This is a genomic window from Arthrobacter sp. YD4, from assembly GCF_030410515.1.
In the GTDB taxonomy this organism is placed as follows: Bacteria; Actinomycetota; Actinomycetes; order Actinomycetales; family Micrococcaceae; genus Arthrobacter.
In genome coordinates this window covers 1-57,671 of record NZ_JAUHHD010000001.1, presented here as the reverse complement: position 1 = coordinate 57,671, position 57,671 = coordinate 1, and the positions used below count along the sequence as shown (strand labels likewise).

The following is a 57,671-nucleotide window of genomic DNA, read 5'->3' as shown; positions in this document are numbered from 1 at the left end:
GATTGAACACCACGCCGTGCTGGACACCGTCGAGTGGCTGGAACGGCACGAGGGCGCCGAGGTGGCCTGGCTGCCCGTGGACTCCGACGGCGTGCTGGACCTGGCCGCGCTCGCGGCCGAACTTGAGCGTGACCCGGAGTCGATCGCCCTGCTCACGCTCATGTGGGCCAACAACGAGGTCGGCAGCATCCAGCCCGTAGCCGAGGCCGTGCGGCTGGCCCACGCCGCCGGCGTCCCCGTCCACTCGGACGCCGTGCAGGCCTTCGGATCCCTGCCGGTGGACTTCCGCGCCAGCGGCCTGGACGCCATGTCCATCTCCGGCCACAAGATCGGCGGCCCGGTGGGGGTCGGGGCCCTGGTCCTGGGCCGCGCCGTCACCCTCACCCCGGTCCAGCACGGCGGCGGGCAGGAGCGTGACGTGCGCTCCGGCACGCTGGACACGGCCTCGATCGCGGCCTTCGCCGCCGCCGCGGAGGCGGCCACGGCCCGGCTGGGGGAGGAGACCGCCCGGATCACGGCGCTCCGGGACCGGCTGATCGACGGCGTCCGCGCCGCCGTGCCGGAGGCGGTGCTGCGCGGCGCCCCGGGGGAGGGCCGGTTGCCCGGCAACGCCCACTTCACCTTCCCCGGCTGCGAGGGCGACTCGCTGCTGTTCCTCCTGGACCTCGCCGGGGTGGAGTCCTCCACCGGCTCCGCCTGCACCGCCGGGGTCCCGCGTCCCTCCCACGTGCTGCTGGCCATGGGGCTGGACGAGGACACCGCCCGCGGCGCGCAGCGCTTCAGCCTGGGCCACGCCTCCACCGACGCCGACGTCGACGCGCTGCTGGCCGCGCTGCCCGGCGCGTACGCCCGGGCCCGGCAGGCCGGCATGGCTGGGCACGAATCCAGCATCCAGACCGCGGGCACCGTGGCCCGCCGCAACGCCCTGGGCTAGGCCTCCCGACGGCGCCGCCGGCCGGGCCGCCGCCGACGGCGGCCCGGGGCGGTTTTTGGGGCAGCCTCCGGCGCGGCGGTAGAATCGGGGCTGGGCGGTGTGTTATTCCGGCGCCCTTCTCCCACTCCCCAGAGAAAGCCAGTATGCGAGTTCTTGCAGCCATGAGCGGCGGCGTCGATTCGGCCGTCGCAGCAGCCCGCGCCGTCGAAGCCGGGCACGACGTCGTCGGGGTCCACCTGGCGCTCTCCCGCATGCCGGGAACGCTGCGCACCGGCAGCCGCGGCTGCTGCACCATCGAGGACTCCCGTGACGCGTGGCGGGCCTGCGACGTGCTGGGCATCCCGTACTACGTCTGGGACTTCTCCGAGCGGTTCAAGGAGGACGTGGTCCAGGACTTCATCGACGAATACGCCGCCGGCCGCACGCCCAACCCGTGCATGCGCTGCAACGAGCGGATCAAGTTCGCGGCGCTGCTGGAGAAGGCGATCGCCCTCGGCTTCGACGCCGTCTGCACCGGCCACTACGCCAAGGTCATCACCGACGCCGATGGCAACCCCGAGCTGCACCGTGCCGCTGACTGGGCCAAGGACCAGAGCTACGTCCTGGGCGTGCTCACCCACGAACAGCTCAAGCATTCGATGTTCCCGCTCGCGGACACCCCCTCCAAGGCCGAGGTCCGCGCCGAGGCCGAACGCCGCGGCCTGTCCGTGGCGAACAAGCCCGACAGCCACGACATCTGCTTCATCCCCGACGGCGACACCGCCGGCTGGCTCGCCGAGAAGATCGAGATGACCGGCGGCGACATCGTGGATGAGACCGGCGCCAAGGTGGGCGAACACCCCGGTGCGAACGCATTCACTGTCGGCCAGCGGCGGGGCCTCAAGCTCGGCACGCCCGCCGCCGACGGCAAGCCCCGCTTCGTCCTGGAGATCCGCCCGAAGGAGAACAAGGTGGTGGTGGGCCCCGAGGCGCTGCTGGCCATCGACGAGATCCGCGGCATCAAGGTCTCCTGGGCCGGCCTGCCGATCGCCGAGATCGCCACCGGCGCCGACTTCGACTGCCACGCCCAGGTCCGCGCCCACGGCGACCCCGTGCCCGCGTCGGCCCGGATGGAGCACGACGCCGGTTCCGGCGAGCTGGTGGTCACCCTCGCCGAGCCGCTGCGCGGGGTTGCCCCGGGCCAGACCGTGGTGCTCTACCAGGGCAGCCGGGTCCTCGGGCAGGCGACGATCGACGCCGCCCGCTCCCTGCAGAGGGCGGCCCTCTAGCCGCTGCTGCCTTCCTTCCGGAGGGCCGGAAACCGGCCAGAAACCTGAAGGAAACGATGAGAAGCCCCGCGTGGTGTAAATTTTGTGTCTCAACTCACAAGATTTAGCGGTACACCCTGCGGTGTTCTGGTTGAATCAGAAAATCAGGACCGTGCGCCGCCCCGAGTCGAGCTTTTCGGCGGCCCACGAGCACTCATCGAACAGAAAGTTCACAGATGGCAATGAACAAAAAGGCCCTGCAGAGCGCCATCGCGCTGGCCGGGGTTTCCGCCTTTGCATTGACGGCCTGCACCGGCCCCTCCGGCGGCGGAACGTCCTCCGGTGGCTCGGCCTCCGGCGGCGCCATTACGTACGGCACCACCGACAAGGTGGTCACCCTCGACCCGGCGGGCTCCTACGACGCCGGTTCGTTCATGGTGATGAACCAGATCTACCCGTTCCTGCTCAACTCCAAGCCGGGCACGGCCGACTCCAGCCCGGACATTGCCGAGTCTGCCTCCTTCACCACCCCCACCGAGTACACCGTCAAGCTCAAGTCCGGGCTCAAGTTCGCCAACGGCCACGCCCTGACCTCCTCGGACGTGAAGTTCTCGATCGACCGCGTCGTGAAGATCAACGATGACAACGGCCCCGCATCGCTGCTGGGCAACCTGGACTCGGTCACCGCCAAGGACGACACCACCGTCGTCTTCAAGCTCAAGGAAGGCAACGACCAGGTCTTCCCGGGCGTGCTCGCCGCCAACGCCGGCCCGATCGTGGACGAAGAAGTCTTCCCGGCCGACAAACTGATGAGCGACGACGACATCGTCAAGGCCAAGCCCTTCGCCGGCCAGTACACGATCGAGAGCTACAAGAAGAACGAACTGATCAGCCTCAAGGCCAACCCCGACTACAAGGGCCTCCTGGGCAAGCCGGCGAACGACAGCGCCACCATCAAGTACTACGCCGACTCCAACAACCTCAAGCTCGATGTCCAGCAGGGCAACATCGACGTCGCCGGCCGCAGCCTGACCGCGACCGACGCCGCCGACCTCGAGAAGGACTCCAAGGTCAAGGTCCACAAGGGCCCGGGCGGCGAGCTGCGCTACATCGTCTTCAACTTCGACACCATGCCCTTCGGCGCCAAGACCCCCGAGGCCGACCCGAAGAAGGCCTTGGCCGTCCGTCAGGCCATGGCCGACATTGTCGACCGCGACGCGATCGCCACCCAGGTCTACAAGGGCACCTACCTGCCCGCATACTCCGTCGTTCCGGACGGCTTCGTCGGCGCCATCAAGCCGATGAAGGACATGTACGGCGACGGCAGCGGCAAGCCCAGCCTGGACAAGGCCAAGCAGGCCTTCAGCGACGCCGGCGTCACCGGCCCGGTCACGCTGAAGCTGCAGTACAACCCGGACCACTACGGCAAGTCCTCCGGCGACGAGTACGCCATGATCAAGGAGCAGCTGGAGAAGTCCGGCCTCTTCAAGGTCGACCTGCAGTCCACCGAGTGGGTCACCTACTCCAAGGACCGCACCAAGGACGTCTACCCCGTCTACCAGCTCGGCTGGTTCCCGGACTACTCCGACGCCGACAACTACCTGACCCCGTTCTTCATCCCGGGCAACTTCCTCAAGAACCACTACGAGAACCCGGCCGTGACGGACCTGATCAAGAAGCAGCTCACCACCGTTGACAAGGGTGAGCGCGAAAAGGTCCTTGGTGACGCCCAGACGGCCGTCGCCAAGGACCTGCCCTCCCTGCCGCTGCTCCAGGGCGCCCAGCTCATGGTTGCCGGCAAGGACGTCCAGGGCGTCGACAAGACCCTCGACGCATCCTTCAAGACCCGGCTTGGCGTAATTTCCAAGTAGGTCCCATCCCCATCCGGTCCTGACCAGCCACAGAGGCGGGGCGCCCGCGCGGCGTCCCGCCTCCGTGCTGAGGGCAGGACAACCGATTCCCAAGGCCCACGAAGCCGACGGAAACACACATTTAGGTACCAATGACAACACTTATCGAGGCACCGCCCAGCGATGCCGACGGCCTGATGCCGACCAAGAAGAAGTCGTCCGGCGGGGGACTGGGCCAATACATCCTGATCAGGTTCCTGCTGATCTTTCCGACCATCCTGATCCTCGTGACGCTCGTGTTCTTCCTGATGCGCATCACGGGCGATCCGATCACTGCGGCCCTCGGCGGCCGGCTCCCTCCCGAGCAGCTCGCCGAGCGGATCCACTCCGCCGGCTATGACCGGCCCATCTTCGTCCAGTACTTCGAGTACCTGGGCCAGCTGATCACCGGCAACTTCGGCACCACGCTCTCGGACAACCGCCAGGTCTCCGAGATGCTCACCACCTACGGCGCCGCGACCCTCGAGCTGTCCATCAACGCCCTTCTCGTGGCCCTGGTGGTAGGCATCCCGCTGGGCATGGTGGCCGCGCACCGCCGCGACAAGGCCCCCGACGCCGTGCTGCGCATCTTCGCGATCCTCTGCTATGCCACCCCGGTGTTCTTCGCCGGCATGCTGCTGAAGCTGACCTTCTCCGTGTGGCTGGGCTGGCTGCCGGTCGCCGGACGGGCGAAGACCTCCACCGAACTGGCCCTCACCGCGCTGTCCGCGCCGACCGGGATCTACTGGCTGGACTCGCTGCGCAGCGGCAACATGGCCGCGCTCGGCGACGTCACCGCGCACGCGGTGCTGCCCGCCGTCGCCCTCGGCCTGCTCACCGCCGGCATCTTCCTGCGCCTGGTGCGCACCAACGTCATCGGCACCCTCGGCAAGGACTACGTCGAGGCCGGGCGTTCCCGCGGCGTCAGCGAATACCGCCTGGTGACCAAGCACGCCTACAAGCCCGCGCTGATCCCGATCATCACGGTCATGGGCCTGCAGATCGCCGTCATGCTCGGCGGTGCCGTGCTGACCGAGACCACCTTCGAATGGAAAGGCCTGGGCTTCCAGCTCGCTACCTACCTGACGGCCCGCGACTTTGTGGCCGTCCAGGGCATCGTGGTGCTGCTGGCCGTAATCGTGGCCGTAACCAACTTCATCGTGGACATCGTCGCCGCGCTGATCGACCCCCGCGTGAGGTACTGACATGAGCACTGAATCCACCATCGCCGCGGAAAACCGCAGGGAACCGTGGTTCCGGCGCCTGCCGGTCGTGTCCCACTTCAACAAGAGCGTCGGCCTGCAGCGCGGCATGCTGGTCACGGGCCTCATCCTGACCGCCATCTTCCTCCTCACCGCCGTTTTCGCTCCGCTGATCGCGCCCTACGGCTCCGCCCAGATCTCCGACGCCGACGGCGGGTTCCCCGCCCAGCAGGCGCCGGGCGGCAAGCACCTGCTCGGCACCACCGTGGGCGGCTATGACGTGTTCTCCCGCGTCGTCTGGGGCGCCCAGACCGCCGCCATGGTGATCGTCGTCGCCGTCATCATGTCGATCTTCATCGGCGTGATCCTCGGCCTGGTCAGCGGCTACATCGGCGGCTGGCTGGACCGGATCCTGGTGGTCATCGCCGACGCCGTCTATGCCTTCCCGTCCCTGCTGGTGGCCATCGTCATGGCGATCGTGATTAGCGGCGGCCGTTCCAGCCTCTGGGGCGGCATCCTCGCCGCGGCGATCTCCATCACCGTGGTCTTCATCCCGCAGTACTTCCGGGTCATCCGCGCCGAGACCATCCGGCTCAAGGCCGAACCGTTCGTCGAGTCGGCCAAGGTGGTGGGCGCCTCGAACGTGCGCATCATGACCCGGCACATCTACCGCAACGCCACCCGGACCCTGCCGCTGATCTTCACGCTGAACGCCTCGGAGGCCATCCTGACCCTCGCGGGCCTGGGCTTCCTGGGCTTCGGCATCGAACCGACGTCGGCCGCCGAGTGGGGCTTCGACCTGAACAAGGCCCTCTCCGACACCACCTCCGGGATCTGGTGGACCGGCGTCTTTCCCGGCCTGGCCATCGTCCTGACCGTCGTCGGCCTGACCCTGGTGGGCGAGAGCATCAACGACCTCAACGACCCCCGGCTGCGCGGCCGCAAGAAGGCTTCCGGCAAGGCCGGAACCAACATTGCCGGATCCAATGCCGCCGGCCCCGGCCCGGCCACGGCAGCACCAACAGCAGAAGTGAGCACGTCATGACCACCAATATCGGCCACGCAGCCGACCAGCACGGCCGCGGCGCCGGCCCCGTGCTGGACATCGACCACCTCAAGGTCACCTTCGCCACGGACGCCGGGGACGTCTACGCCGTGAAGGACGTCAGCCTGGAGGTCAACCCGGGGGAGGTCGTCGCGATCGTCGGCGAATCCGGCTCCGGCAAGACCGTCACCGCCAAGACCATCCTGGGCCTGCTGCCGGAGACGGCCATCAGCTCCGGAGCGGTGCTGATCAACGGCAACAACGTCATCAGCGTCAGCGCCTCCAAGCTGCGGGAAATCCGCGGCCGCGACGTCGCGATGGTCTTCCAGGAACCCTCCACCGCACTGAACCCGGTGTTCACCGTGGGCTGGCAGATCGCCGAAGGCATCCGCGCGCACGCCGGCCGCAACGGCGGCAAGGTCAGCGCCAAGGACGCCAAGGCCCGCGCCGTCGAAGCCCTCCGCAAGGTGGGCATCCCGGACCCGGAGACGCGGGTCAACTACTACCCGCACCAGTTCTCCGGCGGCCAGAAGCAGCGCGTCGTCATCGCCGCCGCGCTGGCCCTGAACCCGGGACTGATCGTCGCGGACGAGCCGACCACCGCCCTGGACGTGACCGTGCAGGCGGAGATCCTCGAGCTGCTCCGCGACCTCAGGGACCAGTACGGCACCTCGATCGTGCTCATCACCCACAACATGGGCGTCGTCGCCGACCTCGCGGACCGCGTCGTCGTGATGTACCAGGGCGACGTCGTCGAGGAGGCCACCTCCCGGGTGCTCTTCGCCGAGCCGAAGCAGGACTACACGAAGAAGCTCCTCGCCGCCGTCCCGCACCTGGGCCGCAACTCCGCCTCGGCGGGGATGACCGAACGCGCCCACCAGGGCGGGAAGGTGCTGGTCGAGGCCAGGGACCTCACCATCGAGTACCCGGGACGCCTCGGCAGCCCGGCATTCAAGGCCGTCGACCGGGTGAACTTCACCCTCTCGGAGGGCGAGGTCTTTGGCCTGGTGGGCGAGTCCGGCTCCGGCAAGACGACCATCGGCCGGGCCATCGCGGGCCTGAACAAGACCACCGGCGGCAGCCTGAAAGTTCTCGACTACGAGATGCTCAACCTCAAGGAGCGCAGCTTCAAGCCGCTGCGCAAGCAGATCGGCTTCGTGTTCCAGGACCCGGCGGCGTCGTTCAACCCGCAGCTGACCATCGGCGAGTGCATTGCGGAACCGCTGGTGATCCACAGCAAGCCGACGCCGGCGCAGGCACGCCAGCGGACCCGGGAGCTGCTGGAGTCCGTGCAGCTGCCCGCGGCCTACGCGGACCGGTACCCGCACGAACTCTCCGGCGGCCAGCGGCAGCGCGCCTCCCTGGCACGGGCCCTGATCCTGAACCCGAAGCTGCTGATCGCCGACGAACCGACGTCGGCGCTGGACGTGTCGGTGCAGGCCAAGGTCCTGGAGCTGTTCAAGGACATCCAGGCCGAGTTCGGCTTCGCCTGCCTGTTCATTAGCCACGACCTCGCTGTGGTGGACATCCTCTCGCACTGGGTGGGCGTCCTCTACAAGGGCCGGATGGTCGAGCAGGGGCTGGGCAGCCAGGTCATGGGCAACCCGCAGCACGACTACACGAAGAAGCTCATCGCCTCCCTCCCGGTCCCCGACCCGGAGGAGCAGGCCCGGCGCCGGGAGCAGTTCCGCGCCGTCCTGGGCAGCTGACGTCCGCGCCGGCACCCGCCACCACAGCGCTGCCCGCCGTCCGCACCGGACGGCGGGCAGCGCCGCTTAACACCCGGTTCATCGGGCGCCCAGCCCCTAGACTGGAGCAATGACCGAGCAGAGCCAGAGCCTCCACCACGACGCCGATGACGACTACGACCCCGCCGCCAGTTCCCTGGCCGGCCAGGTCGATCCCGCGGTGATGGCGGAACTGCTCTCCATCCGGTCCAGCATCGACAACATCGATGCGACCCTGGTCTACCTCCTGGCCGAACGGTTCAAGGCCACGCAGAAGGTGGGCCACCTCAAGGCCAAGCACCAGCTGCCGGCGGGGGATCCGGGCCGCGAAACCGCCCAGATCGCCCGGCTCCGCCGGCTCGCCGCCGAGGCGCACCTTGACCCCGCCTTCGCGGAAAAGTTCCTGAACTTCATCATCGGCGAGGTCATCCGCCACCACGAGGCCATCGCCGAGGACCACCAGGCCGCGGGCCGGGCGGACGCCGCCGGGACCGCCGTCTCCGCCCAGGCGTGAGCGGCACCGACACCGGGGCCGCCCAGGTCACCGCCACCGCCCACGGGCCCTGGCCGGGGACGGACCCGCTGGAAGCCGCCCGCATCATCCGCGGCGAACTCGGCGCCCCGCACCTGCCCTTCCTGGCCGAACTGCCCTCCCGCGGCGTCGGCTCCGACGCCCTGGGCCGGACAGCCGCGCTCCTGGAGGGCCTCGCCGTCGACGTGCAGCCGCACGGCTGGCGCCTGGTGGACCGCCCCGGCCGGGACGCCCGCCGCGCCCGGTCCGCACTGGCCACCGACATCAACGTCCTCGCGGACGTCGCCGGCACCGAGTCGGTGTCCGCCGACGCCCTGAAAATCCAGCTCCAAGGGCCGCTCAGCCTCGCCGCCGGCCTGCACCTGCACAGCGGGGAACGGGCACTCCTGGACCACGGCGCGCGGCGGGACCTCGCCGAGTCCCTCGCCGCCGGCGTCGGCGCCCACCTGCGGGCCGTGGCCGCCGCCGTGCCGGGCGCCCGGCTGGTTGTCCAGCTGGAGGAACCCGACGCCGCCGCCGTCCTGGCCGGGACGATTCCCACCGCCAGCGGCTACCGGACCCTGCGGGCCGTGGCCGGCTCCGAGGTCACCGAATCCTGGCGCCTGGTGGTGGACGCCCTGCACGCCGCCGGCGCGGAGGAGGTCGTCATCGCGGTCCCCGAGGTGGAAGCACCCATCGAGAGGATCCTCGGCGCCGGCGCCGATGGCATCGCCGTGCCGCTGCGTGCCCTGACCTCCCGCCAGTGGGAACACCTCGCCGGCGCGGTGGAGTCCGGGCGAAAGATCTGGGCCGGGGTGCTGCCGGTGGAGGACCCCGCGGCGGAACCGCCGTCCGCCCGGACCCTGGCCGAGGCGCTGTGGCGGCCCTGGCGCCAGCTCGGGTTGCCGGGCTCCTCGCTCGGCGCGGTCCGGCTCACCCCCGCCGGGGGACTGGCCGGGCACTCGCCGTCGTCGGCCACCAGGGTGCTGGCACGGCTGACCCACGCGGCCGATGCGCTGAACCAGATCGCCCTGGGCTAGCGCCCCGGAGCCCTCGCTTCAGACCCGGGATTCCCAGCGGTCGGGCCGGGCGTACGCGGGCAGGTAGCCGGCGGCCCCGGTGCCGTCCGGGTACGGCTCCAGCCGGTAGTCGAAGCGGCCGGCATAGACAAGCACCAGGCCGACCTGCGGCTGGATGGCCTTGACCTGGATCCGGTGCTTGCCCTCCGCGGCGTCCCACCACTGTTCGGCGTAGGCCTTGGCGTCCAGTGGGCCCGGCAGCGGCAGCCGCAGCGGACCCAGCAGCAACCGGGATGCCTCCGAGACGCCGCGGAGCCGGCCCTCCGGGGTGACACTGAGGTTCAGGTCCGTGGCCAGCCGGCGGTACCGGCCCACGTAGTCCACCAGCCGGTGCCGGCCGCCGGTCGTGTCCCAGCTGGTGGTGTCGGAGAAGACCCGGGTGACGCCGGGGAAGAAGATCTCGCGCCGTGCCGTCAGGCTGGGCCGGCCGAAGGGGTCCAGGTGGGCGTGGTTTTCGATCCGGAACCGGATGCCCTCGCCGTACTCGGGGAAGAACGCCTGCTCCCCGGTGACGGCCCGCATGAAGGGGCGCAGCCAGCGCTGCCGGCAGCCCACGACGTCGAACACGCCCTCGCCCACCCCGTAGTGGCCGGAGCCCTGGACGAGGGAGAAGTAGTCCTGGAGTTCGGGCTGCAGCCGGGCGAAGTCCCCGCCCAGGCCCAGCCGGTAGATGGGGTCCACACGGTTCACGGCATCCTCCTCGGACTGCGGGCCGCCCGCCGGCCCTGGGACGAATCTACCTGCCCCGGCCGGCGGTCCGCGCCATGCCGGGAGCCGCACGAATACGACAAAGCCATTTCAATAAGGGAATATATAACGTATGAAGGCACGGATTTTGGTAGTGGACGACGACGAGGCCCTGGCCGAGATGATCGGCATTGTGCTGCGCAACGACGGCTTCGACCCCGTCTTCTGCGCGGACGGCGGGCAGGCCCTCGAGGTCTTCCGCTCCGCCAAGCCGGATCTGGTCCTGCTGGACCTGATGCTGCCGGGGATCGACGGGATCGAGGTCTGCCGCCAGATCCGCGCCGAATCCGACGTGCCGATCGTGATGCTCACCGCGAAGGCGGACACCTCGGACGTGGTCCGGGGCCTGGAATCCGGCGCCGACGACTACGTCCCCAAGCCGTTCAAGCCCGCCGAGCTCGTGGCCCGCGTCCGCGCCCGCCTCCGCCCGGGCGACCAGAAGGCACCCGAGACCCTCCGCATCGCCGACGTCACGATCGACGTCGCCGGCCACGTGGTCAGCCGCAACAGCGAGCGGATCTCGCTGACTCCGCTGGAATTCGACCTGCTGGTGGCCCTGGCCCGCAAGCCGTGGCAGGTCTTCACCCGGGAACTGCTGCTGGAGCAGGTCTGGGGTTACCGCCACGCGGCGGACACCCGCCTGGTGAACGTCCACGTCCAGCGGCTGCGCTCGAAGATCGAACGCGACCCCGAAGCCCCCGAAGTTGTCTTGACGGTCCGTGGTGTCGGCTACAAAGCAGGGTCCTGAGCCCGGCAGCGGCACCCCCGCACCGGCCACTCCCGGGCCGGAGTCTTCCGGACCGGAGGCTCCGTCGCCGGTGACTTCCGGGCCGGTGACCCCGTCGCCGGTGTCCTCCGAGCCCGCTTCGGAGCGGCCGGAGAATGAAGCCCTGACCACCCGCCACGGCCGGTCCGTGCTGTTCCGCGCCGGGATCTGGGCCCGCCGCGCCCGGATCGTCGCCGTCCGCGTGCTTCGCCTGGTGCTCATCGGCGCCTCCCGCGCCCTGCCCGCCACCCGCTACCTGCTGCGCGCACTGCAGCGCCGCTGGCGCCGATCGCTGCAGTTCCGCACCGTGCTGACCACGCTGCTGCTGGCCATCGGGTCCTTCGCGGTCGTGGGCGCCTACCTCTCCAACCAGATCGCTAATAACCTCTTCCAGGAGCGGCTGGCTCAGGCCGAATCGGAGACCCGCTACAACGTCAAGCAGGTCCAGGACACCTTCGACGGCGCCCAGGTCACGGACCAGTCCAGCGTCATCACCCTGGTCTATGACACCCTGAACGCCGTCGAGGGCCGCGGCTCGGTCATCCAGCGCCGGTACGTCTTCGAGGCGATGCCGGAGCAGACCAAGCCGCGCAACCGCTGGGTGGAATCCCGCGCCTCCGACCAGCTCACCATTGCCGTGATCCCGCCGGACCTGCGCAAGGCCGTGCAGCAGTCGGGCAAGGACCAGTTCTGGGCCTCCACCGAGTTCCCGGTGGGTACCGAGGACCGGCCAGGCATCGCCGTCGGCAACAAGGTGACCTTCAACGGCACCGTGTACGAGCTCTACCTCATCTACGACCTGAATACGGCGCAGAAGACCCTGGACGAGATCCAGAACGTCCTGCTGGTCGGCGCGGCCGTGCTGGTGCTGCTGATCGGCGCCGTCGCCTGGTACGTCACGCGCAACGTCGTCAGCCCGGTCAGCCACGCCGCCGTCGTCTCCGAAAAGCTCGCCGCCGGCCAGCTGCAGGAACGCATGGTGGTCAAGGGCGAGGACGAGGTGGCCCGTCTGGGCGCCTCCTTCAACCACATGGCCGCCAGCCTGCAGGAACAGATCACCCAGCTGGCCACCCTGTCCCAGATGCAGCAGCGCTTCGTCTCGGACGTCTCGCACGAGCTTCGGACCCCGCTGACCACCGTCCGGATGGCCGCCGAGGTCCTCTACGACGCCCGCGAGGACTTCGACCCGATCAACAAGCGGTCCGCCGAGCTGCTCTACCACCAGGTGGAACGCTTCCAGTCGCTGTTGGCTGACCTGCTGGAGATCTCCCGCTTCGACGCCGGTGTGGCCATGCTCGACGCCGAACCCACGGACATCCTGCAGCTGGTCGACCACGTCCTCGAGGGCGTAGCCCCCGTGGCCGCCGAATACGGCTCCGAGGTGACCCTGCACGCGCCCGAGGTCAGCATCATCGTCGAAATGGACGACCGGCGGATCGACCGGATCCTGCGCAACCTCATCCTCAACGCGCTCGAACACGGTGAAGGCCGGCCCGTTAACGTCTCCGTCGCCGCGAACGACACCGCCGTCGCCGTCGCCGTCCGGGACCACGGCATCGGCATGACCCAGGCCGAGGCAGCGCGCGTCTTCGACCGGTTCTGGCGTGCCGACCCCGCTCGGGCCCGCACCACTGGCGGGAGCGGCCTGGGCCTCTCGATCGCCACCGAAGACACCAAGCTGCACAACGGCTGGCTGCAGGCCTGGGGCAAGAAGGGCAGCGGCTCCAACTTCCGGCTCACCCTCCCGCTGCGCCAGGGCGAAAGTATCGGCCGGTCGCCGCTGCAGCTCGAGCCTGCCGACGTCGGACTCGACGGCGGCACCGGCAACCAGATGGTGCTGCTGAACCACGCCGCCCCGGGCGCAGTCCCAGGCATCGTTGCGGGCCCGGCCCCTGTCCCGGGCACGGGCAGTGGTGCGGGCCCCGGCACGGGCGCGGACGCGTCATCAGGCGGCCCGGCGAACAGCCCCGCCGCAGGGGAGGACCAGGCATGAGGACCACCACGGGACGTACGGCCGGCACGCGCACCGGTAAGCTGGTCCGCTTCGCCGCGGCGCTGCTGGCCATGGTGCTGCTGCTGGGCGCCTGCGCGCAGATTCCGCGCTCCGGGCCGGTGGGCAAGAGCAGCGACGAGAGCGCCGGCAAGCCGAACAACGCCCCGGTGTTCTTCCCGGTAGCCCCACGCCCCGGCGCCGGACCCGAATCCGTGATCGAGGACTTCTACCTGGCCGGCAGCGGCTACGAGGACGACTACGCGGTGGCGCGGCAGTACCTCACCCAGGCGTCCTCGGTGAAGTGGAAACCGGACCAGCGGGTGCTGGTCTACCGCTCCGCGCAGGTGGTGCCCACCGCCGTCGAGAACGTCTACAACTACCGGCTGGATTTGGCGTACACGGTCGACGCCGACGGGATCGCCACCCAGTTGCCGGAGGGCACCACCGAGAACGTCCCCGCGACGCTGACCAAGGTCGACGGCGAGTGGCGGATCGCGGACATCCCCGACGGCACCGCCATTCCAGAGGAGACCTTCAAGGTCATCTACGGCGCGTACCCGATCTACTTCTACGACCCGACATTCACGTACGCGGTCCCGGACGTGCGCTGGTTCATCAAGAAGAAGACCGTCAAGGCCATGACGAGCGCCCTGCTGGGCGGCCCCGCCCCCTACCTGAAAGGCGCAGCGGTCAGCGCCTTCCCGGCCGGCATCAAACTGGCCCGCGAATCCGTGCCCGTGGTCTCCGGCGCCGCCCAGGTGGACCTGACGGCCAAGGACCTCACCGACGCCTCCAACGAGGACCGGCTCAGGATGCAGACCCAGCTGGCCCTGACCTTCCGCAGTCAGCCCGACGTGATCAACGTCGAGCTGCGCGCCAACCAGGACCTGGTCCGGGTGGACGACAACGGCTCCGTCCTGCCCCCGATTCGCGACAAGGACGTGCCGGCGCGGCAGATCGCCGTCAGCAACAACGACCTGGTCCGGGTGGAGAACAACAAGATCGGACCCCTCCCGGATATCGCGTCGGTCAGCGCCCTGGGACCGCGGTTCCCCGCCGAGTCGCCGGCCAGCCAGGCCGCCGCGTTCCTGAACGCCGGCCGCACCACGCTGTACTCGATCATTCCCGGGCAGCCCGCCCGGGCCCTGGCGACCCGGGGCACGCTGTCCCGGCCCTCGTTCGACCGTTTCGACTGGGTCTGGAGCGCCGGTCCCGGGGCGAACGGTGCCACCGAAGTCGCCGCCTATCGTCCCACCGGGGTGGCCGAAGGCGCTACCGTGCCGACGGTGACGCTCACCGGCGCCTGGCTCGCCGGAGCTTTGGTCAAGGAATTCCGGGTGGCCCGCGACGGGACGCGCGCGATGGTGATTTCGTCGCTGAACGGCAAGACCCGCGTGCAGCTCACCGGCATCATCCGCAACGCCGACGGCACGCCCAAGGACCTCACCGCCCCGGTGACGCTGCTGACCGCGCACGACCCGGACCAGGGCGTGTGGGTCAACGACCTGACGGTGGCCGTGATGAGGGGGGCCGCGACGGAAAACGTCACCCCGGAGCTGCTGTCGATGACCGGCACCGCCCCGCAGGAGTTGGCCCCGTGGGCCGGCCTCACCGGGCTCAGCGCCGGCAACGGCACGGCGGAGATCTACGGCCAGTCGGCTGACGGCATCTTCCAGCGGCTCGGCAACGGCTGGTCCCTGCAGCTCAAGGGCGCCATCGACCCGGCCTTCCCGGGGTAGGGCCCGTGGGCAGTCCCGGCCGGTTGTCCACATAGCCGCATCCTGACCCGGGCGCGGCCACCGAGACGGTGCAGGCTGGAGCCATGACCCAGCCTCCCACCGCGCACCCGCAGCCGCCGCGCCGCCGCCCGGCGCGGGGCACGGACCCGGACCTACTCCCGCCGCCCGAGGCTGCCCGGCACCGTGGCGGCTACCGATCGTGGCTGGCCCGCCTGGCCGACACCGTGGCAGCAGCAGCTGCCGAACTGCTGACGCTCGTTCTCCCCGCGGAATGCGCCTGCTGCGGGGCGGAGGACGGGGTCCTGTGCCCGGCCTGCGGCCGCAGGCTCCGGCAGCTGACCCGCAGGCCGTTCCGGGCCGAGGCACGCGCCCCCGTCCTGATGGACATGGACGGTTCGGTCCTGCTGCCGGTGGTGGCGGCCGGGGTCTACCGCGCCGAGCTCGCCCAGGCCCTGCTGTCGTTCAAGAAACACGGCCAACGGGCGGTGGCCGAGGACCTCGCCCGGTGTCTGGGCGCCGCGCTTGCGGCCGCCGGACCTCTCCCGGGCACCCTGCTCGTCCCGGTGCCCACGACGTCCGCCGCCTTCCGACGTCGGGGATTCAGCCCGGTGCACCTGGTTCTCTCCCGTGCCCGGGCCCGCGGGCGCCTGCCGCCCGGGACGGAAACCGCCGACATCCTGCGCAAGATCCGAATCCTGGCGGTTGCATGGAATGGGGCCACCCGGCAGAGCGGGACTGCTCAGAAAGGCAGGATGTCTCGGAAGGGCGGGACTTCTCAGAAGGGTTTGGACCGCGCCGGGCGCACCCGGAGGCTGCGCGGGTCGATGCGGATCCGCCGCGGGATGACCGGGCCGGCGCTGGCCGGACGCCCCTGCATCCTCATCGATGACGTCCTCACCACCGGCGCCACCCTGGCGGAAGCGGCCCGGGTTCTCCGTTCCGCGGGAGCCGACGTCAGGGGAGCGGTCGTGCTCGCCGCGACACGCCCGCCCGCCTCCCACGTGTCGGAACCCAAGACCCGCGGCAGGGCGCCGGACGGGGTCGCAATGGAAAAAAATAAACCACAAAAGGGTGAAGAACAGGTGGCGATGAACTAACGTCGAACATGGGTACCAAGAACAGATGTACCTGTCGATAGCGGCTCGGAAAGGGGCTCGACTGTCCGTCAGATGAGCCCCCCGAAGTGCCGCCGTCGTGTCACCGAAGTCATTTGGAGGGCACCATGGAGTTCATGATCAGCGGTCGCAATTTGACGGTCTCCGACCGGTTCCGCGAGTACGCCGAGGAGAAGATCTCGAAGATCAATTCCCTCGGCGACAAGGTCCAGAGGGTGGATGCAAAGGTCACCAAGGAAACCAAAGTCCGGCAGATTGCAGAGCTGCTCACGGTTGAGCTGACAGTCCTGGGCCGCGGCCCGGTGATCCGTGCCGAAGCCAGCGCGGCGGACAAATTCGCCGCCTTCGATCTGGCCTATAACAAGCTTCTGGAGCGGCTGCGCCGGGCCAAGGACCGCAAGAAGGTCCACCACGGCCGGCACACCCCCAAATCCGTGACCGAGGCGACGGCTTCCCTGGAACCGGCGAGCACCCGCGAACCGATCTACGAGGAGGCGGCGCACTGGTCCGAGGCCAAGCCGGAGGAGAAGTCCCCCTACGAGGTGGAGAACGATCTTCCCGCCGGGGACTCGCCGGTCCTCATCCGCCGCAAGGTCTTCCCCGCGGCGTCCCTGACGCTCGACGAAGCCGTCGACAACATGGAACTGGTAGGCCACGATTTCTACCTGTTCGTGGACAAGGAAACGAAGGCTCCCTCCGTCGTGTACCGCCGCGAAGGCTGGACCTACGGCGTGATCAGCCTCGACCAGACCTGCGCCCCGGGCGAGGCTCCCCTGGAGGAAAAGATCATCGCCTATCGTTCTGAAGGAGAGCCCGCCACCGCCTAGACGGGGACAACCGACGAAGGGAAAGATGTGCCCGCAACGCTGAGCCTGAAGCAGGCACGGCGGATCGCACTGGCAGCCCAGGGATTGGACAAGGTCCGGCCCGCCGCCCCGGTAAGTTCACGGGCGGTGGGCCGGACCTTTGCCCGCCTGCAGCTGGTCCAGATCGATTCGGTCAATGTGCTGGCACGCAGCCATTACCTGCCGTTCTTCTCCCGGCTCGGGAACTACGACCGGAGCATCCTGGAACGCCTGTCCGGGGTGCATCCGCGCCGGATGATGGAGTACTGGGCGCACGAGGCCAGCTTCATCCGGCCCGAGCATTTCGAGGACCTGAGGCTGTGGCAGAACCGGAAGTGGGTCGGCGCCCACGCGATGGACCCGGAGGAGCGCGGCGACGTTGCCGGCCGGATCCTGTCCGAGCTGGCCGCGGGGCCGCCGCTGACCGCCGCCGAACTCACCGCCCGGCTGGGTCACGTGGAAACCCGGAGCACGGACAACTGGGGCTGGAACTGGAACACGATTAAACGGGTCCTCGAGCACCTCTTTGAAGAGGGGACCGTGACGGCGGCGTCGCGGACGGGCAGTTTCGAACGCCGCTACACCCTCACCTCCAGGGTCCTGCCGTCCACCGCAGTGGCCGCGGCCGCCTCCGGGAAACCGGTAAGCACGCAACCGGAAAGCAAGGGACCGGAAAGCGGGGAGCAGGGCGGCGGCCGGCCCGACGCCGGTGCGGCGATGCTCCGCCTGATCGACGCCGCGGCGCAGGCCCACGGGATCGGCACCCTGCGCTGCTTCGCCGACTACTTCCGCGCCCCGCAGCGGGCCGCCGCGGAGGCGGTCGCCGAACTCGTCGACGCCGGACGGCTGGAACCGGTGACCGTCGCCGGCTGGGACCGGCCCGTGTACCGGCACGTCGAGGCGCGGCTGCCCCGCACCGCCACCGGCCGGGCCCTGCTGAGCCCGTTCGACTCCCTGGTCTTCGAACGGCGGCGGCTCGAGGAACTCTTCGGCTTCCACTACCGGCTGGAGATTTATACGCCGGAGGCCAAGCGCCGCTTCGGCTACTACGTCCTGCCCTTCCTGCTCCGCGACGGCATCGTCGCCAGAGTCGACCTCAAAGCGGACCGTGCCGCCGGCAGCCTGCTGGTCCGCGGCAGTTTCGCGGAACCGGACGCGCCGGGGGACACCGCCGTCGAACTCGCGGCAGAACTGCAGCTCATGGCAGAGTGGTTGGAGCTGGACCGGATTATCGTGGCCCCCATGGGCGATCTGGCGCCGGCGCTCGCACAGGCGGTGGCTGGCCTGCATCCGCTTTGAGGGAACAGGCGCGGTCCGCGCTGTGTCCCTCCCGTAGACTAAACACGCCGGAATTCGGCAGCTTGAGACTGGGAGCAATTTCACGTGGCATCACTGATCGAAAAACTTCTCCGCACGGGTGACAAAAAGACCCTGCGGCAACTTCGGAACTACGCCGACTCCATCAATGCCCTGGAAAGCTCCTTCCAGACCTTCACCGACGCAGAACTGCGCGAAGAGACCGACCGGCTGCGGGCCCGGCACGCCGACGGCGAGAAGCTCGACGACCTGCTGCCCGAGGCCTTCGCCGCCGTCCGCGAGGCCTCCTCACGCACCCTCGGCATGCGCCACTTCGACGTCCAGCTGATGGGCGGCGCCGCCCTGCACCTGGGCAACATCGCCGAAATGAAGACCGGTGAAGGCAAGACCCTGGTGGCTACCGCTCCGGCCTACCTGAACGCCCTCGCCGGCAAGGGCGTTCACGTGGTCACGGTCAACGACTACCTCGCCGAGTACCAGTCCGACCTGATGGGCCGCGTGTACCGCTTCCTCGGCCTGACCAGCGGCTGCATCCTGGCCAACCAGGACCCCGCCCACCGGCGCGAGCAGTACGCCGCGGACATCACCTACGGCACGAACAACGAATTCGGCTTCGACTACCTGCGCGACAACATGGCCTGGGATAAGTCCGAGCTCGTCCAGCGCGGCCACAACTTCGCGATCGTCGATGAGGTGGACTCCATCCTCATCGACGAGGCCCGTACCCCGCTGATCATCTCCGGCCCCGCCCAGGGCGACACGAACCGCTGGTACAGCGAGTTCGCCAAGGTTGTCCTGCGCCTCCAGCCTGACACCGACTACGAGGTCGACGAGAAGAAGCGCACCGTCGGTGTCCTCGAGGCCGGCATCGAAAAGGTCGAGGACTATCTCGGCATCCACAACCTCTACGAGTCCGCCAACACCCCGCTGATCGGCTTCCTGAACAACGCCATCAAGGCCAAGGAGCTCTTCAAGCGCGACAAGGACTACGTCATCCTCGACGGCGAGGTCCTGATCGTCGACGAGCACACCGGCCGTATCCTCGCCGGCCGCCGCTACAACGAGGGCATGCACCAGGCGATCGAGGCCAAGGAAGGCGTCGAGATCAAGGCCGAGAACCAGACTCTCGCCACGGTCACGCTGCAGAACTACTTCCGCATGTACGACAAGCTCGCGGGCATGACCGGCACCGCCGAGACCGAAGCCGCCGAGTTCATGAGCACCTACAAGCTCGGCGTCGTCGCCATCCCCACCAACCGGGACATGCAGCGCATCGACCAGCCGGACCTCGTCTACAAGAACGAGACCGTGAAGTTCGACGCCGTCGTCAAGGACATCGCCGAGCGGCACGAGAAGGGCCAGCCGGTCCTGGTCGGCACCACCAGCGTCGAGAAGAGCGAGTACCTCTCCCGCCTCCTGGCCAAGGAGGGCGTCCGGCACGAGGTCCTCAACGCCAAGAACCACGCCCGCGAGGCCTCGATCGTCGCGCAGGCCGGCCGCAAGGGCGCCGTCACCGTGGCCACCAACATGGCCGGCCGCGGCACCGACATCATGCTCGGCGGCAATGCCGAATTCACCGCCGTCGCCGAGCTCGCCAAGCGCGGGCTTGACCCGCAGGAGAACTCGGAGGAGTACGAAGCCGCCTGGCCCGCCGCCCTTGAGGCCGCCAAGCAGTCCGTCAAGGACGAGCACGAGGAGGTCCTGAACCTGGGCGGCCTCTACGTGCTGGGCACCGAGCGGCACGAATCCCGCCGCATCGACAACCAGCTCCGCGGCCGCTCCGGCCGCCAGGGCGACCCGGGCGAATCCCGCTTCTACCTGTCGCTGACCGATGACCTGATGCGGCTCTTCAACTCCGGCGCCGCCGAGCGCCTGATGAGCAGTTCCGTCCCGGACGACGTCGCCCTCGAATCGAAGCTCGTCTCCCGCGCCATCGCCTCCGCCCAGGGCCAGGTGGAAGGCCGCAACGCCGAGCAGCGCAAGAACGTCCTCAAGTACGACGACGTCCTGAACCGCCAGCGCGAGGCCATCTACGGCGACCGCCGACGCATCCTCGAGGGCGATGACCTGCACGAGAAGGTCCAGTACTTCATCGAGGACACGATCAACGCGTTCATCGACGCCGCCACGTCCGAAGGCACCGGCGACGACTGGGACTTCAACCTGCTCTGGTCCAACCTCAAGACCCTGTACCCGGTCAGCTTCACGCCCCGCGACGTCATCGACGAGGCCGGCGGGAAGTCCCGGATCACGGTCGAATTCCTCAAGGAGGAGATCCTCTCCGACGCGCGCCTGGTCTACCAGGCCCGCGAGGAGCAGATCGGTTCCGAGAGCATGCGCGAACTCGAACGCCGCGTGGTCCTCTCGGTGATCGGCCGCAAGTGGCAGGAACACCTCTACGAGATGGACTACCTCAAGGAGGGCATCGGCCTGCGGGCCATGGCCCAGCGTGACCCGCTCGTGGAGTACCAGCGCGAGGGCTTCACCATGTTCCAGGCCATGATGGAGGCCATTCGCGAGGAGAGCGTCGGCTTCCTCTACAACCTCGAGGTCGAGGTTACCCCGGCCCAGGACGTGGTGGTCGCCGATGAGTCGGGCCAGCACACCGAACACCAGGAACCGCACATCCACGCCGCCGGTCTGGAGGCTCCGGAGAAGCCGGCGCAGCTGCAGTACACGGCTCCGAGCGAGGACGGCACGGCTCAGACCCGCGTCGAGGCCAAGTCCTCCGGGCGCTCCGGCAACCCGGCGAAGGCCGCGGCCCAGGAGTCCCCGCGCCGCGCCAGCAAGAAGAAGCGCCGCTAACCGGCTGGAAAACCAGTCGCCAACCGGCTGGAAAACCAGTCGCCAACACCGCGGGTCCGGAACGCGACGTTCCGGACCCGCGGTGTTTTTGTGTGCGGTCATCCAGCGCTGCCTCCTCAATCCGGCCCGGACAACCGGCTCACCGGCCCGGGCTCAGCCGATCTCCAGCACCGTGACCCGCCAGACGAGTCTGCTCCGCTCCAGCCGCAAGGCCACCGCCCGGACCCGGAGTTCGTCGGACACCACGGCGCTGGCCTCGTAGACGTCCTCGGAGATCCGGCAGGCATGGACCGACCGCACGCACGGGTTGCGGTGCAGGCGACCCGCCGTCGGCGACGTACCGGAAGCGACCCGGCGGGTCAGGGCGGCGCGGTGCTGCAAGGCGGTCAGACACCGTTCATCCAACCGCCGGGCGAGTTGCTGCGCCGGCCGGGTTCCGGCCAGGACTTCGATGGCCGCCTGCACCGTCGAGCGGCAAAGCGCCTCGATGTCACGGTCCGGGTCGACCGGGCGGAGAGTGGCGGGGGGCTGCGGGGCGGCGTAGCCGGGACGGGGTTCAGCGAGCGGGCTCATAGGGTTCCTTCTGCGGAGGGTGAGCTGGATGAAAGCGCGGGCGGGATGACCAGGACCTGGCCCGGCCGAAGCAGCCCGGGGTCGGGGCCGATGACGGATCGGTTGGTCCGGTAAAGCTCCGGCCATGCAGTTGCGATGTCGACGTCGGAGGCCAGGGGCCCAAGCTCCGCGGCGCAGAGACTCCACAGCGAGTCCCCGGCTCTGACCGTCACCTGCCGTCCGCCGGCGGCCGGCTGATCCGGCCGCAGCTGTGGCTGGACCAGGGCGCCCGGCGGAGCGGGGACGGGGGAGGGCAGCCACCGTGGGTCCGGCCGGGGTGGCGACGGGGCACGTGGGCCGACCGTTGCGGAGTTTCCTTGCGGCGCCCAGGCGGCCGTCACGGCCGCCGGCAGAGACGTGCCGGTGCCCCCGACGTCGGGGACGGTGGCCGCCCGGGCCAGGGGAGCGGTGACCAGCTGAAGACCGATGGCGGCCAGGGCCAGCCGGCGCATGAACGCCGGACTGAACTTCCCGGTGGCTGAGGCAGCCCGGGCACGGCCGCCGCGCGCCAGCAACGCCGAGCAAAAGGCGAGGAGGAACGAGAGCACCCACCAGACGACCACGATCAGCCCGGCCGTGGTGGCCGTGACGCCCAGGCTGGTGTCGAAACCCACGGCCTGCCTGCGCACCGCGGCGGTCCGCAGGTGGGCGGCCTGGATCATTCCCGACCCCGTCAGCAGCCCGCCTGAGAGCAGGATGAGCGCCGCCACCACCGCATCGCCGGAGCGGCTGGTGGAGGTGCCGGCTGGTACATGCTGCCGAATCGTCATCCCGGCCTCCTAGGGTTCTAAATGGATTACCTATCGTTTGATAGACTTTGATGTCATTTAATGCACTTTTCATAGTTTGGGCCCGTACGCGATCGGGTGTCTAGGGCTAGCGAAGGGTTGTGCATAACCCGCCGATACCGCCCGGAGGCGGGCGAAAGCCTGCAAGGACACCCCATTGACCGAGTCCGGCGGACGCGCCTACGCTGGCCCGCATGCGGTGGGACTCCCTCTTCTCGGACCTCGAAGCGCAACTCGCCGCCGAACGACGGCTCGATTTAGATGCCGAGGTGGACGAACGCGCCCGGGTCGACGCCACCGGCGTGGAACTGGCCGACCGGCTTCGCGGCACGGTGGGTCAGGAGATCGCGGTCCACCTCACAACGGGTGACATATGCAAAGGGCGGCTCGAGCATGTGGGCCTGGGCTGGCTGGTGCTGGCGTCGGGCCGGCAGCAGGTGCTGATTCCGCACGCTGCCGCCATCAGCTACACCGGGTTGGCGCTCCAGGCGGTTCCGGCGGGGCCGCCGTCGGGCCGCCTTGGGCTGGCGAGTGCACTGCGGGAACTGGCCAGGGATCGATCGCGGCTGACTATCCAGCTGATCGGAGCGGCGGGCTGCCCGGCCGTGCATGGGGTTATCGACCGGGTGGGAAGGGATTTCCTGGACCTGGCGGAGACGGAACCCGGTGAAGAGCGCCGCGCCGCCAACGTCCGGGCCGTGTCAACGGTGCCGTTCGGCGCCCTCGGGTCCATCCGGTCGGGGCGCGGAGGGACCTAAGTCGACGGGATCAGGAGCCCTTGGCCTTGGCTTCCTCGATCATCCGGCTGGCCTCGGCGTACCGCTCCTGGATGTACTGCTCCAGCATGGCTTCCTCCACCCGCCACTGCCCGCGGCCGCCGACCTGGATGGCCTTGAGCTGACCGCTCCGCACCAGCGCGTAGGCGGCGGGGGAGTTGATCTGCAGCTGTTCGGCGACATCCGCGAGGGTGAGGAATCGGGGCATGCTCCCATTTTGCCACCGGGCGTCGACATTGATGCGGTTATCCACACTTTGCAGTTCCCGGGTTCCCGGTCTTCCCGCAGCGCCCACAATTCGTGACAATGGGGAAACCGGCGCCGGCGGCGCGGACGCACAGATGGGGGAACTGCGCATGGCGGTGACAGAGAGCGGCGGGGCCAGGCTGAAGAAGCCGTCGTGGAAAGACCCGAGGCTGCTGGTCGGCGTCCTGCTCGTGCTGGCGTCAACGGCCGGGGTGGTATCGCTGGTCGCCGCCGCGGACCGGACCACCGAGGCCTTCGCGGCCAGCGAGCCGATCGCCGTCGGGGAGAAGCTGACGCCGGAGAAGCTGCACCGGGTCAACGTCCGCCTCGGAGACGTCGAGGGGAACTACCTGACCCCCGAGGCGGGACTCGCCGAGGGCCTGGTCGCCATCCAGCGGATCGGCAAGGACCAGCTGTTGCCGCGGGAGAGCTTCGGCCAGCCCGATGCGCTGGCCCGCAAACCCGTGGCCGTCACCGTGGACGAGGCCCTGCCGCCGCAGGCCGTGGCCGGCTCCCGAGTCGACGTGTGGGTCGCCCTGCCGGACAACCGCAACGGCTTCAGTGAGCCCGCCCTGCTGCTCCGCGGGGCCGAGATCGCGCAACTGACCCCGGGCAGCAACGCCCTCGGCGCGCAGCGCTCCACCGTCGTCATGGTGCTGGTCCCTGACGGCCAGATGCCCAAGCTGCTGGGCGCCCAGGCCAACAAGGCCAGGATTTCGGTGGTGTGGAATCTGGGCGGAACCGGCCAATGAGCATTCCCGTCGTCACGGTCGGGCAGGGCACCGAACCCCTGGTCGGCAGCCTGGAGCGGCTCCACGGCCCCGTCTCGGTGGTCCGGCGCTGCGAGGAACTGGCCGAACTCCTCGCCGCCTGCCAGAGCGGCCTGGCCCGGGCCGCCGTCGTCGCCGGGGAGGCGGGGGAGCTCACAGCCTCGCTGGTGGACCGGCTCTCCGCCGTGGGGGTCGCCGTCGTCGCCCTGACCGACAGCCCGGACGAGGCGGCGCGGCTGCGCGGCATCGGCGTGACGGCGCGTCCCACCGATGTGGCGGCCGAAGAACTCGCGGCGGTCATCGCCGCCGCGGTGGCAGGGCTCTCCGCGGCCGCGCCGGAGGCCGGCAGTGACGCCTTTACCGGCGCCGCCGCGCCGCGTACCCCAGGGCAGGTGCCAGGTTCCGACGGCGGGGAGCCCTCCGGGACGCAGCCGGGCACGGGAGAGATCATCGCAGTCTGGGGGCCGGCGGGGGCACCCGGGAGGACCACGCTCGCGGTCAACATGGCAGGCGAACTGGCGGCGGACGGCCGGTCGGTCCTGCTGGTCGATGCCGACAGCTACGGGGCCAGCGTCGCCGCGGCGCTGGGCCTGCTCGACGAGGCGGCCGGCCTCGCCCAGGCCTGCCGTCTCGCGGACCAGGGTTCCCTCGATGCGGATGCCCTCCTCCGTCTGGCCCTGCCGGTGGCCACGAAGGCGGGCAGCTTCCGGGTCCTCACTGGGATCACCCGCGCGGACCGCTGGACCGAACTCCGCGCCGCGGCCCTGGCCCTGGTGTACAGCCGCGTGCGCGAGATCGCCGATGTCACGGTCATCGACACCGGGTTCTGCCTCGAGGCCGACGAGGAGCTGAGCTTCGACTCGATGGCACCGCGCCGCAACGCCGCCACCCTGCGCAGCCTTCAGCTGGCCGACACCGTCTACGCCGTCGGCTCCGCAGACCCCGTCGGTGTTCCGAGGCTGGTCCGCGGCCTGGCGGAGCTCTCGGCCGCCGTACCCGAGGCGATGCCGCGGGTCGTCCTCAACAAAGTCCGCCCCGCCGCCGTCGGCCGGGCACCGGAGCGGCAACTGAAGGAGGCGTGGGCCCGCTATGGGCCAGCGGCACCCGTAACTGCCTTCCTGCCCTCCGACGCCGCGGCGTGCGACGCCGCCCTGCTGGCCGGCTCGCTGTTGCACGAAACGGCCCCCGACTCGCCTCTCCGCAGGGCCATCGCGCACTTGGTTTGTGCACCTGCCCAGCAAAAAACGAAAAGCTCTGTCTTTTCTTCCACAGCAAGCCGGTGGGCTAAAGACTAGGCTCCTGATGAGGGCTGCAACGGTGCGGCCGCGAACTTTCTTAATGGAGGCGTTTGTCGATGTCGTCTGGGTCCAGCGTGGAGGATCAACCCGTTTCGATCGGAGCCGATGAGAGGTTCTTCGCGGACTACTATGAGCACCTCGCCGAGGAGGATGCCAAGGGCTACGGCCAGGAAACGCTCTCGGCCCGCGCGCAGGCCCACCTGCGGACCGCCGGCGCCCGGCAGCCCGGCCACGCCAACATCGAGATCATCGATGAGGCGGATGCCAGCGTCGTCTACATCGTCACCGACGACATGCCCTTCCTCGTCGACTCGGTCAACGCCGAACTGGTCCGGCAGAAGTCCCCGATCCACCTGGTGATGCACCCGCTCTTCGTCGTCACCCGCAACCGGGAAACCGGACGGCTGGTCAAGGTGGCACGGGTCCCCTCCCACCTCGGCATCTCCAGCGGCGACACGGCCGCGATGCCCAACCTCTCGCACCTCATCGCCCAGGGCGACAACGCCTCCCACATGGAATCCTGGATCGCCGTCGAAATCGACCGCGTCGACGACGCCCGCCGGGCGGAACTGATTGAGGGCCTGAACCGGGTGCTCGGCGACGTGCGCGCCGCCGTCGAGGACTGGCCGAAGATGCGCAACAAGGCCCACGAGGTCTCCGACGGCCTCGAAAAGGTCACCAATGCCGCCGACGTGGCCGGCCTGCGGCAGGCGCAGGAACTCCTGCGCTGGCTCGACGACGGCAACTTCACCTTCCTGGGCTACCGCGAATACGACCTGCGGAACGAATCCGGCGAGGACGTCCTCGAACTGCGCGAGGAGAGCGGCCTCGGGCTGCTGCGCGACAGCAGCGACACCCGCCACCAGATCCAGCACCTGACCGAAACCGGCCGCAAGAAGGCCCGCGAGAAGAGCGCCCTGGTCATCACCAAGGCCAACTCCCGCTCCACCGTGCACCGGTCCGCCTACCTGGACTACATCGGCGTCAAGAGCTTCGACGCCGCCGGCAACGTTGACGGCGAACGCCGCTTCATCGGCTTGTTCGCCACCACAGCCTACGCGGGCTCCGTCCGCGACATCCCGGTGGTGCGGGAAAAGGTCGACGCCGTCCTGCGCGACGCCGGCTTCCCGCCGGACTCGCACTCCGGCAAGGACCTGCTCGGCATCCTCGAGACCTACCCGCGCGACGAGCTCTTCCAGATCGAGATCCCGGACCTCGCCGCCATCGCCACCGGTATCCAGCGGCTGCAGGAGCGCCGCCGGACGCGGTTGTTCCTCCGCCCGGACGTCTACGGCCGCTTCATGTCGGCGCTGGTCTACCTGCCCCGCGACCGGTACACCACCAACGTCCGCCTGCGGATCGAGAAGGAACTGCGCGAAACCTTCGACGCCGTCTCCATCGACTATGAGGCCCGGATGACCGAGTCGGCACTGGCGCGGCTGTTCTTCCGGATCCGGCTCCCCAAGGACGCCGACACCGCCAACGTGAACACCGAGGAACTGGAGAAGCGGCTGGTCCTCGCAGCCCGGTCCTGGAGCGAGGGTATCTCCGAGGTCCTCCGCGCCCGCGCCGAGGCCGACGGCGGCAACGGTTCCAAGGAACTCGCCGCGGTCTGGGCCGAGGCCTTCCCGGCCAGTTACCGGGTCGACTACGAGGTCGAGGACGCGCTCGAGGACATCGCCCGGTTCGAGAAGTACGGTGCCGCCGCCGAACGCGAGGGCGGCCACGCCGCGGAGCAGCCAGGCGTCCACGTGTACCTGCCCGAGGGCGCCGGAGCAATCCTGGAGGAGGACGCCCGCGTCAAGCTGTACATGCTCGAGCCCAAGAGCCTCAGCCAGATCCTGCCGTTCTTCCACAACCTCGGCCTCGAGGTCCTGGACGAACGCCCCTTCGAAATCGAGACCGCGGACCACCGCGACTTCTTCCTCTACGACCTCGGCCTGAAATACCCGGCCGGCGTCGACCCGGTCACCACGGGCACCCTGCTCGCGGAATCCTTCGGCGCCGCCGTCTCCGGCGCCGTCGAATCGGACAGCTTCGACCGGCTGGTGCTCCGCGAGGGAATGCACCCCCGCCAGGTCGTGGTGCTGCGCGCCTACGCCAAGTACATGCGCCAGATGGGCAATACCAACTCCTTCGAGTTCATGGCCGACACCCTCCTGGCCAACCCGGAAGTCGCCCGCGGCCTGAACGCCCTCTTCGCCGCCCGGTTCGATCCGGCCGTAAACGACGGCGACCGTGAGGCCCGTCAGGCCGAGGTCCGCGCCACGCTCGACGCGGCGATCGAACAGGTCGCCACCCTCGACGCCGACCGCGTGCTCCGCACCTTCACCAACCTGATCCAGGCCACGCTGCGGACCAACTTCTACCAAAACAAGACCCACGTCAGCTTCAAGCTGGACCCGGCCGGGATCGACGGACTGCCGTTCCCGCGCCCGATGTTCGAGATCTGGGTGTACTCGCCCCGCGTCGAGGGCGTCCACCTGCGGTTCGGCAAGGTCGCCCGCGGCGGCCTGCGCTGGTCCGACCGCCGCGAGGACTTCCGCACCGAGATCCTGGGCCTGGTCAAGGCGCAGACGGTCAAGAACGCCGTTATCGTGCCCACCGGCGCCAAGGGCGGTTTCTACGCGAAGCAGCTCCCGGATCCGGCCGCCGACCGCGGCGCCTGGATGGCCGAGGGGATCGAGAGCTACAAGACATTCATCCGCGGCCTGCTCGACATCACCGACAACGTCGTGACCTCGCCCGAGGGTGAGGCCCTGGTGCCGCCGGCCGACGTCGTCCGGCACGACGGCGACGACTCCTACCTTGTCGTCGCGGCGGACAAGGGCACCGCGTCCTTCTCCGACATCGCCAACGGCCTCGCCGCCGAGTACGGCTTCTGGCTCGGCGACGCCTTCGCCTCCGGCGGCTCGGTGGGCTACGACCACAAGGCCATGGGCATCACCGCCCGCGGCGCCTGGGAATCGGTCAAGCGCCACTTCAGCGAGCTGGACCTCGACACCCAGTCCGAGCCGTTCACCGTCGTCGGCGTCGGCGACATGTCCGGCGACGTCTTCGGCAACGGCATGCTGCTCTCCAAGCACATCCGCCTGCTCGCCGCGTTCGACCACCGGCACATCTTCCTCGACCCGAACCCCGACGAGGCGTCCTCCTTCGAGGAAAGGCAGCGGCTCTTCGACCTGCCCCGCTCCTCGTGGGACGACTACAACAAGTCGCTGATCAGCGAGGGCGGCGGGGTCTACCCGCGCCAGGCCAAGTCCATCCCCGTCTCCCCGCAGGTCCGCGCGGCCCTGGGGTTGCCGGAGGGCACCACCCGGCTCAGCCCGCCGGAACTGCTCCGGGCCATCCTGCTGGCGCCCGCCGACCTGCTCTACAACGGCGGCATCGGCACCTACGTCAAGGCCAGCACCGAAACCAACGCCGAAGTCGGCGACAAGGCCAACGACTCCATCCGGGTCGACGGCCGAGAGCTGCGCGTGAAGGTGGTCGGCGAGGGCGGCAACCTCGGCATGACCCAGCGGGGCCGGATCGAGGCGGCCCTGCAGGGCGTCATCCTGAACACCGATGCGATCGACAACTCCGCAGGCGTTGACTGCTCCGACCACGAGGTCAACATCAAGATCTTCGTCGACCGGATGGTGGCCGCGGGCAAGCTCGACCCGGAAGAGCGGGCCGAGTTCCTCGGCTCGATGACCGACGAGGTCGGCCGCCTGGTGCTCGAGGACAACATCGACCAGAACATCCTGCTGCTCAACGACCGGATGCGCGTGGCCGAATGGAGCCCCAGCTACGAGCGGCTGATGGACTGGCTGGAGAAGTCGGCGGACCTGAAGCGTGACCTGGAGGCCCTGCCCACCACCGCCACGCTCCGCGAACGCCTGGACCAGGGCCAGGGCCTGACCTCCCCGGAACTTTCCGTGCTGGCCGCCTACGCCAAGATCGAGCTCGCCACGGCACTGCGGGAGAGCAACCTCGCCGAGGACCCGTGGTTCCGCCGGACGCTGCGTTCCTACTTCCCGAAGCAGCTGCGCGAACGGTTCGACGCCGAGCTGGACACCCACCCGCTGCGCCGGGAGATCATCGCGACCGTCGTCGCCAACGACATGATCAACATGGGCGGCATCACCTTTGCGTTCCGGGCCATGGAGGAAACCTCGGCCACGGAAGCAGCGGTCGCCAAGGCCTTCGTCGCACTGCGCGAGGTCTACGAACTCGACGTCATGGTCGGCGAGCTTAACGAACTGCCGGCGTCGTTCCCGACCGAACACTGGAGCACCGTTCACCTGGACATCCGCCGGCTCCTGGACCGGGCCGTGCGCTGGGTCCTCAGCCAGGGCAATGCTGCGCGGCCGATCGAGGAGATCGTCGCCGACTTCAAGCCGCTGCTGGATCCGATGCGTGCCCGGCTGCTGGAGTACCTGCGCGGCGGTGACCGCGAGCGGGTGCAGCAGTGGCTGGAGAAGGCCCGCGGCTGGGAGCTTCCGGAGGACCTGGCCCACCGCTGGGCGGAGCTGTTCGAGAGCTTTGTGCTGCTGGACATCGCCAAGATCGTGCACGCCAGCCCGGAACCGGTGGAGAACATCGCGCATGTGTACTACACGGTCTTCGACCGGTTCCACGCGGACTCCCTGCTCGAGCGGATCACCAAGCTTCCGCGCAGGGACCGGTGGCAGGCGCTGGCCCGTGCGGCCCTCCGCGACGACCTCTACTCGACGGTGTCGGACATGACGACCGCTGTCCTTGAGGCGACGCCGGCCGAGATGCCGGCTGAGGAACGCCTCGTGGCGTGGGAGAGCAAGAACGTCGAGCAACTCGAGCGGGCCAAGAGCATGTTTGACGAGGTCAACGCGCTCGAGGCCGATGACATGGCGTCGCTGTCGGTAGCATTGAGGCTCTTGAGGTCAATCGTTCGACGCTAGGATCCTGCCGGTCCCCGCGTCGCAAATGGAGGTGCTGTGGCAATCTTTACCGACCCCATCAGGGAACACGCTGATTTCGGGCCGGGGGACGCCGAGTGGCTTCATCTGCTCGTGGGGGACTGGCAGATGGTCGCCGACCTGGCCTTCGCCGACCTGGCGCTGTGGTTCCCACACCCCGAACTGGGGTACGTGGCGCTGGCGCACGTGCGGCCCTCCACCTCGCACACGGTGTTCCACACCGACTTCGTGGGGGAGGGCATCCGCTCGGACCTGAAACGCCTGGTCGACAAGGCCTGGGAAAGCCGCGTCATTGAGCGTTCCAATGAGACCAACTGGAGCAGCGACATGGCGATGCGGGTGGAGGCCGTGCCGATGGTGCGCAACGGCCGGACGCTCGCGGTGGTCACCTCGCACATGGACTTGTCCAGCTCGCGGATGCCGTCCCGGCTTGAGTTGACCTACCGGCAGTGCGCCTACGACCTGCTGCGGATGGGCACGCTCGGCCTCTGGCCGGACTTCGCCTCGCCAACCGGATCCCGGCGCGGTGCGCCGCGAGTCGGCGACGGCCTGATCCGGCTGGATGCCGAGGGGATCGTGCAGTACGCCAGCCCCAACGGGGTCTCGGCGTTCCGCCGGCTCGGCGACGGGGAATCCCTGGAGGGACGTTCCCTGGCCGAGGTCACCGCCGGGCTGCTCAAGGACCGTCGGATGGTGGACGAGACGCTACCGCTCGTGGTCACCGGCCGGATGCCGTGGCGGAGCGAGATCGAATCCCGGGGTGTCAGCCTGTCCCTGCGTGCGATCCCGCTGCGGGATGAGCAGCAGCGGTTCGGCGCCTTGGTGCTCTGCCGCGACGTCTCAGAGCTTCGCCGGCGGGAGATGGAGCTCGTCACCAAGGACGCCACCATCCGCGAGATCCACCACCGGGTGAAGAACAACCTTCAGACCGTGGCGGCGCTGCTGCGGATGCAGTCGCGCCGAATGGTCAGTGACGAGGCCAAGCAGGGCCTGGAACAGGCGATGCGACGGGTGGCCACGATCGCCCTGGTGCATGAGACGCTGTCGCAGGGCCTGACCCAGAGCGTGGACTTCGACGAGCTCATCGGCCGGCAGTTCCGTCTATCGGCCGAGGTCGCATCGCCGTCCCAGCAGGTGAGCACCCAGCGCTCCGGCATGTTCGGCGAGCTGCCGAGCGACTTCGCGACCCCGCTGGCCCTGGTCATCAACGAACTGGTCACCAACGCCGTCGAGCACGGGCTCGAGGGCCGGGCCGGCACGGTGTGGCTGCTCGCGGACCGCTCGGAGAGCGAGGACGGCGATGAGCTGCTGACCGTGACGGTGGCGGACGACGGCGTCGGGCTGCCTGCCGGGTCCTACACCGAGGGGCTGGGACTGCAGATTGTCCGTACCCTCGTGACGTCCGAGCTGGGCGGCAGCATCCAGTGGAAACCGCGCGAGGGCGGGGGCACCGCCGTGCAGGTGGTCCTAAGCCTGGCTTCGCGGTGATTCTCAGCTGACAACGACGGAAGCCCCGGACCGAATGGTCCGGGGCTTCCGTTGTGCTTTTGTGTGCCGGGGGAGCCCGGCCGGCAAGCTAGGAGGCGCGGCGGGCGCGGGCGGCGCGGCGCTTGAGGGCCCGGCGCTCGTCCTCGCTCATGCCGCCCCAGACGCCGGCGTCCTGGCCGGACTCCAAGGCCCACTGCAGGCAGGTGTCCACGACCGGGCAGCGGCGGCAGACGCTCTTGGCTTCCTCAATCTGCAGGAGGGCAGGTCCGGTGTTTCCTACCGGGAAGAACAGCTCCGGGTCCTTGTCGAGGCACGCTGCGCGGTTACGCCAATCCATGCTGATCAGTAACTCCATTCCTGGGAATTCGTTCGGCGTCTTGTGAAATTATTCACTAGAGGCTTCATAAGAAAGGGGCCCAGTGGGCCCCCTCGGTCATCTGGATTAAGCGTGTCATGTTAACGCTGCGTAAACAAGGGGTTTTAGCGGTCCATATGCCGCCGATTCGTGAGCGATGCATCACATGCATCGGCGGTCCCCCAAGTGGTTTTGACTATGTCGGGTATGGTGCCAGTGTGTCAAGACCCGCAGAGAATCCCCAGGAGCCGGTTGAGCCCGACAACACTGGCGGTTCGCCCGCCGGCGCACCGGACCCGGCCCGGCCTTCCCGTCCCGCCGGCATCGCCGTGATTTCGGCCGTTGCTGCCCTCGAGGCAGTGGCCCTCTTGGTGGCGGCCGGCTGGTATGCGCTGCAGTTGCTGACCGGAGCGCCGGTGCTTTCCTTCTGGGGTGCGGTCTTCACCCTCGGCTTGTTGCTGGCCTTCTCGGCCTGGCTGTTCGCGGTGGGCCACTTCCTGTTCCGCGGCTACCGTTGGCCGCGCGCGGGCGCGCTGGTGGCCCAGCTGTTTGCGCTCACGATCGGGTTCCCCACGCTGACGGGCGGGTACCCGCTGGCCGGGCTTGCGATGCTGGTGCCGGCCGCCGTCGCGATCGTGCTGTTGTTCGACAAGCGCGTCATCGCCTATGCCTCTCGGGTTGCTGGGTCCCCGCCGGCGCTGTAGGCACCACTCCGGGGTTCGTCGCGGGGGCGTCATCCCCGTTCGCCTGATCCGGGCTTCATCCCTGCCTCTCCTCCGGCGTTACCTCGGGGGCATTTCCTTTGGCATCTTTCCTGGACAGCGCTGATGGCTCCGGAACGGCGAGCTGAACCCACGTCGCCGTACCATCGCCGATGAGGACCGCCCGTCCGGCGGGCTGATGCGACTCGGGGTCGAACCGTACCCCGAAGAGGTCGCCGTCCATCAGGCTGCGGGGCCGAAGCAGGACGCCCTTGCCGTAAAGGCGAGCCTGCATTGCCAGTGGCACCCGCTGCTGCACAAGGGGGCCGTAGCCTGCGGTGAAGATCACCCGCCAACCCCGGCCGTTAAGGTCGCGCAGTGCGTTGTTGACCTCCGAGGTGGAGAGGTCGAGGTCGTCGGCGAGCGCCACTGCATTCCGGTCTAATGTTCCCGCGTCGGCTCTCCGATGGATCTCCGTCCAGTACTCCTGGGGTGTTTCCTTATCCGGCTTCAACCAGCTCATCAAGGGGTTCAGGGCGACGAGGGATTCCAGGAGCGTGCTCTTGCCTGTCCCAGGTGCTCCCAACACGGCGGCGACACCTGAGGCCGGGAGTTCGATGCCCGAGGGCCCGGGTTCGTCGCCTGCGAGGCCGATCCAGAATCGGCCATCGTCCCGGCCTTTTCTCCCCGCCCGGCCTCCGTCTGCCGCGCTCGCGAGGAGGCGGGAAGCCACATCCCGCACCGTGACCCGGTCTGGGAGTGCCTCCACCCGAAAGGAAAGGGCCAGCCGTGCTTCTGTGCCGACGAGGTCACCGGTCATCGCCGGCCCGGCCCACGGCGGCGGCTCGAAGAGTTGCGCCACCCGGAACGTGTCGGCGTCTGAGGCTTCGTTGTCCGGACCGTCGTCGTATTCGCTTCCGGTCGATCCCGGGTAGCGCGTCTGTCCCATCCCAACCCCGTCGTCTCGATCCTTCGATGGCGGGACGACTGGGGAGCTCCGGCCGGCGTCGGGACGGCAGCCCGCCGCGAATGGCCCGGACGCGATGACCCGGCCAGCGATAGCCCGAACCTTCGGCACGGCCGGCCACATGAGGCGGCTCTCCAGGGTCGCGGTGGCAGGGAAGTAGATCCGGTTGGGCAGAGACGCGAAGAACCTCGCTGTCACCAGTTCCCGGTCCCCTGTGACGATGACGGTGATCCCTGCTCCGGGACCGCCCCGGATCAGGTCCTGAAACAGGTCCTCGGCCCAGGCATAAGGGCCGGAACGAAACGCAGAAACCCAGGTTCCCCAGCCGTGGACGACCAGCAACAACGCCGCGGTCGGAGCGGACGATGCAGCGAGCCGGCGTGCCATCTCCTCGCTCGACCTGGCCAGGAGCCGCGCGGCGCGCCGCGATTCCCCGGGTCCCACGACTGCTCCCGCCAGCGGGTGGCTGGCCGCGCTCGCCAGAGTTCCGTCGGCGTCGAGGATGTATGCGGGCATGATTGCATCCGCAGCCCACTGGGCAAGCAGCAGCTTCAGGCCTGCGGAGAGCGTGCCCCGCCCGTGGGTAGGTCCGCCAAGCAAGGCCAGATGCCCGTCATCAGGAGGCGACCATCCCACGGTGCTCTGACTCTGGTGCTCCGGCAGGTCGACGATTCCCAAACGGAAGCCGGGCCGCCGTACCGGGCCCGGATCACCAGAGGAGCGAATGGGGGACGCCGGACCCGGGAAGGGGACGTTTGTCGGTAGGGGTGGCGCGATGGGCCGGTGCGGAAGTTCGCCGCCGTCGTCCAGCCACAATGTGCGCGCCAGTTCGATGAAAGATGCTGCAGCGTCCGCCGAATCGATCAGTGCTTCGCTGCCACGTGCTGCGGGCAGCGGGGGATTGGTAAGGAACTCTTCGGCGGTCATCACGGTGACGTGCCCCGCCCCGCTATCGCGCTCCGTTCCGGCGAGGGTGGCTGTCTGGAACTCTTCGGGCGCCGCGTTGCCCCGAATGAGGTAGGCCCGGCCGGGACTGTCGGTGGGGATAGCGGCGGCCAGCTTCGCATTCATGACGTCCAGCGACTCGGCCTCCGACTGGACCCGCAGGACGACAGAACTGGTGACGTTGGCGCGGATGTCCGCGTTGAGCGCTCCCTGGGGACGCTGGGTGGCCATGACGAGGTGGATGCCCAGGGAACGCCCGATGGCGGCCAGGCGCATGAGTTCGGAGAGCGCGGCCGGTGCTTCATCGACCAGCACTCGGAATTCGTCGACCACGAGAATGAGACGGGGGAGTGTTGTCGGCCTGTCTCCGCCGAGCCTGTAGCTGGCGAGATCGGGAACGTCCGCCCGGGCTAGAAGTTGTTCGCGGCGACGTACCTCCGCACGGAGCGAGACAAGTGCGCGGTCAATTTCGTGGCCGTCCAGATCGGTCAGGACACCGACACAATGAGGCAGCTCGGCCAGTGGGCCTAATCCCGAGCCTCCCTTGAAGTCGATGAGGAGGAAGGTGACCTCGCTCGGCGAGTGCGAGGCTGACAGAGCGAGCACGAGTGTCCGGAGGAACTCCGACTTACCGGATCCAGTCGTCCCGGCAACGAGCAGATGTGGCCCATCACGCTGTAAATCAATGAACACTGCACCGGTGGCACCTCGGCCCACCGGCACGGAAAGCCGCATCCGTGGCGGCGTAGGCAGTGACGTGGCGGCCCAACGAGCCTTCACCGAATCCCTGGTGAGCGTCAGCGTCTCCTGCAGCTCCCACCGTGCAGGGATGCCGCCCGACGCTGGCGGCACGCCCGGCTGACCACCCCGGCGACGACAGAAACTATCGAAGACAGTATCCGGGACGAGGTCGGGCACGAACTCTGTCAACCCCGAGGCCGTGGTCAGTCGGCCGCCCGTGGCCCTGAGGCTCACCGCTTGTCCCGTCCGTGCCCCGGTGGGACCGTCCTGGCACCAGGAGATGAGTTGCCAGCCCAACCGCTGAGTCTCCACCCGCAACGCCTCCGAGGCGGGGTAGCCGGGCAGGCATATGACGACACCGGGAGGACCGGCAGCCGATGAAAGAGTCCGTCTTAGTGCGGCGACGGCGTCGCCTTCCGCGGCGGTCGCGAAGATCCTCGGCAGGAACCGCGCGCTGAGAAGAAGCTTCCCGGGTGGGCCGATGAGGTATACCGAAGTTAGAGCGGCGCGGGGATAGGAGGCGAGTTGAATGACGAAGGAGCGCAGCAAGCCTTCTATGGCCTGAGTTGGCCCCGACAGTACGGTCTCGATGCCGGGATCGAGGGTGACAGGCAACCTTCCGTTGTCGGGAGGACGGAAACTGCCGGTGTCCCACGTCGGCCGCACGTTAGCCGGTTGCTCGGCCACTCCAAGCCGCAGCCACACCGGAGTTACAGCAGCCGCGCGATCGGGAAGACCCCCTGCTACATGGATGCTATCGCCGGCCGGTTCCCAGGGAACGCCGTGGCGCGCAGCTGCGGAGGCGGTCACCAGGGCGGCAACTGACGGCGCGGCCCGGCGTCGTCGGTCAGCATCCGCCAGTGCCGCGGCGGCGACTTCGGAGCGCCACTGCCGGCGGCGCCGTCGTCCGCCGAAGACCGAGACCAGCACCGGCAGGGCGGAGAAGGCGGTGAAGGCAAGGAACATCCAGGTCCCGGTGACGAGGGTCAGGATAATTCCGGCGAGCAGGGGGAGTAACGACGTTATGAGGAGCGTGGGGATGTGACCCGTGGAGGGCGGAGCCGGGAGCGGAAGGGGCGCGGAGGTATCTGCGCCGGCTTCGTCGTTTACAACAGGCTGATCGCCGGGTGTGCCGCCGAACAGGCCCAAAACCGAGTTACCGCACCGGATCTCCGCGCCTGTGATGAGCGGAACCTTCGATATTCTCCGGCCGTCTACCCACGTACCGTTAGCGCTTCCAAGATCCTCAAGAGTGGCGGACGCAGGCGTGATCTCAAGCTTCGCGTGCTCGCGGGAGAGCCCCGGATCCGGAATGACGAGGTCGACGCCGCTTCTTCCCAGACGATAGCTGCCGCGTCGCAGGGGCAGGAGCGTTCCCGCTAGAGGGCCGCCGAGGACGGCCAGTGTCAGCGTCGGCTCGGCGCTGGCGGGAAGCGCGCTTTCAGCCGAAGGCATCAGTCCGTCGACAAACACCGCGCCGTTGACCAGCGGGGGAGTTCCCGCCGACAAGTCGGATAAGGGCACCCCGGCCACCCGCAGGAGCGACGTCGCGAACTTCCTCCTGAGGGCCTCTTCGAGCCGGCTGCCCGCACAGCCATCGGGCAGTTCGACGGTCAGTTCAACCGGCGAAAGGATCGCCGACCGCGGCCCGCCCGCCAGGGTGCACTGCAAGATCATCGCAAGGATTCTTTCGCTCCTTCCTCCGCGATCCAGAGTAGGGTTTGTCGACAGCGCGGGGCGGGCGAACAAGCGGTATGTGGACAACCCAAGGTCACTGCGGAGGCCCCCGTCGCGGTGCTCGGACGCAGTTTCAGGGCCTGACTCGGGTACGCTAGAGCAGCAGACATTGCCTAACGCTGTGCTGCCCGCATTCAAACCAGGAGATTTTGTGACCGCTGACCTCGTCATCGTAGGGTCGGGCTTTTTCGGCCTGACAATCGCAGAACAGGCCGCCTCTGAGCTGGGCTTGAAGGTCGTCGTCATCGACCGCCGCCATCACATCGGCGGCAATGCCTACAGCGAAAAGGAGGAGCAGACCGGAATCGAAGTTCACCGCTACGGTGCCCACCTCTTCCACACCTCCAACGATCGTGTGTGGGAGTACGTGAACCGGTTCACGACGTTCACTAATTACGTGCACAAGGTCTACGGCGTCCACAAGGGCGAGGTTTACTCCCTGCCGATTAACCTGGCGACGATCAACCAGTTCTTCCGTGCAAACATGACCCCGGGCCAGGCCCAGGATCTGATCAAGGAACAGGCCGGCGAGCTCGCGGGCACCGATCCGCAGAACCTCAACGACAAGGGGATCCAGCTGATCGGCCGCCCGCTGTACGAGGCGTTCATCAAGCACTACACCGGCAAGCAGTGGCAGACGGACCCCAAGGACCTGCCCGCGGGCATCATTTCCCGGCTTCCGGTGCGGTACAACTACGACAACCGGTACTTCAATGACAAGTACGAGGGCCTTCCGACCAACGGGTACACCGCATGGATCGAGAAGATGGCAGAGCACCCGAACATAGAAGTCCGGCTGAACACGGACTTCTTCGACGAATCGCACGAATACTCCAAGAACAAGGTCGTCGGGAACATTCCGGTCGTCTACACCGGCCCGGTGGACCGTTACTTCGACTACGCCGAAGGCGATCTCTCCTGGCGCACCATCGACTTCGAGGAAGAGGTCCTCGACGTCGGCGACTTCCAGGGCACCTCTGTAGTCAACTACAACGACGACGACGTCCCCTACACCCGCATCATTGAGCCGCGCCACTTCCACCCGGAACGCGACTACCAGACGGAAAAGACCGTCGTCATGCGCGAGTTCTCCCGTGCGGCCGAGAAGGGCGACGAGCCGTACTACCCGATCAACACCCCCACCGACCGCGAACGGCTGTTGAGGTACCGCGACCTCGCCGCCGCCGAGAAGGACGTCCTCTTCGGTGGGCGCCTTGGCACCTACAAGTACCTGGACATGCACATGGCCATCGGTTCGGCCCTGACGATGTTCGAGAACAAGATCCGCCCGCACTTCGAAGCCGGCGCCACGATTGAAAGCGGAGGAGTAGACGCATGAGCATGTCTACGGCGAACCACAAGGAAGAGGCCAACGCGGTAACGGAGGACGTGGCCGCGCAGTGGAGCGTTCTCCAGCGCGTCATTTTGCCCAGCGCAAGCCAGATGGACACAGCGCCCCTGTACATGGACATGGGCACTGCCACCGGAATCCAGCTCCCGACGATCGGCGATGGAGACGGCAAGGCGGCCAAGCCGCGAACCATCAGCAGCCCCACAAAGGAAGCTCACGTCGAAGACTTCCTTTCCCGGCATTCCACTTCCGTCCGCTCGGGTGAGCGAGTCTCCTTCGGCACGTACTTCAACGCTTTCCCGGCCAGTTACTGGCGTCGGTGGACCACCGTCGAAAAGGTGCGCCTGCAGGTTCGGACCCAGGGGACTGGTTCTGTCATCGTTTATAAGTCGAACGCTAGAGGTTCTCTCCAGCGCGTGGATACCCGCCGTGTAGAGGGAAACTCGGAGAGCCACTTTGAACTGTCACTGGCTCCTTTCGGAGACGGTGGATGGTACTGGTTCGATCTGCTGGCTGGAACCGAGCCCCTCGTGATGATCGATGCAGAATGGCAAGGCACCCGGGTCGAGAAGACGCCCGGTTCGGTAACGCTGCAGATCACCACCCTGAACAAGACGGATTTCTGCCTGAACAACCTGCGTCTGTTGGCCGACAGTTCCGAGGCCCTCGCACACGTGCAGGAAATCCTGATTGTCGATCAGGGTACGCAGAAACTCTCGGATGCGCAGGGTTTCGAAGCCATCAAGGAGTCCCTGGGCGGCAAGCTCCGCATCATTAACCAGTCCAACCTGGGCGGCTCCGGCGGATTTGCCCGAGGGATGTTTGAGGCCGTCGAAAATGGCAGTGACTATGTTCTGCTTATGGACGACGACGTCGTTGTCGAACCCGAAAGCATTGTCCGGCTCCTGACCTTCGCCGACCGGTGCAAGACGCCGACGCTCGTTGGCGGGCACATGTTCGACCTGTACAACCGGACGGTTCTGCATACGTTCGGTGAGGTCGTGAATCCTTACCGGTTCCAGCCGGCCCTCCCCAGCGAGGACATGATCCTGGGTCATGACTTCCTCTCGTCGAACCTGCGCCAGACGTCCTGGCTACACCGCCGTTGCGACGTCGACTACAACGGGTGGTGGATGTGCCTGATTCCCACGCAGGTCATCAAGGAAATCGGGCTCTCACTTCCCCTGTTTATCAAGTGGGATGACGCCGAATACGGGCTGCGGGCGAAGGCGCACGGATACCCCACGGTTTCGCTCCCAGGCTCTGCAGTTTGGCACGTGTCCTGGATCGACAAGGATGACCTCGTTGGCTGGCAGGCGTACTTCCACGCACGGAACCGGGTCGTTGCGGCGCTGCTTCATAGCCCCTACGAGTTCGGTGGCGACGTCGTCCGGGCGTCGCAGTTCGGCGACGTAAAGCACATGGTGTCGATGCAGTACGCGACCGCACAAGGTAGGCAGTGGGCGCTCCAGGACGTATTGAAGGGCCCGGATGCCTTGCCGGACCTGCTGTCCACCAAGCTTCCCGAGATCCGCTCCATGATGTCCGGTCACTCTGACGCCGTCTTCCGCCCCAATCCCGAGGACTTCCCGGCACCGAAGATGGACAAGCCGCCGCGGCGCGGCCACGGCCCCTCGCAGCCCTCCCGGATCACCCTCTTGCCCTGGGCCGCCAAAACAATCGCCCGGCAGCTGGTGAAGCCCGTCACGGGTACCAGTTCCGAACGTCCGCAGACGACGATAGCCCACCAAGACAACCGCTGGTGGCGCATGGCCCAGTATGACAGTGCGGTCGTGACCAATGCAGAGGGAACTGGTGCCTCCTGGTACCGCCGCGACCCCAAGCAGCTGCGCACGATGCTCACCGAGAGCGGTCGTCTTCACGCGGCCCTGCTCCGGGAATGGGGGGTCCTGAGCCAGAAGTACAAGGCCTCCATGAATGAGCTGACGTCGATCGAGTCGTGGCGGAAAACGTTCGAGCAGCACACCCAGAATGAGATCAAGTGAGCGTAATTTCTACCGGGGAGTTGACGACCCCAGGATTAGGCGGCGGACTGCGTGATATCAAGCAGTCCGGCTTCCTGCTCAAGCTGTTGGTGCGGAAAGAACTCAAGGTTCGGTACCGAGGCTCTGTCCTAGGCCTCCTCTGGTCTTATGTGAAGCCGGGCGTCCAGTTCGTCGTATTTTATGTAGCCTTGGGTATCTTCCTCGGATTGGAGCGGAGTGCCAGAAATCCGGAGGGATTGGCCAACTACGCCGTCTACCTGTTTTCCGGCATCGTACTAATCAACTTCTTCTCAGAAGCGCTGGGCAACGCAGCACGGTCCATCGTGATGAATGGCAATTTGATCAAGAAAATCTACCTTCCACGCGAGCTGTTCCCGGTGGCATCCGTGTGGGTCTCGGCAGTTCACTTCTTCCCTCAACTCGTAGTCCTCGTAGTGGGGTGCGTCTTTGCGGGATGGCACCCGAATCTGATCCAGCTTCTTGCTGCGCTGGCCGGGTTCATCATTGTGGGAATGCTGGCGACTGGGCTGGGTCTGCTTTTCGGTGCGGCCAATGTTTACTTCCGCGACTCAGAGAACCTCGTCGACATGCTACTGATGGTTGCAACCTGGGCGTCCCCGGTCATGTACGCGTGGTCCATGGTCGAGCAAAAGCTTGGAAGCACCGCTTTCGCCATCTATCAAGCGAACCCAATCACCATAGGGGTGGAGCTTTTCCACTACGCGTTCTGGTTTCCGACGACGGACGGTTCGGCAGCGATGCCCCCGAATCTTTTCGGCCTGTGGCTGCCGGTTGGCCTCGTCGTTGCGGTAGTCATCGTTGCGTTGGGTCAATTCACCTTTCGGCGCCTTGAGGGCCGTTTCGCACAGGAGCTTTGAGTGGTCACGGCGATCGAAGTATCTAACATCAGCAAACAGTTCGTACTACGCCACACGAGGTCTCTGAAGGAGGCGGTGGTGTGGTTGGCGAAGGGGCGGAAAGGCGACCTTTCCGAAAAGTTCCATGCGTTGAAGAACGTGTCCGTGGAAGTCCAGGCGGGCGAAACAGTGGCGTTGCTGGGTCTGAACGGCTCGGGAAAGTCGACCCTGTTGAAGCACATCTCGGGAGTCATGCTGCCCGACTCGGGCACGGTCAAGACCCGGGGGCGCGTTGCTGGCCTGATTGAGGTTGGCGCCGGCTTCCACCCCGATCTGTCGGGCAGGGACAACGTCTTCCTCAACGGGGCTATCCTCGGCATGACCGAGCAGCAGGTCAAGGACCGGTTCGACGACATCGTCGAATTCTCTGAGATCGGCCAGTTCATCGATACCGAGGTCAAGTTCTACTCGTCCGGCATGTACCTGCGCCTCGCCTTCTCCGTGGCTGTACATACCGATCCCGAGGTCTTCCTTATCGATGAGATTCTCGCCGTCGGCGATGAACCTTTTCAGCGAAAGTGCATCGGCAAAATCCAGGAACTCGCCCGCGACGGAAAAACCCTGGTTGTCGTTAGTCACGATCTCGATCTGGTCTCCCGAATTTGTGAGCGTGGAGTCGTCCTCGAGCATGGGAAGCTCATGTTCGACGGTCCAATCGAAGAGGCCGTGGCCCTGCTGCGTTCGTAGTTGCTAAGACCTCAGGGACCTGAGGGGACGAAGTGCGACGTTGTCAGGACGTGTGCTTTGCCGGCCGCCGCCCTTGGACAGGGGAGAGGCTTGACCAGACTGAGAACGACTTCCTGCATGGTGACAGTCACCTCAAAAACGCTTTGGCCTCTGCCAGGGCGGAGCGGAAACCGTTCGGACTCAGTCACGTAGTATTCGGGAGGTGCGACGGCGATCCATTTCTCGCCCGCGCCAGACAATTTATGGAGGAATTTCGTGTCATGGTGGTCGATAGTCCCGCATCTTTGCCTGGGGATCGGGGTGCTGTTTGTACCGGGACTCTGCGTGGGCTGGGTCAGTAGGCTACGGGGGATCGCACTGCTGGCTGTCGCGCCGGCCATTACAGTCTCAATTGTTGCGGTAGCTGCGTTGATCGCTCCCTTGATCAACATGCGGTGGTCGATTGTCCCGGTTGGGATATTCGCACTGATAGTTGCCGCTATCGCGTGGGTGGCTACGAAACTGCTCTCTCCAGCTGGGGCGGCTGAACGTCCCCGAACCCAAACCCCGATCAAGTGGCTGAATGTGGGGGGACACACGCTGGCCTTGGTTGCAGCGGCATTCCTCATATCACGTCGTCTCGTCGTCGCCTTCGGTCGCCCGGAAGCTTTTTCGCAGACCTTCGACAATGTCTTCCACCTCAACGCCGTGCGTTACATCCTTGATACAGGCTCCGGTTCATCGATCACCGTTAGCGGCATGACCGGCGGAGGCTTCTACCCCGCGGCCTGGCACGATCTCGTAGCTTTGATTGCCGTCACCACAGGTGCATCGATCCCTGTTTCAGTGAACGTCATCAATTTGATTGTCGGTTCAATCGTTTGGCCTCTCGGGTGCATTCTCCTCGTGCACAAGGTCCTCGGTGAACGCGTAGCCGTTAGCGTCGCGGCGGGAATTCTCTCTGCAGCTTTCGGCGCTTTTCCGCTCCTGCTCTTGGACTTCGGGGTCCTTTACCCGAACTTCCTAGGGAACGCCCTTCTACCGATAGCCGTAGCATTGGGAATTCAAGCCCTGGGACTGGGCTGGTCGCGTTCTGGGTCGGCGGCCGTCTCATGGCTCCTCTTCGCCTCGGTGCTTCCCGGCCTCACCTTGGCCCACCCGAGCAGCACGATGGCACTCCTGGCCATGTTGCTGCCCCCTCTCCTGATCTTATGGTTCAGGGGAGTTGTCGCTATTCGACGCCGCTCGCAGCATGTAGCTCTCCGCCTTGGTGGAATGGCACTACTGCTGCTGCTCGGCCTGGGCGCCGTCCTTGTCCTCTGGAAGGCCATGCGACCTCCTGAGGTTGCCGCCTTTTGGCCCCCCATTGAAACTACCGGACGCGCGATCGGCGAGGTGCTGACAAGTTCGGCTATCGGTCGGTCAGTGTCATGGGCGGTGGCGTTGCTGGCGGTTGCGGGGCTTATCTCAGTAATTCGACGACGCCAGCAGTACTGGCTCATTGGCATGTTCGTGGTGATCGCGTCGTTGTTCGTGATCGTGGCGTCATTTCCGTTCGGTAGCCTTCGGACATTTTTCACTGGCGTCTGGTACAACGACCCTCCCCGGTTGGCCTCGCTGTTGCCGATGGTGCTCCTGCCCTTCGCTGTCGTTGGCGCGGTGCGAGGGTGGGACCGTTGGCTGGAGCCCCAGCTTCGTGGGCTGGCCTCTAGGAGCCGCCGTAAGACTCCGCTGGCGGCCTCTAAGCCTCTAGCGGCCGTGGGTGCAGTGGCGGTCATCTGTCTGTTGACGCTCGCAACTCAGCAGGCCAACGTCCGTGAAGCAACGAACTCGGCAGCGGCCGGTTACCGACTGGCCAACGATTCTCCGCTTGTCTCTTCGGACGAAATGACCCTCATGAATCGACTACCCGCCGAGGTACCCCAAGACGCCGTCCTGGTAGGTAACCCTTGGAATGGCAGCGCTCTGGCTTATGCATTCACCGGGAGGAAACTGGTTCAACTCCACATGCTAAGCGAACTTCCCTCGGGAGCCGTGGAGCTATTCACGCGCCTCAACACGGCAAAAACAGATCCGACGATCTGTCCAATCGTTCAGAAGTTGCACGTTGGCTACGTACTCGACTTCGGCCATCAAGAGGTCCACGGGGGAGACAACGGGTTCCGTGGGCTGGATAACCTTGTGGCCTCCGGAGTAGCGAGTCTTGTTGACTCCCAAGGTCAAGCAAAAATCTATAAGTTGACTGCCTGCGGGCAGTGACACATCAACGTGGTAGGAGTGTCGGCATGACAATCGCCCTAACCGGAAGCAACGGCTTCCTCGGATGGCACACCCGTGTCCTTGCGCATAGCCTGGACAGGACGACGGAGCCTCTGCCTCTCGGAGACAAGTTCGACATCGGCTCGGCTACAGGGCTCATGGAGAGGGCTACAACCCTTGTCCACATAGCAGGCGTCAACCGCGGTGACGACGACGCAGTCCGAGAGGGCAACGTGAGATTCGCCCAGCAACTCGCCAAGGCACTGGGCGAGGCGACATCGGTTCCAGCCACGGTGGTCTACGCCAACTCCATCCAGGCCGGCAACCAGAGTCCCTACGGTCAGGGAAAGCAAGAAGCCGGCCGGATTCTTAGGAAGGCAGCCGAAGATGCCGGCGCGACTTTCGTCGACGTAAAGCTTCCGAATCTCTTCGGTGAGCACGGGAAGCCCTTCTACAACTCGGTCGTCGCAACCTTCTGCCAGCTCGCTTCGGAAGGCAAGCCTCTGGAGGTGAAGGACGATAAAGAACTGCGGCTTTTGCACGTGCAAACGGCTGCAGAAGTTCTGCTCGGAATTCATGCGCCCGACGATGCCCACAATTTGGCAACAGTCAGGAAAGTGAGCGAAGTTGCGGAACTGATAGGGTCCATGGCCCATTCGTACACGGACGGCACTATTCCGGATATTGCAAATACATTTGAACGTGATCTGTTTAATACCTATAGGTCATTTTTGGTCGGCGAGCGGCTTCCCATCATGCTGAATCGGAAGGAAGACGCCCGAGGTGCCTTTTTTGAAGTCATCCGCAGCGCTGGCGGGGAGGGGCAGGCCTCTTTCTCTACCACGGAGCCAGGCGTGACGCGGGGGCAGCACTACCACCGGCGTAAAATCGAGCGATTTACCGTTCTTTCAGGTACCGCCGAAATCGCCATGCGAAAAATGTTCTCTAATGAGGTTCTGACGTTCCCTGTGACCGGTGAAAATCCAGTTGCTATCGATATGCCGACAATGTGGTCCCATAACATCACCAATGTTGGATCGGATAAGCTTTATACCATGTTCTGGATCAATGAAATATTTGACCCAGCCTCTCCCGACACCTTCCCGGAGGAAGTATGACCGACGCTGGCCGCAGGCTAAAAGTACTGACCATAGTAGGAACACGACCCGAGATCATCCGCTTAGCGGCTACGATCCGACGGCTTGATCGCAGCACCGACCATGTGCTGGTCCACACGGGGCAGAATTACGATTATGAACTCAATGAGGTTTTTTTCGAGGACCTCGGGCTGAGGAAGCCCGACCACTTCCTTGAAGCCGACACGTCGTCCCTCGGCGCGGTATTGGGTTCGATACTGGCCAAGACCGAGGAAGTGCTGCTGGCCGAAAAACCTGACGCCATGGTTGTTTTGGGTGACACCAACAGTTGCATCTCTGCCCTCATGGCCAAGCGTATGAGAATCCCCGTCTACCACATGGAAGCAGGGAACCGTTGCTTCGATGAGAACGTGCCGGAGGAGACCAACCGCCGCCTGGTCGATCACGTAGCAGATTACAACCTCGTCTACACCGAACACGCCCGCCGCAATCTCCTGGCGGAAGGGCTCCACCCCTCAAGGATCCTCCTGACAGGTTCTCCGATGAAGGAGGTGCTGCAGGGTAATGCCGACGCCATTTCCAGCAGCGACGTTCTTGAGAAGCAGAACCTCACCTCAGGCGGCTACTTCATGGTGAGCGTTCACCGCGAAGAGAATGTGGACAGCCCGGAACGTCTGGCAGAGATCCTTAAAGCCCTCCAGACGCTCAGCCGCCGGTACGAAGTTCCGGTCCTGGTGTCGACCCACCCGCGTACTCGCAAAAGGCTCGAAAGCCAGCCGGAAGAGCTGAAGGAGGGACTGCGCTTCCACCCCCCGTTCGGCTTCAACGACTACGTGAAGCTCCAGCAGGAAGCAAAGCTGGTCCTCTCCGACAGCGGGACCATCAGCGAAGAATCCTCACTGCTCGGCTTCCCCGCCGTCACGCTGAGGGACGCTATTGAGCGGCCTGAATCGCTCGACACTGCGGCCATCATCACGACGGGTGTCACCGCTGATGCGATCGTGGACGCAATTGAGATTGTCTTGGATCAGTTCCAGAACGATGGACCGCCGGTCGTTCCCGCTGATTACCAGATCAGCGATACGTCGCGCCGGACGGTGAACTTCATTCGGTCGACTGCCCACACGCACCACCAGCGGACGGGAATTTTCGTCAACATTGACAGGAACCGCTGACCATCGCTGAGGACGACTGCGTCATGGTTCGCCAAGCCGCAGTCTGATCGGCTCGTCGAAGACTTTCGTCGCGAACACAGACGCCCCGCTGGATAATCCGGCGGGGCGTTTGCTGTTATTGGGACGGGGCGGACCCGGCTGTTGGAGACTAGTAGGTTACTTCGGTCCCCGCGCTCTTTAGTAAGTTATGATCCGGGAGGCATATTCCGGGAATGCAGCCCGCAGTTCGGGCAGGAGCTCTGGATCGACCATGACATCGAGTTCCGGCATTTTCTCCAATATGGCAATCATTGCGTTGGGCACCTTGGAAGGACCTTTATATAGCGGGCTTACCAGGGGAATGGCAGGTTCGACCTTGTTCGTCCACTTGCCTTGAAGCGTCAGGGACCACTGCGCCGCTAGGAGGGGGTCAAAGAAATCGTTGAAGCCGGCGTAGATGAAGGTTCGTTCCTGCTTGACCCGGGATATGGCGAGAAGCTTGGGAATCAGGGGCGGCATTGGTCCCGAAAGTGCGGTCGTTTGCTGAAGGAGTGCGGTGGCGCCACTTGCGGTGGGCTTGAGCCCTTGCTCGCTCATTCCGGTAAAGGGCAGTCCAAAAAACTGAGTCGCCCCCAGGGTCGTCAGTAACGACGCTGCCACGAAGGTCTTACGGCCGCTTTTCTTGAGAAGGATCGGCGACCAGAGTTCCGCAACACCAATCACGGTGCAGACGATGGCGACAATTTCCACTGCCAGGAACGACTTGTGGAAGTAGTAGGTCACAGATCCCGACTGCACAAGTTGGAAGATGCCAAGCGCCAGCAGGAGGGCCGCCCCGAAGAGCGGTGTAGCCAGGACATGTAAAGAAGTGAGCGTCCCGTGTCTGTGCTCCTCGCTTCCGGCCTTGCGCCGCGAGAAGAAGGCGAGGGCAACAAAAGCGTTAGCGATGACGCAGAGGACAGCGACGCCGGTGTCAGCCAAAGCGATACCGCCGTTCGTCGTGAGCACGTCGCCAGCGGAGAGCGCGTGGAGCTGCCAGACAGCAGCGCCCAGTGCAGCCACGCCGACGACCGCTATGGCGGACTGTACGGTGACGTCCCAACTCCTTAGCTGCGTACGGTGTCGAATCAAGTGCCATCCGTAAACGGCGACGCTGGGGAGGCAGAGGACGAGGAGGAGAATCCAGCCGTGGGCCACTCCCACCAGAGCCATCGTAAGGGCAGCTGAAGCGAGCGACGGCGGGATGACCCGCCTCAGTTGAACTATGGCGATGCACGCCACGCAGAGAGCCACACCCAGCCCGAAGTTGGGGAACGCACCGAACACCGGAATCGACCCGGGACCCACAATCCAGGCCGTTGCGACGATCGTGACAAGCGGCAGTGTGACGAGGAAATTCCGCCGTAGTACCGGGAGCGAAGTCAATCCAGCGATGACCATCACTGTGCCGAGAATCGTAACCGCCCCGATCAGCCGGCAAAAGAGCACAAGCTCCTCGCCCGGATCGCCTGGTCTGCTACCGGCGACAACTTCCGCCAATGTCGCTAACAGCGAGTGGAACCCTTGAGGGTAGGTTGCGGCGGACCAGGGGCTGCCGTCCGCGGAGGCCGGGAGGACGGCCAGGACCGCCCCATGGTTTCGAATCATGTCGTACATGTTGAAGTGGGGTGCAAAGTCCCAAGACCTGGTGAGAAGCAGAAGTGCTTCCTCAGGGGAGCGGACCGAAATGAATCCCTGAACCACCCAAAGAGAAGCGAGGGCCGCTACGACAGGCAGAATGTCAACAACGTTTGCATACGGCAAAAACGATCGGAGAGGCCGCCGTGTCACGATCCAGAAAGCTGCTGACGCCGTAAGACCGGCAGCCGCTAACGCCAGAACGAAGGAGCCGCGGTCAAGCCCCGGCACTGGACCGGAGTACCACCAGATAATCGGTGCCAAGCCAGCGATGCCGACACTGGCAACAAGAATGCGCTGGGAGAAGCTCCGCGACGTCGGAATGAGGAGCAGGACGAAACCCAGGAGAATTCCAAAGCGCCAACCCGTCAGTGCTCCAGAGTTTCGCACGGCTACAACGGCAAGAAACGCGAGAAAAGAAATGACCAAGAGCAGCAGTATCTGGGAAAGTGAGATTTTTGGTCCGCCGGTGGGCCGGTTGCGCGGGCGCGCACTCCGGGTTGGTGCTGATGAAACTGAGTGCAGATCCGGGCTGAGCATGATTCCTTAGCGGTCGTGGTCAGCCGGCATTTCCCCCGATGTCACGACCTTCGTTAATTCAGGGCACCTCGAAAGGCGCGGAAAAGGTACAGAGTAGACACCTATGAGTCTACGTCGTTCGCGATGGGCGTCCTTACGTGGTGCGAGGCCCTAGTCCTTGGGTGATTGCGGACCAGTCTCCAGTCGCGGCGTTTCGCCCTGCGGACCTGCGGTAGAAAACGCGTGGAAATCGTGCTCCAGCCGCTCTACCGCGGTGCGCATGATGGCGACTTCCTCCGCAAGGGTGCGGTTCTCGTCCTCCACGACGGAGAGTTCCCACGAAAGATGCAGACAGACGCCCAGCAGCAGAACAATGCACAGGGCAAAGAGCAAGTTCGATGCGACTTGGATACCGACAATCTTGCTGACGCCAGTGAGGAGGTCGGGCCAACCGGCCAGGACCAGGGCACTGGCTCCGATGATAAGCCACAGCGCGGCGTATTTCTCACGGAACACCTTGCGGCGGACCAGTTCAAGAACGATCGCAACCATGACGAGGGCGAAGATGAATGGAGGCAGTGTGTTTCCCATCAGGCGTTGCTTTCCCCTACGGCTATCTGTGATCGGCTGCGTGTCATTGCAAAAAGTAAGGCAAATACGGACCTAAGCAGGTAGATGGCAGATTTTGCCGGATTATGGCTGGGCGTCCCGCCCTGGCGCGGCCGCATGGCCACGGGGATCTGGGTCACTCTGCACCCCGATTTGATCGCAACTACCAACGAATCAATGGTGTCGCCAAGATACTCGGCCGGATAGTGATCCAAGTACTGTGCGATGGCTCTCTTATTCCCGGCACGGAACCCCGACGTGACGTCGGTAAGCTTCGTCCGAGCAAGACGCGAGATCACAGCCGCCAAAAACACCATCGCCCACTGCCGGGGACCGGAAACTCTATAGTCGCCCTTGGAGGCGAAGCGGGCGCCGATGGCGATGTCTGCCGACTCCAGCCCCTCCAAGACGGAGGAGATCTCCCGCGGATCGTGTTGACCGTCGGCATCCACCTGGATGACGGCGTCGTAGTTGTGGCGGTCCGCATACTTGAACCCGGCGCGCATCGCGCCTCCCACACCCATGTTGAAGGGGAGGCGGAGGACGGTCGCGCCCGCGGCCGCTGCCACATCGGCCGTTCGGTCCGTTGAGCCATCATCAACAACCAGAACGTCGTAGCCTTCGTTCAGATTGATCACTTCGGCGACCGTGTTTCCAACGGTTTCGCCTTCGTTCCAAGCTGGCATGATCACTAACACATGGCGGGCGTCTGGGCTAAGCATGATGCAGATTCTACGCTGAAACGTATCTGCGCCGAATTCGTGTCCCGCCTCCGGAGGGCTTTCCGGCCGCCCCCATCCCCGGGGCGCTGGTATTATCTAACGGTTGCAGCCCATGTTCGTTGCCGCAGCCACCCTGCAGACCAAGGAGACAAGTTGTTCAAGAACAAGACACTTTTGATTACCGGGGGCACTGGCTCGTTTGGGAACACTGTACTGAAGCACTTCCTGCACACCGATATCGGCGAGATCAGGATCTTCTCGCGGGACGAGAAGAAGCAAGACGATATGCGGAAGGCTTACAACAACGACAAATTGAAGTTTTACATCGGGGATGTGCGGAACATCGAGAGTGTCCGCGAAGCAGTCCGCGGCGTCGACTTCATTTTTCATGCGGCAGCTCTGAAGCAGGTTCCATCGTGCGAGTTCTTCCCGATGGAAGCCGTTCGCACCAATGTCCTGGGGACCGACAACGTGCTCACCGCCGCCATCGACGCCGGCGTCAAGAAGGTTGTCTGCCTGTCCACCGACAAGGCCGCCTACCCGATCAACGCTATGGGTACGTCCAAGGCGATGATGGAGAAGGTTGTCATCGCGAAGTCGCGCAACGTGGATCCGGCGGACACCCTCATCTCCTGTACGCGCTACGGCAACGTCATGGCTTCACGCGGCTCGGTGATCCCGTTGTTCGCGGATCAGATACGAGCAGGGAAGCCCCTGACCGTAACGGATCCACACATGACGCGCTTCCTGATGAATCTCGATGAAGCCGTTGAGCTCGTTCTTTTTGCGTTTGAAAATGCCAACCAAGGTGATCTCTTCGTTCAGAAGGCGGATGCCTCATCCGTCGGTGACTTGGCGACGGCCATGAAGCGTCTCTTTAACTCGGACGTCGACATCAACGTCATTGGCACCCGCCACGGCGAGAAGGCCCACGAGACCCTGCTGACGCGCGAAGAGCGGGCTAAATCCGAGGACCTTGGCGGCTACTTCCGCGTTCCCGCCGACACCAGGGATCTCAATTACGAGAAGTTTGTGGATTCTGGTGACATTGTCAACGAAGAACTCGAGGAATACACCTCACACAACACGCAGCAGTTGACCGTCGATGAAATCATCGAAAAGATCAAGACGACGGATTATGTACAGGAACTCCTGCCGTCCATCACTCCGGTCCCCTAAGAATGACATCTCGCCCCAAGGTACTTGTAGTCGGGCAGCACTTCTGGCCTGAAGGTTTTCGCATCAATGATATTTGCGATTTTCTGGTCGAGTCAGATGTGGATGTGGAGGTACTCTGCGGATTGCCTAACTATCCGCAGGGATCGCTCTTCCCAGGCTACACGTGGCGGGGACCCTACAAAGAGAATCACAAGGGCCTCAAGATTTACCGGGCCCCGGAAATTCCGCGGGGCGATAATTCCAGCCTGCGTATTTTCTTGAATTACGTATCCTTTCCGCTGGGCAGCCTTTTGCATCTGCCACGGTTGCTCTTCGGAAGATACGACAAGATCTTCCTTTATCAGCTTTCGCCGGTAATGATGTCAATCACGGGTATACTTGTGTCGAAGCTTCGCGGTATCGAGTCGACAATGTATGTGCTCGACCTTTGGCCGGAAAATCTTTTCTCTGTTCTGGACATTAAGAACCGTTTCTTGCGCCGCCTGGTCGAGCGAGTCTCCCACTGGCACTACCGCCAGCCCGACAAAATCATTGTCTTGTCTGAACAGATGCGAGCAAAGATTCAGAGTATTAGCGGTCTGCCGGACGATCGTCTGGCGGTCGTTCCGCAGGCATGCGAAAGCCTGTACGAACGGGAAATCATTGACGAGGATTTGGCCTCACGACTCGGTGACGGGTTCAAAGTTGTCTTTACGGGGAACATCAGCCCGGCTCAGTCGTTCGAAACCATGATCGAGGCGGCTGCACTTCTCAAAAGGGAAGGCCTCACCGGTATCTCTTGGATCATCGTCGGGGACGGCATGAGCCGAAACGACGTCGAGCAACAGGTCAAGGATCGCGGTCTCGAGGACGTTTTTCGGTTTGAGGGTCATCACCCCGTCACCGATGTTCCCAAGTACACCACACTCGCGGACGTCCTGGTTGGTTGCCTGGTGAAGAGCGACCTGCTGGAGGCGACCATACCGGCAAAGGTCATGTCATACATTGCGTCCGGACGGCCGCTCGCTCTCGCCATGGATGGCGAAGTTCGCTCTCTCGTGGAAGACCAGGCTCAATGCGGCCTCGTTGGACCGGCCGGCGACAGCGAAGCTTTGGCGGACAATATCCGACGGCTTTACGAACTGTCAGCCGAGGACCGTCGGCGTCTTGGCGAAAGTGGTAAGGCCTACCACTTTGCCAACCTAGAGCGGAGCATTGTCCTGGGCCGGCTGAAGAAATTTCTCCTCTCACCGGCTTGATTAGTTGCACTGGCAGCTTTTCAGCATGCCGCAGCGCCGGTCTCAGCAGTGTTCCTGCGGGCCCGCCTTTCACGGCTGTGGCTCGGCTCGGTTCTCCTGCGGGCTTTCGGCGGGGTCGGTTCTATTGGCGGGGAAGTGCGCTGGACGGTCCTATGCCGCAGATGTGCCGAACGTTATTGGCACCTCGGCGACGTTTCAGGACGCCGACTCGGTTCTTCTGGCGCGAATCATCCGGGCTATGGCCAGGGAGTGGACCAGAATCCCGGCGATAGGCCCGAGCGACAGGCTGAAGATACTCCTGACCTCCACCCCAGCTGGGAGCAACAAGATTACAACTGCAACCACAGTGGCCGTCAGCCAACCTGCGGAGTACGCGCGGTGTTGACCCAAACCGATCACGATCGTGCCGAGAAGGGTAAGGACTGCCATCAGTACTGCTGCAAGCGTCAGTGCCGCCAGCGCCCATCCTGCCACCGCGTAGCTGGGGCCGAAAATGAGCATCAACCACGGCCCCACGAGCCAAGCAGCGATGGCTCCTACGACTCCCATCGCAAGGAGGATACCCAGCGGCTTCCGGAGGGTCCTCCATCCGTCGTGTGGGTTCTTCACAACTTCGGATAATGCCACGCCTTGAAACGCCTGCAAAGGGACCATGATGGGTGCCCTTGTGAGCGAGATGGCCAAAAGTATGGGTGCGGAGAGGGCGTAGTCGGCCGGGGAAGTCGTCAGCTTCAACAAAATTGGAAAGGCAACGATAAGGGCGGCGGAGGATGCCGCCGACAGTAGGGCATGGCCGGTGTTTTGTAGCAACCGGGGGAGGGCGACGTCGCCTTTGGCCGCTAGAGCGCTCCGGGCGCCGGGTGAGACCAGCAAGACCAGCAACCACGCAGCAAGCGCGGCTAGACAGGCCATTTCGATGCCAACAAGGGAGGCAGTGGCCACGGCTGCCAAGGCGATGGCGCCCAGGCGCAAGAGTGCTTCAAGGGACACCAGACCGGCAAACAGCGTCCATTGATCGCTACCTTGGGCGGCACCTGCCAATGTGGCGTGGCAGGAAAAAAGAACGGCTGTCAGGACAAGGGCCGCAACAACCAGGGCGGCGTCTTGATGGAACACGAAGGTGGTTAGCAGTGGCGATAGCGCCGCGATCACAACTGCCGCAGCGAGGCCAACGATCAACCCGGACGTGAAGACCCTCGCGCCCTTGGCGGTCGCAGAGTCAGTCTTGAGCCGTGCCGCCCCAACAGCTCTCGTTGTCTCGGCCTGGACACCACCCAGGACACCGCAGACGAAGAACAACGCCGCCCAAAAGGAGAGGAATTCCGCGTTATCGGCGGGCGATAAAGCGTGGCTTGTGAGAAACAGGATAACTATTCCGGCCGCGGCCGCCGTAATTGATGCCGCTCCTACGCGGGCTGCGGATTTGGCCGAAATTCTTCCACCATCGCCGGGGGAGTCATCCGGGACGAACTCGGAGGATTGGGTAATATCCGTCAAATCAGGTCTTTCACGTAGTTATGAAGCGGCTCTGCTGCCGGCATCGCTAAACAGTCAATCTCCGGGTAGCGACGACAGACCATGTTCTCGAACAACGCCAAGGTCGTGCTGGACCATAGCCGCCACAATGTCTTCAAAAGTCGCGGTAGCCCGCCAACCCAGGGTGTCGGATATTTTTGTGGCGTCACCCCGCATTTCGGGGGCATCCACTGGACGACGGAATTTCGGGTTAACGTCGATCAGAGACAGTCCCTCCGAAACGCCTGCCGCGAGGAACGCGGCCTCGGCAAAGTCCCGTACGCTGCGTGAGACTCCCGTGGCCACCACAAAGTCCTCCGGCTCTTCGGCAGAAGCAATGCGAACCATGGCGTCGACGTAGTCCGGGGCCCATCCGAAGTCTCGGACTGCGTCAAGATTTCCAAGGCTCAGGCGTTCCTTGAGTCCAAGCGCGATGGCGGCCACACCTAGAGTGATCCGACGAGTAACGAAGCTCGACGGCCGGCGAAGTGACTCGTGGTTATAAAGGACGGCAGAACTGGCGAAGAGTCCCCGGGCCCGGTACGTGCCCACGGCATGATGGGCCAGCGCCTTGGCCGCACCATAGGGCGTGATCGGCCTCAGGGGGGTGCCCTCATTTTGGGGCACTTCTTTGGCTTGACCGAAAATCTCGGCACTCGATGCCTGAAGGAACCTGATCTCGCGCCCCGTGCGCTGTTGAAGTTGCCAAGCAGCTTCGAGCATTGCCACTGCAGCGGCGCCGGTGCTGACAACTGTCTCATAGGGTCGTTCCCATGACGCGGCCACGGAACTGATTCCACCAAGGTTGAAAATAGTGTCCGGGGCAAGGCCGCCAATTAGCTCGGCGAGGCGTAACGGGTCCGAAAGATCTCCTTCGTGGAGCGTCACGCCGCCGGCCTCGTGCTGCCGAGGATTGGCATCCTCGGCTCGAACCATCCCGTGGACGTCCCAGCCGGCTTCGACCAGCTGCTCGGCCAAGTAGGACCCGTCCTGGCCCGAGATCCCAGTCACCAGTGCTCTCTGGGGGTGGCCGGACCCGCCACGGGATGACTCCAGCGTCATTTGGCGAGCAACCGCTGTTCCACAAGGTCGCTCTCGACCATCATGGTTACCAGCTCATTGAAGGAAACCTTTGGCTTCCAGCCCAGAACGCGCTGTGCTTTCGTAGCATCGCCAATGAGCAGGTCAACTTCGGCAGGGCGCATGAACCTGGGGTCTTGGCGGACGTAACGACGCCAGTCTTCCAGCCCGGCTGCAGCGAATGCGGCCTCGAGGAGCTCTTCAATGGAGTGGGTTTCGCCCGTAGAGATGACGTAGTCATCTGCTTCCGGCTGCTGCAGCATCAGCCACATAGCCTCGACATAGTCGCCCGCGAAGCCCCAGTCCCGCTTGGCATCCAAGTTCCCCAGGACGATCTCATCTTGCAGGCCGAGTTTGATGCGCGCAACAGCCTGGGACACTTTGCGGGTAACGAACTCAGGGCCGCGCCGGGGAGACTCGTGGTTGAACAGGATGCCACTGGATGCGTGCATTCCGTAGGACTCGCGGTAGTTGATCGTCATGTAGTGACCGAAGACCTTCGCAACGCCGTAAGGGGAGCGCGGCCAAAGGAGGGTCTCCTCCTTCTGCGGAACTTGCTGGACCTTGCCGAACATCTCCGAAGAGGAGGCCTGATAGAACCGGACCTTGCTCACATCGTCACCAGCGTACAAGCGGGTGGCCTCGAGAATGTTCAGGACGCCCTTTCCAGTGACGTCCGACGTCATGGACGCGTTTTCCCACGAGTACGCTACGAAGGAAATGGCGCCCAGGTTGTAGATTTCGTCGGGCTGGGCGATGCCTAGGACGCGGACCAGCGAGGAGACGTCGGTGAGGTCCCCGGTCAGGAGCTTCACGCCGGGAACAGTCTTGCTAACGAGCTCGTATTTCGGGTTGTTCTGTCCCCGGATGAGGCCGAAAACTTCGTATCCCTTGGAGAGCAGGAGCTCCGCAAGATAGAGACCGTCCTGACCGGTGATGCCGGTAATGAGCGCACGAGGCATGGGGGAATTTCCTTTAAGTCGAAGAGTCACGCACAGCCACTATATAGGGTGACCACCGGAGACCTGTTGAGTTAAACCTTTGTGAGAGCGCGCTGCTGCACAGCGTAGCGATAGGCCGCTTCGTGAGCTTCGGCGCATTTTTCCCACGTAAACCTCCGAACTTGCTCAAACCCCTTGGCTTGAAGCTCGGAGGTCCGCCCAATGGCTTCGACGATTGCGTCGGCGATGGCCCGGGGCGAGTGAGGATCGAACATCACGGCCGCGTCGCCACACACTTCCGGGAGTGAACCCGCAGTGGATGAGGCCACCGGGCAACCGGATGCCATGGCTTCCAAAGGAGGAAGGCCGAACCCTTCGTAGAGGCTCGGAAAAACGAGGCATTTAGCCTTTCGGTAGAGCTCAAGAAGCTCCTGAAACGGAACCAGACCCTTGACGTCGACGTTCGCGGGAACATTGGTGAGGCCTTCCAAGCCCCCTCCCGTCAGCACGAGCGTGAGCTCCGGCCGCTCCGTCATCAAGAGTCTCATTGCTTCAAAGAGCACCGTGTGGTTCTTATGCGCCCACCCCCGGGCCGGATAAAAGATGAAATTTTCTCTTTCGCCGATATTGGGGGTGAACTGTTCCGAGTCGACGGCCAAGTGTGCGGTGAAGACCTTCTCGGGTGCAATTCCCAGGTGTTCGACGATCGTGCGTTTGGCGAAATCGCTGATGGTCACGACGGCGTCGGCCTTTCGCGCCGCGCGCTCATAGAAGAAACTCCGGTAGATCCGCTCCACGCGGCTGAAGAGGTGCGGAAGGTCACGGTGCTGGACGTCGCAAAGAGACTGCACAGTCGCCATGGACCGCGGCGGAGAGGGAAGATTGACGGCGAAAGGAACGTGGAAAACGTCGTTGCCTTCCATTCTCGCCACGAGTCCTTTGCGATGTAGGAAGCCCTGGAGGAGTGTCTTGATCCTCTCCTTGGACGACGGCCCGCCCGAAACTTCCGGGCACACCACTTCGGGTATCTCACCGGAGAAACCCTTCCCTACTCCGCTAACGAAGGTCGTCGCGGCGACTCCCTTGGTGCTGGCCAGCCCGCGGAGCAACCCGCGAGCGTAAGTTTCGCCACCACCCATCGCCCCGGGGACCAACGTCAACATCGCGATTGCGACTCGGAGAGGTCGGTTAGTGGGAGTGGGCCCGTCGGTCATTTGATCTTCGCGCATCAGTCAAGCTTAGCCTGCGGTGTATGAGGCCCGCCGCAGTGCACGTTCGTTGGGAGCGGCACTTGCTGGGGCCGGCGATGGGGCGTGAATTTGTGTTGTGGGTGGGTCATCGGGTGAGGGTGGTTTTGGTGCCGGTGGTGGGGGACGAGTCGATGCGGCCGCCTTGGAAGTTTTGTGCGGTGTTTCC

The 57,671-nt window shown here is 65.5% G+C and carries 43 protein-coding genes (1 of these 43 running past the window's edge); 30 read left to right on the top strand and 13 right to left on the bottom strand.

Annotated elements, in window-relative coordinates:
* The 8 genes from QWJ39_RS00215 to QWJ39_RS00180 all read left to right on the top strand — a co-directional run.
* Positions 1-934, top strand: partial view of a cysteine desulfurase family protein gene (locus QWJ39_RS00215; protein WP_290255699.1) — the 3' portion only. The gene continues 293 nt to the left of window position 1, outside the view; 934 of the gene's 1,227 nt are visible here — the last part of the coding sequence; its start codon lies beyond the left edge, outside the window; it ends in the stop codon at positions 932-934.
* Between the two features lie 143 nt (positions 935-1,077).
* The gene (gene mnmA, locus QWJ39_RS00210) at positions 1,078-2,202 is read left to right on the top strand and encodes a tRNA 2-thiouridine(34) synthase MnmA (protein ID WP_290255698.1); all 1,125 of its coding nucleotides are present in this window, start codon (positions 1,078-1,080) and stop codon (positions 2,200-2,202) included.
* 215 nt (positions 2,203-2,417) lie between these two features.
* Positions 2,418-4,052 (top strand): ABC transporter substrate-binding protein, encoded by a 1,635-nt coding sequence (locus QWJ39_RS00205; protein ID WP_290255697.1) that lies wholly within the window; start codon positions 2,418-2,420, stop codon positions 4,050-4,052.
* A 131-nt stretch (positions 4,053-4,183) separates the two neighbouring features.
* A complete protein-coding gene (locus QWJ39_RS00200; RefSeq protein WP_290255696.1) occupies positions 4,184-5,275 on the top strand; it encodes an ABC transporter permease in 1,092 nt (363 codons plus the stop codon).
* Position 5,276: 1 nt separating this feature from the next.
* The gene (locus QWJ39_RS00195) at positions 5,277-6,317 is read left to right on the top strand and encodes an ABC transporter permease (RefSeq protein ID WP_290255695.1); all 1,041 of its coding nucleotides are present in this window, start codon (positions 5,277-5,279) and stop codon (positions 6,315-6,317) included.
* Positions 6,314-8,026 carry an ABC transporter ATP-binding protein gene (locus QWJ39_RS00190; protein WP_290255694.1) on the top strand — a complete coding sequence of 571 codons (1,713 nt, stop codon included), beginning with the start codon at positions 6,314-6,316 and terminating at the stop codon, positions 8,024-8,026. The genes QWJ39_RS00195 and QWJ39_RS00190 overlap by 4 nt, the downstream gene beginning before the upstream one ends.
* A 109-nt stretch (positions 8,027-8,135) precedes the next feature.
* On the top strand, positions 8,136-8,558 hold the full coding sequence (locus tag QWJ39_RS00185) for a chorismate mutase (RefSeq protein WP_290255693.1): 423 nt from the start codon (positions 8,136-8,138) through the stop codon (positions 8,556-8,558).
* Positions 8,555-9,595, top strand: a complete 1,041-nt coding sequence (locus QWJ39_RS00180) for a hypothetical protein (RefSeq protein WP_290255692.1) — start codon at positions 8,555-8,557, stop codon at positions 9,593-9,595. Before QWJ39_RS00185 ends, QWJ39_RS00180 begins: the two co-directional genes overlap by 4 nt.
* An 18-nt stretch (positions 9,596-9,613) precedes the next feature.
* Here QWJ39_RS00180 and QWJ39_RS00175 read toward each other — a convergent pair whose 3' ends face one another.
* The gene (locus QWJ39_RS00175) at positions 9,614-10,324 is read right to left on the bottom strand and encodes a DUF4166 domain-containing protein (protein ID WP_290255691.1); all 711 of its coding nucleotides are present in this window, start codon (positions 10,322-10,324) and stop codon (positions 9,614-9,616) included.
* Positions 10,325-10,454: 130 nt separating this feature from the next.
* Here QWJ39_RS00175 and mtrA point away from each other — a divergent pair, with 130 nt between their 5' ends.
* The 7 genes from mtrA to secA all read left to right on the top strand — a co-directional run bounded on the left by mtrA (position 10,455) and on the right by secA (position 20,961).
* Positions 10,455-11,129, top strand: coding sequence for an MtrAB system response regulator MtrA (mtrA, locus tag QWJ39_RS00170; RefSeq protein ID WP_290255690.1), 675 nt, complete (start codon positions 10,455-10,457; stop codon positions 11,127-11,129).
* 142 nt (positions 11,130-11,271) lie between these two features.
* Positions 11,272-13,140, top strand: coding sequence for an MtrAB system histidine kinase MtrB (gene mtrB, locus QWJ39_RS00165; protein ID WP_290256458.1), 1,869 nt, complete (start codon positions 11,272-11,274; stop codon positions 13,138-13,140).
* Positions 13,137-14,879, top strand: coding sequence for an LpqB family beta-propeller domain-containing protein (locus tag QWJ39_RS00160; protein ID WP_290255689.1), 1,743 nt, complete (start codon positions 13,137-13,139; stop codon positions 14,877-14,879). The genes mtrB and QWJ39_RS00160 overlap by 4 nt, the downstream gene beginning before the upstream one ends.
* A gap of 83 nt (positions 14,880-14,962) precedes the next feature.
* The gene (locus QWJ39_RS00155; protein WP_290255688.1) at positions 14,963-15,976 is read left to right on the top strand and encodes a phosphoribosyltransferase family protein; all 1,014 of its coding nucleotides are present in this window, start codon (positions 14,963-14,965) and stop codon (positions 15,974-15,976) included.
* 125 nt (positions 15,977-16,101) lie between these two features.
* Positions 16,102-16,821 (top strand): ribosome-associated translation inhibitor RaiA, encoded by a 720-nt coding sequence (gene raiA, locus QWJ39_RS00150; RefSeq protein ID WP_290255687.1) that lies wholly within the window; start codon positions 16,102-16,104, stop codon positions 16,819-16,821.
* Positions 16,822-16,848: 27 nt separating this feature from the next.
* The gene (locus tag QWJ39_RS00145; RefSeq protein ID WP_290255686.1) at positions 16,849-18,138 is read left to right on the top strand and encodes a crosslink repair DNA glycosylase YcaQ family protein; all 1,290 of its coding nucleotides are present in this window, start codon (positions 16,849-16,851) and stop codon (positions 18,136-18,138) included.
* Positions 18,139-18,222: 84 nt separating this feature from the next.
* Complete coding sequence (secA, locus tag QWJ39_RS00140; protein WP_290255685.1) at positions 18,223-20,961, top strand: preprotein translocase subunit SecA; 2,739 nt, start codon at positions 18,223-18,225, stop codon at positions 20,959-20,961.
* Between the two features lie 153 nt (positions 20,962-21,114).
* Here the strand turns inward: secA and QWJ39_RS00135 are convergent, their stop codons facing one another.
* Together QWJ39_RS00135 and QWJ39_RS00130 are read right to left on the bottom strand one after the other, a co-directional pair.
* Positions 21,115-21,534, bottom strand: a complete 420-nt coding sequence (locus QWJ39_RS00135) for an Rv3235 family protein (RefSeq protein ID WP_290255684.1) — start codon at positions 21,532-21,534, stop codon at positions 21,115-21,117.
* Positions 21,531-22,343: a LysM peptidoglycan-binding domain-containing protein gene (locus QWJ39_RS00130; protein WP_290255683.1), complete on the bottom strand. Its 813-nt coding sequence runs from the start codon at positions 22,341-22,343 to the stop codon at positions 21,531-21,533. Before QWJ39_RS00130 ends, QWJ39_RS00135 begins: the two co-directional genes overlap by 4 nt.
* A 212-nt stretch (positions 22,344-22,555) precedes the next feature.
* On the opposite strand from QWJ39_RS00130, the gene QWJ39_RS00125 reads away from it, so the two are divergent.
* The gene (locus QWJ39_RS00125; RefSeq protein WP_290255682.1) at positions 22,556-23,119 is read left to right on the top strand and encodes a hypothetical protein; all 564 of its coding nucleotides are present in this window, start codon (positions 22,556-22,558) and stop codon (positions 23,117-23,119) included.
* Positions 23,120-23,129: 10 nt separating this feature from the next.
* Here QWJ39_RS00125 and QWJ39_RS00120 read toward each other — a convergent pair whose 3' ends face one another.
* Entirely contained in the window at positions 23,130-23,345 is a 216-nt protein-coding gene (locus QWJ39_RS00120; RefSeq protein ID WP_290255681.1) for a helix-turn-helix domain-containing protein, read from the bottom strand.
* Between the two features lie 148 nt (positions 23,346-23,493).
* Here QWJ39_RS00120 and QWJ39_RS00115 point away from each other — a divergent pair, with 148 nt between their 5' ends.
* Genes QWJ39_RS00115 through QWJ39_RS00100 form a run of 4 tightly spaced genes read left to right on the top strand, consistent with a single transcriptional unit; the run spans position 23,494 to position 31,879 of the window.
* A complete protein-coding gene (locus QWJ39_RS00115) occupies positions 23,494-24,135 on the top strand; it encodes a hypothetical protein (protein WP_290255680.1) in 642 nt (213 codons plus the stop codon).
* The gene (locus QWJ39_RS00110) at positions 24,132-25,448 is read left to right on the top strand and encodes a chromosome partitioning protein (RefSeq protein WP_290255679.1); all 1,317 of its coding nucleotides are present in this window, start codon (positions 24,132-24,134) and stop codon (positions 25,446-25,448) included. Before QWJ39_RS00115 ends, QWJ39_RS00110 begins: the two co-directional genes overlap by 4 nt.
* 59 nt (positions 25,449-25,507) lie before the next feature.
* Positions 25,508-30,373, top strand: coding sequence for an NAD-glutamate dehydrogenase (locus QWJ39_RS00105; protein WP_290255678.1), 4,866 nt, complete (start codon positions 25,508-25,510; stop codon positions 30,371-30,373).
* Between the two features lie 36 nt (positions 30,374-30,409).
* Entirely contained in the window at positions 30,410-31,879 is a 1,470-nt protein-coding gene (locus QWJ39_RS00100) for a PAS domain-containing sensor histidine kinase (RefSeq protein ID WP_290255677.1), read from the top strand.
* Positions 31,880-31,967: 88 nt separating this feature from the next.
* Here QWJ39_RS00100 and QWJ39_RS00095 read toward each other — a convergent pair whose 3' ends face one another.
* Positions 31,968-32,216, bottom strand: a complete 249-nt coding sequence (locus QWJ39_RS00095; protein WP_003804966.1) for a WhiB family transcriptional regulator — start codon at positions 32,214-32,216, stop codon at positions 31,968-31,970.
* A 341-nt stretch (positions 32,217-32,557) separates the two neighbouring features.
* Here QWJ39_RS00095 and QWJ39_RS00090 point away from each other — a divergent pair, with 341 nt between their 5' ends.
* On the top strand, positions 32,558-32,938 hold the full coding sequence (locus QWJ39_RS00090) for a hypothetical protein (protein WP_290256457.1): 381 nt from the start codon (positions 32,558-32,560) through the stop codon (positions 32,936-32,938).
* Between the two features lie 55 nt (positions 32,939-32,993).
* Here the strand turns inward: QWJ39_RS00090 and QWJ39_RS00085 are convergent, their stop codons facing one another.
* Entirely contained in the window at positions 32,994-37,265 is a 4,272-nt protein-coding gene (locus QWJ39_RS00085) for an FtsK/SpoIIIE domain-containing protein (protein ID WP_290255673.1), read from the bottom strand.
* A 211-nt stretch (positions 37,266-37,476) separates the two neighbouring features.
* Between QWJ39_RS00085 and glf the strand changes: the two genes are divergently transcribed.
* The 7 genes from glf (at position 37,477) to wecB (ending at position 46,796) form a co-directional block, all read left to right on the top strand.
* Entirely contained in the window at positions 37,477-38,664 is a 1,188-nt protein-coding gene (gene glf, locus QWJ39_RS00080) for a UDP-galactopyranose mutase (protein ID WP_290255672.1), read from the top strand.
* The gene (locus tag QWJ39_RS00075) at positions 38,661-40,682 is read left to right on the top strand and encodes a glycosyltransferase (RefSeq protein WP_290255671.1); all 2,022 of its coding nucleotides are present in this window, start codon (positions 38,661-38,663) and stop codon (positions 40,680-40,682) included. Before glf ends, QWJ39_RS00075 begins: the two co-directional genes overlap by 4 nt.
* Complete coding sequence (locus tag QWJ39_RS00070; RefSeq protein WP_290255670.1) at positions 40,679-41,560, top strand: ABC transporter permease; 882 nt, start codon at positions 40,679-40,681, stop codon at positions 41,558-41,560. Before QWJ39_RS00075 ends, QWJ39_RS00070 begins: the two co-directional genes overlap by 4 nt.
* Complete coding sequence (locus QWJ39_RS00065) at positions 41,561-42,286, top strand: ABC transporter ATP-binding protein (protein ID WP_290255669.1); 726 nt, start codon at positions 41,561-41,563, stop codon at positions 42,284-42,286.
* 255 nt (positions 42,287-42,541) lie between these two features.
* On the top strand, positions 42,542-44,524 hold the full coding sequence (locus tag QWJ39_RS00060; protein ID WP_356902427.1) for a DUF6541 family protein: 1,983 nt from the start codon (positions 42,542-42,544) through the stop codon (positions 44,522-44,524).
* A gap of 26 nt (positions 44,525-44,550) precedes the next feature.
* The gene (locus tag QWJ39_RS00055; RefSeq protein ID WP_290255668.1) at positions 44,551-45,642 is read left to right on the top strand and encodes an NAD-dependent epimerase/dehydratase family protein; all 1,092 of its coding nucleotides are present in this window, start codon (positions 44,551-44,553) and stop codon (positions 45,640-45,642) included.
* Positions 45,639-46,796 carry a UDP-N-acetylglucosamine 2-epimerase (non-hydrolyzing) gene (gene wecB / locus QWJ39_RS00050; RefSeq protein ID WP_290255667.1) on the top strand — a complete coding sequence of 386 codons (1,158 nt, stop codon included), beginning with the start codon at positions 45,639-45,641 and terminating at the stop codon, positions 46,794-46,796. Before QWJ39_RS00055 ends, wecB begins: the two co-directional genes overlap by 4 nt.
* Positions 46,797-46,973: 177 nt before the next feature.
* Here wecB and QWJ39_RS00045 read toward each other — a convergent pair whose 3' ends face one another.
* The 3 genes from QWJ39_RS00045 to QWJ39_RS00035 all read right to left on the bottom strand — a co-directional run bounded on the left by QWJ39_RS00045 (position 46,974) and on the right by QWJ39_RS00035 (position 50,302).
* Positions 46,974-48,881: a hypothetical protein gene (locus QWJ39_RS00045; protein WP_290255666.1), complete on the bottom strand. Its 1,908-nt coding sequence runs from the start codon at positions 48,879-48,881 to the stop codon at positions 46,974-46,976.
* A 261-nt stretch (positions 48,882-49,142) separates the two neighbouring features.
* Entirely contained in the window at positions 49,143-49,562 is a 420-nt protein-coding gene (locus QWJ39_RS00040) for a DUF2304 family protein (protein ID WP_290255665.1), read from the bottom strand.
* Positions 49,562-50,302, bottom strand: coding sequence for a glycosyltransferase family 2 protein (locus QWJ39_RS00035; RefSeq protein WP_290255664.1), 741 nt, complete (start codon positions 50,300-50,302; stop codon positions 49,562-49,564). Before QWJ39_RS00035 ends, QWJ39_RS00040 begins: the two co-directional genes overlap by 1 nt.
* A gap of 153 nt (positions 50,303-50,455) precedes the next feature.
* Between QWJ39_RS00035 and QWJ39_RS00030 the strand changes: the two genes are divergently transcribed.
* Together QWJ39_RS00030 and QWJ39_RS00025 are read left to right on the top strand one after the other, a co-directional pair.
* Complete coding sequence (locus QWJ39_RS00030; RefSeq protein ID WP_290255663.1) at positions 50,456-51,481, top strand: polysaccharide biosynthesis protein; 1,026 nt, start codon at positions 50,456-50,458, stop codon at positions 51,479-51,481.
* 2 nt (positions 51,482-51,483) lie between these two features.
* Positions 51,484-52,719: a glycosyltransferase family 4 protein gene (locus QWJ39_RS00025; RefSeq protein WP_290255662.1), complete on the top strand. Its 1,236-nt coding sequence runs from the start codon at positions 51,484-51,486 to the stop codon at positions 52,717-52,719.
* 195 nt (positions 52,720-52,914) lie between these two features.
* On the opposite strand, the gene QWJ39_RS00020 is transcribed toward QWJ39_RS00025, so the two are convergent.
* The 4 genes from QWJ39_RS00020 to QWJ39_RS00005 form a co-directional block, all read right to left on the bottom strand.
* Positions 52,915-54,216, bottom strand: a complete 1,302-nt coding sequence (locus QWJ39_RS00020; RefSeq protein ID WP_290255661.1) for a hypothetical protein — start codon at positions 54,214-54,216, stop codon at positions 52,915-52,917.
* 54 nt (positions 54,217-54,270) lie between these two features.
* Entirely contained in the window at positions 54,271-55,296 is a 1,026-nt protein-coding gene (locus QWJ39_RS00015; protein WP_290255660.1) for a GDP-mannose 4,6-dehydratase, read from the bottom strand.
* On the bottom strand, positions 55,293-56,276 hold the full coding sequence (locus QWJ39_RS00010) for a GDP-mannose 4,6-dehydratase (protein ID WP_290255659.1): 984 nt from the start codon (positions 56,274-56,276) through the stop codon (positions 55,293-55,295). Before QWJ39_RS00010 ends, QWJ39_RS00015 begins: the two co-directional genes overlap by 4 nt.
* Positions 56,277-56,347: 71 nt before the next feature.
* Complete coding sequence (locus QWJ39_RS00005; RefSeq protein WP_290256455.1) at positions 56,348-57,394, bottom strand: glycosyltransferase family 1 protein; 1,047 nt, start codon at positions 57,392-57,394, stop codon at positions 56,348-56,350.
* Positions 57,395-57,671: the final 277 nt, after the last annotated feature.

Coding starts and splice junctions, on each gene's coding strand:
- QWJ39_RS00055 (WP_290255668.1), top strand. CDS start 44,551: ATGACAATCGCCCTAACCGGAAGCAACGGCTTCCTCGGATGGCACACC.
- QWJ39_RS00160 (WP_290255689.1), top strand. CDS start 13,137: ATGAGGACCACCACGGGACGTACGGCCGGCACGCGCACCGGTAAGCTG.
- QWJ39_RS00005 (WP_290256455.1), bottom strand. CDS start 57,394: ATGGGTGGTGGCGAAACTTACGCTCGCGGGTTGCTCCGCGGGCTGGCC.
- QWJ39_RS00105 (WP_290255678.1), top strand. CDS start 25,508: ATGTCGTCTGGGTCCAGCGTGGAGGATCAACCCGTTTCGATCGGAGCC.
- QWJ39_RS00110 (WP_290255679.1), top strand. CDS start 24,132: ATGAGCATTCCCGTCGTCACGGTCGGGCAGGGCACCGAACCCCTGGTC.
- mtrA (WP_290255690.1), top strand. CDS start 10,455: ATGAAGGCACGGATTTTGGTAGTGGACGACGACGAGGCCCTGGCCGAG.
- QWJ39_RS00200 (WP_290255696.1), top strand. CDS start 4,184: ATGACAACACTTATCGAGGCACCGCCCAGCGATGCCGACGGCCTGATG.
- QWJ39_RS00015 (WP_290255660.1), bottom strand. CDS start 55,296: ATGACGCTGGAGTCATCCCGTGGCGGGTCCGGCCACCCCCAGAGAGCA.
- QWJ39_RS00155 (WP_290255688.1), top strand. CDS start 14,963: ATGACCCAGCCTCCCACCGCGCACCCGCAGCCGCCGCGCCGCCGCCCG.
- QWJ39_RS00190 (WP_290255694.1), top strand. CDS start 6,314: ATGACCACCAATATCGGCCACGCAGCCGACCAGCACGGCCGCGGCGCC.
- wecB (WP_290255667.1), top strand. CDS start 45,639: ATGACCGACGCTGGCCGCAGGCTAAAAGTACTGACCATAGTAGGAACA.
- QWJ39_RS00125 (WP_290255682.1), top strand. CDS start 22,556: ATGCGGTGGGACTCCCTCTTCTCGGACCTCGAAGCGCAACTCGCCGCC.
- QWJ39_RS00040 (WP_290255665.1), bottom strand. CDS start 49,562: ATGGGAAACACACTGCCTCCATTCATCTTCGCCCTCGTCATGGTTGCG.
- QWJ39_RS00075 (WP_290255671.1), top strand. CDS start 38,661: ATGAGCATGTCTACGGCGAACCACAAGGAAGAGGCCAACGCGGTAACG.
- QWJ39_RS00185 (WP_290255693.1), top strand. CDS start 8,136: ATGACCGAGCAGAGCCAGAGCCTCCACCACGACGCCGATGACGACTAC.
- QWJ39_RS00025 (WP_290255662.1), top strand. CDS start 51,484: ATGACATCTCGCCCCAAGGTACTTGTAGTCGGGCAGCACTTCTGGCCT.
- QWJ39_RS00205 (WP_290255697.1), top strand. CDS start 2,418: ATGGCAATGAACAAAAAGGCCCTGCAGAGCGCCATCGCGCTGGCCGGG.
- QWJ39_RS00035 (WP_290255664.1), bottom strand. CDS start 50,302: ATGCTTAGCCCAGACGCCCGCCATGTGTTAGTGATCATGCCAGCTTGG.
- QWJ39_RS00130 (WP_290255683.1), bottom strand. CDS start 22,343: ATGACGATTCGGCAGCATGTACCAGCCGGCACCTCCACCAGCCGCTCC.
- QWJ39_RS00120 (WP_290255681.1), bottom strand. CDS start 23,345: ATGCCCCGATTCCTCACCCTCGCGGATGTCGCCGAACAGCTGCAGATC.
- QWJ39_RS00095 (WP_003804966.1), bottom strand. CDS start 32,216: ATGGATTGGCGTAACCGCGCAGCGTGCCTCGACAAGGACCCGGAGCTG.
- QWJ39_RS00010 (WP_290255659.1), bottom strand. CDS start 56,276: ATGCCTCGTGCGCTCATTACCGGCATCACCGGTCAGGACGGTCTCTAT.
- mnmA (WP_290255698.1), top strand. CDS start 1,078: ATGCGAGTTCTTGCAGCCATGAGCGGCGGCGTCGATTCGGCCGTCGCA.
- QWJ39_RS00195 (WP_290255695.1), top strand. CDS start 5,277: ATGAGCACTGAATCCACCATCGCCGCGGAAAACCGCAGGGAACCGTGG.
- QWJ39_RS00135 (WP_290255684.1), bottom strand. CDS start 21,534: ATGAGCCCGCTCGCTGAACCCCGTCCCGGCTACGCCGCCCCGCAGCCC.
- raiA (WP_290255687.1), top strand. CDS start 16,102: ATGGAGTTCATGATCAGCGGTCGCAATTTGACGGTCTCCGACCGGTTC.
- QWJ39_RS00115 (WP_290255680.1), top strand. CDS start 23,494: ATGGCGGTGACAGAGAGCGGCGGGGCCAGGCTGAAGAAGCCGTCGTGG.
- QWJ39_RS00085 (WP_290255673.1), bottom strand. CDS start 37,265: ATGATCTTGCAGTGCACCCTGGCGGGCGGGCCGCGGTCGGCGATCCTT.